Annotated in this window: 46 protein-coding genes and 1 tRNA gene (1 of these 47 running past the window's edge); 20 read left to right on the top strand and 27 right to left on the bottom strand. The window is 64.9% G+C overall.

The annotated features are described in order from the left end of the window. On the bottom strand, positions 1 to 252 hold the start of the coding sequence (gene mnmA / locus IFT87_RS08275; protein WP_192008105.1) for a tRNA 2-thiouridine(34) synthase MnmA. 873 nt of this gene lie to the left of the window's left edge; the window shows 252 of its 1,125 coding nt (coding positions 1–252); it begins with the start codon at positions 250 to 252; its stop codon lies off the left edge, out of view. Positions 253 to 388: 136 nt separating this feature from the next. Here mnmA and IFT87_RS08280 point away from each other — a divergent pair, with 136 nt between their 5' ends. From IFT87_RS08280 to IFT87_RS08290, 3 genes are all read left to right on the top strand, one after another. Then, positions 389 to 616: a hypothetical protein gene (locus IFT87_RS08280; RefSeq protein WP_031393005.1), complete on the top strand. Its 228-nt coding sequence runs from the start codon at positions 389 to 391 to the stop codon at positions 614 to 616. Positions 617 to 718: 102 nt separating this feature from the next. Further along, a complete protein-coding gene (gene sciP, locus IFT87_RS08285) occupies positions 719 to 1,018 on the top strand; it encodes a CtrA inhibitor SciP (protein ID WP_031393004.1) in 300 nt (99 codons plus the stop codon). A gap of 102 nt (positions 1,019 to 1,120) precedes the next feature. After that, positions 1,121 to 1,378, top strand: a complete 258-nt coding sequence (locus IFT87_RS08290; RefSeq protein ID WP_031393003.1) for a GlsB/YeaQ/YmgE family stress response membrane protein — start codon at positions 1,121 to 1,123, stop codon at positions 1,376 to 1,378. A 67-nt stretch (positions 1,379 to 1,445) separates the two neighbouring features. Here the strand turns inward: IFT87_RS08290 and IFT87_RS08295 are convergent, their stop codons facing one another. Further along, the gene (locus IFT87_RS08295) at positions 1,446 to 2,186 is read right to left on the bottom strand and encodes an SIMPL domain-containing protein (protein WP_192008106.1); all 741 of its coding nucleotides are present in this window, start codon (positions 2,184 to 2,186) and stop codon (positions 1,446 to 1,448) included. A gap of 217 nt (positions 2,187 to 2,403) precedes the next feature. On the opposite strand from IFT87_RS08295, the gene IFT87_RS08300 reads away from it, so the two are divergent. The 3 genes from IFT87_RS08300 to IFT87_RS08310 are packed head-to-tail and all read left to right on the top strand — an operon-like array spanning position 2,404 to position 8,106. Further along, on the top strand, positions 2,404 to 3,618 hold the full coding sequence (locus IFT87_RS08300) for an efflux RND transporter periplasmic adaptor subunit (protein ID WP_159512295.1): 1,215 nt from the start codon (positions 2,404 to 2,406) through the stop codon (positions 3,616 to 3,618). 6 nt (positions 3,619 to 3,624) lie between these two features. Next, the gene (locus IFT87_RS08305; RefSeq protein ID WP_031440559.1) at positions 3,625 to 6,780 is read left to right on the top strand and encodes an efflux RND transporter permease subunit; all 3,156 of its coding nucleotides are present in this window, start codon (positions 3,625 to 3,627) and stop codon (positions 6,778 to 6,780) included. A 57-nt stretch (positions 6,781 to 6,837) separates the two neighbouring features. Beyond that, positions 6,838 to 8,106: a DUF445 domain-containing protein gene (locus tag IFT87_RS08310; RefSeq protein ID WP_249403240.1), complete on the top strand. Its 1,269-nt coding sequence runs from the start codon at positions 6,838 to 6,840 to the stop codon at positions 8,104 to 8,106. A 9-nt stretch (positions 8,107 to 8,115) separates the two neighbouring features. On the opposite strand, the gene IFT87_RS08315 is transcribed toward IFT87_RS08310, so the two are convergent. After that, positions 8,116 to 8,796, bottom strand: a complete 681-nt coding sequence (locus IFT87_RS08315; protein ID WP_031440557.1) for an HAD family hydrolase — start codon at positions 8,794 to 8,796, stop codon at positions 8,116 to 8,118. 62 nt (positions 8,797 to 8,858) lie between these two features. On the opposite strand from IFT87_RS08315, the gene IFT87_RS08320 reads away from it, so the two are divergent. Genes IFT87_RS08320 through IFT87_RS08335 form a run of 4 tightly spaced genes read left to right on the top strand, consistent with a single transcriptional unit; the run spans position 8,859 to position 12,425 of the window. After that, positions 8,859 to 9,968 (top strand): ABC transporter permease, encoded by a 1,110-nt coding sequence (locus tag IFT87_RS08320; protein WP_031396263.1) that lies wholly within the window; start codon positions 8,859 to 8,861, stop codon positions 9,966 to 9,968. Further along, positions 9,968 to 10,864 carry an ABC transporter ATP-binding protein gene (locus IFT87_RS08325; RefSeq protein WP_031396264.1) on the top strand — a complete coding sequence of 299 codons (897 nt, stop codon included), beginning with the start codon at positions 9,968 to 9,970 and terminating at the stop codon, positions 10,862 to 10,864. Before IFT87_RS08320 ends, IFT87_RS08325 begins: the two co-directional genes overlap by 1 nt. Continuing rightward, positions 10,864 to 11,826: an MlaD family protein gene (locus tag IFT87_RS08330; RefSeq protein ID WP_192008107.1), complete on the top strand. Its 963-nt coding sequence runs from the start codon at positions 10,864 to 10,866 to the stop codon at positions 11,824 to 11,826. Before IFT87_RS08325 ends, IFT87_RS08330 begins: the two co-directional genes overlap by 1 nt. Positions 11,827 to 11,834: 8 nt before the next feature. Next, complete coding sequence (locus tag IFT87_RS08335; protein WP_192008208.1) at positions 11,835 to 12,425, top strand: ABC-type transport auxiliary lipoprotein family protein; 591 nt, start codon at positions 11,835 to 11,837, stop codon at positions 12,423 to 12,425. 7 nt (positions 12,426 to 12,432) lie between these two features. Here IFT87_RS08335 and IFT87_RS08340 read toward each other — a convergent pair whose 3' ends face one another. From IFT87_RS08340 to IFT87_RS08375, 8 genes are all read right to left on the bottom strand, one after another. Next, on the bottom strand, positions 12,433 to 13,287 hold the full coding sequence (locus IFT87_RS08340) for an HpcH/HpaI aldolase/citrate lyase family protein (protein ID WP_192008108.1): 855 nt from the start codon (positions 13,285 to 13,287) through the stop codon (positions 12,433 to 12,435). Positions 13,288 to 13,353: 66 nt separating this feature from the next. After that, complete coding sequence (locus tag IFT87_RS08345; RefSeq protein WP_037528709.1) at positions 13,354 to 14,973, bottom strand: alpha-D-glucose phosphate-specific phosphoglucomutase; 1,620 nt, start codon at positions 14,971 to 14,973, stop codon at positions 13,354 to 13,356. Then, positions 14,970 to 16,415: a glycogen synthase GlgA gene (glgA, locus tag IFT87_RS08350; protein ID WP_192008109.1), complete on the bottom strand. Its 1,446-nt coding sequence runs from the start codon at positions 16,413 to 16,415 to the stop codon at positions 14,970 to 14,972. The genes IFT87_RS08345 and glgA overlap by 4 nt, the downstream gene beginning before the upstream one ends. A 43-nt stretch (positions 16,416 to 16,458) precedes the next feature. Beyond that, positions 16,459 to 17,721 (bottom strand): glucose-1-phosphate adenylyltransferase, encoded by a 1,263-nt coding sequence (gene glgC / locus IFT87_RS08355; protein WP_031396272.1) that lies wholly within the window; start codon positions 17,719 to 17,721, stop codon positions 16,459 to 16,461. Positions 17,722 to 17,780: 59 nt separating this feature from the next. After that, the gene (glgB, locus tag IFT87_RS08360) at positions 17,781 to 19,943 is read right to left on the bottom strand and encodes a 1,4-alpha-glucan branching protein GlgB (protein WP_031440551.1); all 2,163 of its coding nucleotides are present in this window, start codon (positions 19,941 to 19,943) and stop codon (positions 17,781 to 17,783) included. Beyond that, on the bottom strand, positions 19,940 to 22,366 hold the full coding sequence (locus IFT87_RS08365) for a glycogen/starch/alpha-glucan phosphorylase (RefSeq protein WP_342211140.1): 2,427 nt from the start codon (positions 22,364 to 22,366) through the stop codon (positions 19,940 to 19,942). The genes glgB and IFT87_RS08365 overlap by 4 nt, the downstream gene beginning before the upstream one ends. Positions 22,367 to 22,496: 130 nt before the next feature. Further along, a complete protein-coding gene (locus IFT87_RS08370; RefSeq protein WP_031440549.1) occupies positions 22,497 to 23,804 on the bottom strand; it encodes an Nramp family divalent metal transporter in 1,308 nt (435 codons plus the stop codon). 169 nt (positions 23,805 to 23,973) lie between these two features. Then, complete coding sequence (locus IFT87_RS08375; RefSeq protein ID WP_031440548.1) at positions 23,974 to 24,597, bottom strand: DNA-3-methyladenine glycosylase family protein; 624 nt, start codon at positions 24,595 to 24,597, stop codon at positions 23,974 to 23,976. Between the two features lie 72 nt (positions 24,598 to 24,669). Between IFT87_RS08375 and IFT87_RS08380 the strand changes: the two genes are divergently transcribed. Then, positions 24,670 to 24,987 carry a 2Fe-2S iron-sulfur cluster-binding protein gene (locus tag IFT87_RS08380; protein WP_031396278.1) on the top strand — a complete coding sequence of 106 codons (318 nt, stop codon included), beginning with the start codon at positions 24,670 to 24,672 and terminating at the stop codon, positions 24,985 to 24,987. A gap of 115 nt (positions 24,988 to 25,102) precedes the next feature. Here the strand turns inward: IFT87_RS08380 and rlmB are convergent, their stop codons facing one another. Both rlmB and IFT87_RS08390 read right to left on the bottom strand, forming a co-directional pair. Then, positions 25,103 to 25,849, bottom strand: a complete 747-nt coding sequence (gene rlmB, locus IFT87_RS08385; protein WP_031440547.1) for a 23S rRNA (guanosine(2251)-2'-O)-methyltransferase RlmB — start codon at positions 25,847 to 25,849, stop codon at positions 25,103 to 25,105. 21 nt (positions 25,850 to 25,870) lie between these two features. Further along, complete coding sequence (locus IFT87_RS08390) at positions 25,871 to 27,520, bottom strand: M20/M25/M40 family metallo-hydrolase (RefSeq protein WP_192008110.1); 1,650 nt, start codon at positions 27,518 to 27,520, stop codon at positions 25,871 to 25,873. Positions 27,521 to 27,646: 126 nt separating this feature from the next. On the opposite strand from IFT87_RS08390, the gene IFT87_RS08395 reads away from it, so the two are divergent. The 4 genes from IFT87_RS08395 (at position 27,647) to IFT87_RS08410 (ending at position 30,889) form a co-directional block, all read left to right on the top strand. Next, positions 27,647 to 27,733: transfer RNA gene (locus IFT87_RS08395), tRNA-Tyr, on the top strand. Positions 27,734 to 27,892: 159 nt separating this feature from the next. Continuing rightward, positions 27,893 to 29,158 carry a tyrosine-type recombinase/integrase gene (locus IFT87_RS08400; RefSeq protein WP_192008111.1) on the top strand — a complete coding sequence of 422 codons (1,266 nt, stop codon included), beginning with the start codon at positions 27,893 to 27,895 and terminating at the stop codon, positions 29,156 to 29,158. Between the two features lie 19 nt (positions 29,159 to 29,177). Further along, positions 29,178 to 29,867 (top strand): replication protein A, encoded by a 690-nt coding sequence (locus IFT87_RS08405; protein ID WP_192008112.1) that lies wholly within the window; start codon positions 29,178 to 29,180, stop codon positions 29,865 to 29,867. Positions 29,868 to 30,430: 563 nt separating this feature from the next. Continuing rightward, positions 30,431 to 30,889 carry a hypothetical protein gene (locus IFT87_RS08410; RefSeq protein ID WP_249403242.1) on the top strand — a complete coding sequence of 153 codons (459 nt, stop codon included), beginning with the start codon at positions 30,431 to 30,433 and terminating at the stop codon, positions 30,887 to 30,889. A gap of 608 nt (positions 30,890 to 31,497) precedes the next feature. On the opposite strand, the gene IFT87_RS08415 is transcribed toward IFT87_RS08410, so the two are convergent. From IFT87_RS08415 to IFT87_RS08475, 13 genes are all read right to left on the bottom strand, one after another. Next, positions 31,498 to 32,847 (bottom strand): surface lipoprotein assembly modifier, encoded by a 1,350-nt coding sequence (locus tag IFT87_RS08415; RefSeq protein ID WP_192008114.1) that lies wholly within the window; start codon positions 32,845 to 32,847, stop codon positions 31,498 to 31,500. A gap of 25 nt (positions 32,848 to 32,872) precedes the next feature. Further along, positions 32,873 to 33,985: a transferrin-binding protein-like solute binding protein gene (locus IFT87_RS08420; protein WP_192008116.1), complete on the bottom strand. Its 1,113-nt coding sequence runs from the start codon at positions 33,983 to 33,985 to the stop codon at positions 32,873 to 32,875. 749 nt (positions 33,986 to 34,734) lie between these two features. Next, positions 34,735 to 35,736, bottom strand: a complete 1,002-nt coding sequence (locus tag IFT87_RS08425; RefSeq protein WP_192008118.1) for a M48 family metalloprotease — start codon at positions 35,734 to 35,736, stop codon at positions 34,735 to 34,737. 417 nt (positions 35,737 to 36,153) lie between these two features. Continuing rightward, a complete protein-coding gene (gene cobA / locus IFT87_RS08430) occupies positions 36,154 to 36,972 on the bottom strand; it encodes a uroporphyrinogen-III C-methyltransferase (RefSeq protein ID WP_192008120.1) in 819 nt (272 codons plus the stop codon). Beyond that, positions 36,962 to 39,559: a nitrate reductase gene (locus IFT87_RS08435; protein ID WP_192008122.1), complete on the bottom strand. Its 2,598-nt coding sequence runs from the start codon at positions 39,557 to 39,559 to the stop codon at positions 36,962 to 36,964. Before IFT87_RS08435 ends, cobA begins: the two co-directional genes overlap by 11 nt. Positions 39,560 to 39,674: 115 nt before the next feature. Then, complete coding sequence (gene nirD, locus IFT87_RS08440; RefSeq protein WP_192008124.1) at positions 39,675 to 40,013, bottom strand: nitrite reductase small subunit NirD; 339 nt, start codon at positions 40,011 to 40,013, stop codon at positions 39,675 to 39,677. Beyond that, positions 40,010 to 42,502, bottom strand: a complete 2,493-nt coding sequence (gene nirB, locus IFT87_RS08445) for a nitrite reductase large subunit NirB (RefSeq protein WP_192008126.1) — start codon at positions 42,500 to 42,502, stop codon at positions 40,010 to 40,012. Before nirB ends, nirD begins: the two co-directional genes overlap by 4 nt. Further along, positions 42,502 to 43,704, bottom strand: coding sequence for an alginate export family protein (locus tag IFT87_RS08450; protein ID WP_192008128.1), 1,203 nt, complete (start codon positions 43,702 to 43,704; stop codon positions 42,502 to 42,504). The genes nirB and IFT87_RS08450 overlap by 1 nt, the downstream gene beginning before the upstream one ends. Further along, positions 43,701 to 45,083, bottom strand: coding sequence for an MFS transporter (locus tag IFT87_RS08455; protein ID WP_192008130.1), 1,383 nt, complete (start codon positions 45,081 to 45,083; stop codon positions 43,701 to 43,703). Before IFT87_RS08455 ends, IFT87_RS08450 begins: the two co-directional genes overlap by 4 nt. Positions 45,084 to 45,316: 233 nt before the next feature. Continuing rightward, entirely contained in the window at positions 45,317 to 46,531 is a 1,215-nt protein-coding gene (locus tag IFT87_RS08460; RefSeq protein ID WP_192008131.1) for a CmpA/NrtA family ABC transporter substrate-binding protein, read from the bottom strand. Beyond that, the gene (locus tag IFT87_RS08465; protein WP_192008133.1) at positions 46,531 to 47,109 is read right to left on the bottom strand and encodes an ANTAR domain-containing response regulator; all 579 of its coding nucleotides are present in this window, start codon (positions 47,107 to 47,109) and stop codon (positions 46,531 to 46,533) included. Before IFT87_RS08465 ends, IFT87_RS08460 begins: the two co-directional genes overlap by 1 nt. 324 nt (positions 47,110 to 47,433) lie before the next feature. Continuing rightward, positions 47,434 to 47,832, bottom strand: coding sequence for a VOC family protein (locus tag IFT87_RS08470; protein ID WP_056679234.1), 399 nt, complete (start codon positions 47,830 to 47,832; stop codon positions 47,434 to 47,436). A gap of 51 nt (positions 47,833 to 47,883) precedes the next feature. Then, on the bottom strand, positions 47,884 to 48,582 hold the full coding sequence (locus IFT87_RS08475) for a glutathione S-transferase family protein (protein WP_192008135.1): 699 nt from the start codon (positions 48,580 to 48,582) through the stop codon (positions 47,884 to 47,886). Positions 48,583 to 48,711: 129 nt separating this feature from the next. Between IFT87_RS08475 and IFT87_RS08480 the strand changes: the two genes are divergently transcribed. Continuing rightward, positions 48,712 to 49,287, top strand: coding sequence for a TetR/AcrR family transcriptional regulator (locus IFT87_RS08480; RefSeq protein ID WP_056679240.1), 576 nt, complete (start codon positions 48,712 to 48,714; stop codon positions 49,285 to 49,287). Positions 49,288 to 49,433: 146 nt separating this feature from the next. On the opposite strand, the gene IFT87_RS08485 is transcribed toward IFT87_RS08480, so the two are convergent. Then, the gene (locus tag IFT87_RS08485) at positions 49,434 to 49,571 is read right to left on the bottom strand and encodes a hypothetical protein (protein ID WP_165895571.1); all 138 of its coding nucleotides are present in this window, start codon (positions 49,569 to 49,571) and stop codon (positions 49,434 to 49,436) included. Between the two features lie 531 nt (positions 49,572 to 50,102). Here IFT87_RS08485 and IFT87_RS08490 point away from each other — a divergent pair. The 4 genes from IFT87_RS08490 to IFT87_RS08505 all read left to right on the top strand — a co-directional run bounded on the left by IFT87_RS08490 (position 50,103) and on the right by IFT87_RS08505 (position 55,202). Next, positions 50,103 to 51,401: a M16 family metallopeptidase gene (locus IFT87_RS08490; protein WP_192008137.1), complete on the top strand. Its 1,299-nt coding sequence runs from the start codon at positions 50,103 to 50,105 to the stop codon at positions 51,399 to 51,401. Positions 51,402 to 51,425: 24 nt separating this feature from the next. After that, entirely contained in the window at positions 51,426 to 51,749 is a 324-nt protein-coding gene (locus tag IFT87_RS08495) for a hypothetical protein (RefSeq protein WP_192008139.1), read from the top strand. 518 nt (positions 51,750 to 52,267) lie between these two features. Continuing rightward, positions 52,268 to 54,649: a TonB-dependent receptor domain-containing protein gene (locus IFT87_RS08500; RefSeq protein ID WP_206757225.1), complete on the top strand. Its 2,382-nt coding sequence runs from the start codon at positions 52,268 to 52,270 to the stop codon at positions 54,647 to 54,649. Between the two features lie 88 nt (positions 54,650 to 54,737). Next, positions 54,738 to 55,202 (top strand): NUDIX hydrolase, encoded by a 465-nt coding sequence (locus IFT87_RS08505; RefSeq protein WP_192008141.1) that lies wholly within the window; start codon positions 54,738 to 54,740, stop codon positions 55,200 to 55,202. Positions 55,203 to 55,363 lie beyond the last annotated feature (161 nt).

A 55,363-nucleotide genomic window follows, 5' to 3' on the forward strand; every position in this document is an offset into this window, starting at 1 on the left:
GCCCAGCCGGTCGCAGACCGCGCGCGCGTCGCGAATGTCGCGGCCCGCGCAGCACGAGCCCGCGCGGCCGACCGCCTCGCCGTGGTCGTAGAGCTGCAACGTCACGCCGATCGTCTCCGCGCCGGTCGCATGCGCGAGCGCCGCGACGACCGAGCTGTCGACCCCGCCCGACATCGCGACGACGATCCGTCGACCGGCCAGCGACCCCGACCCTGGTGTCGCGCCGCCGAGCTGAAAATCCGCCTGTTCCATCGGTACACCATAGTCTCTGCGACGAGGCGTTGCAAAAAAAGCGACAGGCGCGACAACTCTTTGTCCCGAACTTTACCTCGTTTTCATTCCCCGGCGTTTAGACGGAACCTCTAGTTGGTGTTTTGCGAGTGTCGCGTTGGATCTGAGCTTCCCCCGTTTCGATCGAGAGGCCGAGCTGACCGTTCTGCCCGGTGACCTGGCGGTGTTGATCGTCGGGATCGCCGCGCGTCAGGCGGCGAGCCCGACCGCGGCGGTTCAGGCCGGGTTTTCGCGGGGTGCGATCGATCCCAAGCTGTTCGCCCCCGTCCACGGGGCGTTCAACGGGCCAATGGCGGATGCCTTGACGCGATGGAAACAGGAATGACCGCGGCGTTTACCGCGGCGTTTCAGCCATTCTTCAACTCCCTTGGCTACGGGTCGTAGCCACGTATCGAGAGGGGGCCCCCGCCCCGATCAGAGGTTGTAAATGATCGAGAACCAGAAGTTCCGCCCTGCCAAGGTCATCGGACCGCTTGGCGAGCAATTGACGCTGGATTCGCTGCCGCCGCCCAGCACGACGCGGTGGGTCGTACGCCGCAAGGCCGAGGTCGTCGCCGCGGTCAATGGCGGTCTGTTGTCGGTCGACGAGGTCTGCGACCGCTATGGACTGACGGTCGAGGAATTTGCCGGATGGCAGCGCGCGATCGACCGGTCGGGGATGCCGGGCCTGCGCGTGACGCGGATCCAGCACTATAAGTCGCTGTACGAAAGGCAGCAAAAATACTGACCCGAATCAGCCTACATAATCAAAACGCGGGCGGAACAAACGTCCGTGCTCGCACGTCTTTCCGCCATCGCCCGGCTACGGGAACAACGGAGGGAAAGTAAAATGGGTATCATTCTTTGGCTGATCATCGGCGGTGTCATTGGCTGGATTGCCAGCATGATCATGCGCACCGACGCGCAGCAGGGCATCTTCCTGAACATCATCGTCGGCATCGTCGGCGCCTTCATCGGCGGCCTGATCCTGTCGGGTGGCTCGATCAACAGCGCACCGCTGACGCTGACCTCCTTCATCGTGTCGCTGCTTGGCGCGATCGTGCTGCTGGCGATCGTCAACCTCGTGCGCCGCGGCAGCGTCCGCTAAGAGCGGTCGCTACACAGCGTTGAAAAAAGGGCCGTCCGGGCGACCGGGCGGCCCTTTTTCCGTGCGCTCAGTTCAGCAGGAAGCGGACCGAGACCGAAACGGTGACGTCCTTCTCGCCCGCGACGATCTGCGTACTGTCCTTGGCCATCGAGGCGCGCGCCATGAAGACCGGCGGGTTCGGGTTGCCGCCATTCTCGCCATTCTCGGTGATCGAGACGATTCGCGAGACGCGCATGCCGGCCGACCGCGCATAGATCTCGGCGCGGGCACGCGCGCGCTTGACCGCATCGGCCCGCGCCTCGTCCAGTGCCGCATCGGGCTGGTCGATCGACAGATTGGGCCCGTCGATCTGGTTCGCGCCTTCGGCGACCAGCGCATCGAGGATCGCGCCCGACTTCGCCACGTCGCGGAAGCGGATCGAAACGCTGTTGGTCGCCTGATAGCCGGTGACCGCCGGCGGCTGGTTGTCGGCATAGCGATATTGCGGCGCGAGCCCGACCGTCGCGGTGGCGATGTCGCGCGGCGCGACCCCGGCCTTCTTCAATGCCGCGAGGACGCGGTTCATCCGCTGCGCATTGTCCGCCAGCGCGGCCGCGGCGGTCGTCGCCTGCGAGACGACACCCGCACGGATCGTCGCGACATCGGGCACGCGCGTGGTGCGGCCCTCGGCGCTGACGTCGAGCACGGTCCCGGTCGCGGGGACCATCGGTTCGACCGTCGACGCCTGCGCCTGTGCCGAAGCGGCGGCGGGGATCGCGGCGGCAAGCGGAACCGCCGCCAGCGTCGCGATCATGGTGAACCTGGTCATATCGTGTCTCCCTGTAAGTCAGCCTGCTTTCGCGATTGATCGAAGCCGGGTCAACGCAGGCTGAACGTCGCGTGCAGCTTGCAGACAGGTGCGATCCTGGTCATGTCTGACATTTGGCTGCGCGGCGTGCCGGGGGGCTTGAGCACGGTGATCTATTTATATAATACAGCTGGCGAGTGGTCCGGCGGATTCGGGTCGGGACGGGGATAGCGCGCGCATGAACTACGAAGCCAGGACGATCGGCGGCGAGCCGCAGCAGGTGCTGACGGATCAGACGCCGCCGTCGCATACCCGTCGCAACATCATCATCGCGGTGGTCGTCATCCTCGCGGCGCTCGCCATCGCCTGGTTCGCGTTCGGATCGGGCAAGAAGGATGCGGCGGCGCCCGGCGCGCCGACCGAGCAGATTCCGAGCGTCACCGTCATCGTGCCCGGGCGCCAGACCGTCGACCGCGTGATCGCCGCGACCGGTACGCTGGCCGCGCGGCGCGAGATGCCCGTCGGCGTCGCGGGCGAGGGCGGCATGATCACGCGCGTGCTGGTCGAGCCGGGCCAGTGGGTCGCGGCGGGGCAGGTGCTCGCGACGGTCGACCGCTCGGTCCAGACCGAGACCGCGGCATCGCTGTCGGCATCCGTATCGGTGGCGCGGTCGGACGAGACGATCGCGCAGGCGGAGCTCGACCGTGCGCAGCAGCTGGTCGATCGCGGGTTCATCTCGAAGGCGGATCTCCAGCGCAAGGCGGCGACGCGCGATGCGGCGGCGGCGCGCGTGAAGGTGGCGCAGGCGTCGCTCGGCGAGGCCCGCGCGCGCAACGGGCGACTCGACATCCGTGCACCGGCCGCCGGCCTCGTGCTGACCCGCGGCGTCGAGCCCGGGCAGATCGTCAGCTCGGGAACCGGCGTGCTGTTCCGCATGGCGATGGGCGGACAGATGGAAATGCGCGCGGCGCTGGCCGAAAGCGATCTGCTCGGCCTTCCGGTCGGCGCGCGGGCGACGGTGACGCCGGTCGGTTCGGCCAAGGGGTATAAGGGCGAGGTCTGGCAGGTGTCGCCGGTGATCGACCCGCAGACGCGCCAGGGCGTCGCGCGAATCGCGCTCGCCTATGATCCCGCGCTGCGCCCGGGCGGGTTCGCCGCGGCGTCGATCGTCGGTGGCGCGACGGTCGCACCGCAGCTTCCCGACTCGGCGTTGCAGAGCGACGACAAGGGCAGTTTCGTGTATGTTGTCGGTCCCGACGACAAGGTGGTGCGCCGCGACGTGAAGATCGGTCAGGTTTCCGACAGTGCGGTGACGATCGCGGGCGGGCTGCAGGGCAACGAACGCGTCGTCCAGTCGGCCGGCGGGTTCCTCGCACCGGGGCAGAAGGTCAAGCCCGTGACCAAGGCGACGACCAGCGCGACGACGACACCCACCAGTATCAAACGGGGCTGACGCACCATGGGTTTCCGCAACATCTCGGCTTGGGCGATCCGCAACCCGGTACCGCCAATCGTGCTGTTCCTCGCACTGACGCTGGCGGGAATCGTCAGCTTCATGCGGATGGACGTGAACAACGATCCGGATATCGACTTCCCGATCGCGATCGTCGTCATCAGCCAGCCGGGCGCGGCGCCCACCGAACTGGAAACCCAGGTCACGCAGCGGGTCGAGGCGGCGGTGCGGACGCTGCAGGGCATCGACCAGATCAGCTCGACGGTCACCGAAGGCACGTCGCAGACGGTCATCCAGCTCAATATCGGCACGCCGATCGACCGCGCGGTCAACGACGTTCGCGACGCGATCGCGCAGATCCGCGGCGACCTGCCCGAGGGGATCCTCGAGCCGCAGGTGTTCCGCGCCAACACCACCGACGAGGATATCGCGAGCTATTCCGCGATCGCCAGCGACATGACGGTCGAACAGCTCAGCTGGTACATCGACAATACCGTGGCGAAGGAGCTGCTGTCGGTATCGGGGCTTGCCGCGGTCAACCGCAATGGCGGGGTGAGCCGCGAGATTCGCGTGATCCTCGATCCCGTCAAGCTGCAGAGCCAGGGGCTGACCGCGAGCCAGGTCAACGCGCAGTTGCGTCAGGTCAATCTGAACGCGGCGGGCGGCCGCGCGGAGATCGCCGGATCCGAACAGTCGGTCCGTGTGCTCGGAAATGCCAAGAACGCTTATGACCTTGGCCAGACGCAGATCTCGGTCGGCGGGCGGACCGTGCGGCTGGCGGACATCGCGCAGGTCCGCGATCTCTATGCCGAGCAGCGGACGGCGGCGGCGATCAACGGTCGCCAGGTCATCAGCTTCGACTTCCAGCGCGCCAAGGGCGCGTCCGACGTCACCGTGTTCAACGATGCGGTGAAGAAGCTCGAGGCGCTGGAGAAGCGCAACCCGGCGGTGCATTTCGTGCTGCGCTCGAACAGCGTGAAATATACCGAGGAGCAATATCACAGCGCGATCGACGCGATGATCGAGGGCGCGGTGCTCGCGGTGATCGTGGTGTTCCTGTTCCTGCGCGACTGGCGCGCGACGATCATTTCCGCACTCGCGATTCCGCTGTCGGCGATTCCCGCCTTCTGGTTCATGGACCTGCTCGGCTTCACGCTGAACCAGATGACGCTGCTCGCACTCAGCCTCGTCGCGGGCGTGCTGGTCGATGACGCGATCGTCGAGATCGAGAACATCGTCCGGCACATGCGGATGGGCAAATCCGCCTATCAGGCGTCGATCGACGCCGCCGACGAGATCGGGCTGGCAGTGCTGGCGACGACGATGTCGATCGTCGCGGTCTTCCTGCCGGTCGGGCTGATGCCGGGTATCTCGGGCCAGTTCTTCAAGAATTTCGGTCTGACCGTGGTCGCCTCGGTGCTGATGAGCCTCGCGGTCGCGCGTCTGATCACGCCGATGATCGCGGCCTATTTCCTGAAGGCCCACGGCACCGCCAGCCACGGCGAGGGCAAGCTGATGGACTGGTACATGGCGTCGCTGCGCTTCACGCTGCGGCACCGCTGGCTGCCGGTCGTCGCCGGTGCGGCCGCGACCGCGATCACGATCGCGATGTTCTTCGTCCTGCCCTCGACCTTCCAGCCGCCGCGCGACAGCGATACCAGCACCGCGACGATCGACATGGTCCCCGGCACGACGCTGGCGCAGACCCAGGCGGTCGTGACCCGGGTCGCGAGCATCCTCCAGGCGCAACCCGATGTCGCATCGGTCTATGCGCGCACCGCGGTCGGCAATGGCCGGGTCACGGCGACGCTCAAGGACGATCGCTCGATGAAGAGCACCGCATTCGAGCGGAGCCTCGCGCCGCAGCTCGCGGCGATCCCCGATGCGCGTGTGTCGTTCCGGTCGCAGTTCGGCTGGGGCGGCAGCAATCGCGACGTGACGATCACGCTGGGCGGCGACGACCCGGTCAAGCTCGACGCGACCGCGCAGAAGATCGTGACCGAGATGGCGAAACTGCCCTCGCTCGTCGCACCGCGCGTCGCTGGCAATCTGCAGCGGCCTGAAATCGTCATCCGCCCGCGGCTCGACCTCGCCGCCAATCTCGGCGTGACGACGCAGGGCCTGTCGAGTGCGATCCGCATCGCGACGCTGGGCGATATCGACCAGAACAGCGCACGCTTCTCGCTCAGCGATCGCCAGATCCCGATCCGCGTCGCGCTTGACCAGAATGCGCGGACGAGCCTCGCGACGATCCAGAACCTGCCGGTCGCCACCGCGACGGGCGGATCGGTGCCGCTCAGCCTCGTCGCCGATATCGGGCTGGGCTCGGGGCCGACCAAGATCGACCGCGTCAACCAGCAGCGCCAGCTGTCGATCGGAGCGGATCTCGCGCCCGGCGTGATCAGCGGCGATGCGCAGAAGCAGATCCATGCGCTGCCGACGATGAACGCGCTGCCGATCGGGGTGAGCGAACTCGTCCTTGGCCAGGCCAAGTGGCAGGCCGAGATGATCAGCAACTTCATCGTCGCGGTGGTGGCGGGCGTGCTGCTCGTCTTCGCGGTGCTCGTGCTGCTCTATCGCCGTCTGTTGCCGCCGTTCGTCAACATGGGCTCGCTGATCCTCGCGCCGCTCGGCGGGCTGCTCGCCTTGTGGGTGACGGGTCATCCGATCTCGATGCCGGTCTATATCGGGCTGCTGATGCTGCTCGGGATCGTCGCGAAGAACTCGATCCTGCTGATCGACTTTGCGCTCGAGGAGATGGGCAAGGGCGTCGATATCTGGACTGCGATCGTCGATGCCGGGCACAAGCGCGCGCAGCCGATCGTCATGACCACGGTCGCGATGGTCGCGGGCATGGTGCCGACCGCGTTGTCGATCGGCGGCGACGGATCGTTCCGCGCGCCGATGGGCATCACCGTGATCGGCGGTCTGGTGATGTCGACCGTGCTGACGCTGCTGATCGTGCCGGCGACGTTCAGCATCGCGGTCGGGATCGAGCGCTGGGCAGGGCCACGATTGGGTCGTCGCCTGCTCACCTTCCGGCCCGGCGACGACGGCGCGGAAGTGGTCGGGATCGCCGGCCCCAACGCGCCGGCGCTCGGGCCGGCATCGCCCAAGATCGGCTTTCGCGATGGCGATGGCGGGACACAGCCGGCGGAATGATCGCCGGCGTGACACCTCACGGGTGAACTATCCCTGCGCTCGGGGATTGTTTTGGGCATGACATCGAATTCCCGCGTGCGCCTGGCCAAGGAAGCGACCAACCCGGCTCTCATTCGCATGCGGATCGTCGCGACCGGGTTGTTGGTGCTGATGGCGGTCGTGTTCCTGGTCAGCCGCGCGCTGGTCGACCGGCACCCCGCGATCGGCTTCGTCCGGGCCTTTGCCGAGGCGGCGATGGTCGGCGGACTGGCGGACTGGTTTGCGGTCACCGCGCTGTTCCGCCATCCGCTCGGGCTGCCGATCCCGCACACCGCGATCATCCCGCGGAACAAGGACCGGATCGGCGATACGCTGGCGATATTCCTGCGCGACAATTTCCTGCTGCCTTCGGTCATCTCGCGCCGGATGCGGCGGCTCGACGTCGCGGGCGCGATCGCACACTGGCTGACCGATCCGCCCGAAGGGGCAGGGGGACGGTTCCGGTCGGGCGCGTCGAAGCTGGTCGCGCAGATTCTCGAAGGCCTCGACCCCGCGCGGCTCGGCGGCATGGTGAAGGCCGGCATCCGCGCAAGGCTGCGCCAGACCGAGATATCGCCGATCCTCGGCCAGCTGCTCAAGGCCGCGATCGCCGAACGTCGTCATGCCCCGCTGCTCGAGGCGGCAATCCGCTGGGCATCGGTCACGCTCGCCGCGAACGACCATCTCGTCCGCGCAATGGTGCATGAGAAGTCGGGTTCGATCCTGCGCTGGACGGGGCTCGACACCACGGTCGCGGACAAGCTGATCAACGGGTTCGACCGCCTGCTCGCCGAGATGGCGGAGGATCCCCAGCACCCGTTGCGGCTAAAGGCAGAGGAGGCGCTCGACCGGCTGGCCTGGGACCTGCAATATGACCGCCGCATGCGCGAGCGGGTCGAGGCGATGAAGAACGACCTGCTCGACAACCCCGCGATGCAGCGCTGGCTCGACGGTCTGTGGGAGCAGGCGCGCGGCGCGCTGCTGGCGATCGCGCGCGATCCCGAGCGCGCGATGGCGGGCAAGCTGGGCGACGTGCTGCGCCAGCTCGGCGAGACGCTGCTCCACGATCCGCGGCTGTCGCATACGATCAACCGGTTCGTCCGCCGCGCGGTCGTCAGCATCGCGGCGGATTATGGCGACGGGATCGTCCGGCTCGTGTCGGAGACGGTGCGCGGCTGGGATGCCGATACGATCACCAGCCGGCTGGAGAATGCGGTCGGTCGCGACCTGCAATACATCCGCGTCAATGGCACGATCGTGGGCGGGCTCGTCGGCCTGGTGATCCACACGGTCGACCGGATCCTCTAGTCGCCCCGGTTATCGCTCCCAGTCGGGCATCGGCCAGCCCTTTGCCTTTGCCAGCAGGCGGAGCGGACCGTGCGCGTTGACCGCGAATGGCTCGTCGGCCCAGGCAAAGGTCGGCGCATCGGAGACATGGTCCGAATAGAAGCGGACATGCGCATCGTGCCGCGCGATCCCCTCGCGCGCCATCCAGCGCTCGATCATCGCGAGCTTGGCGGGGCCGTAGCAATTCTCGCCGTCGATACCGGCGAGCAGATGGCCGTTCGCGTCGCGCAGGCTCTCGGTACCGATCACCGCATCGAAGCCGAGCCGCTCGGCGATCGACTCGACGTAGAAGCGGTAGGAGGCGGTCGCCATCACCAGCCTGTATCCCGCCGCGCGATCCGCCTCGATCTGGCGGAGCGCGGCGGCGAAGACCCCGTCGCGCATCACGCGGTCGGCAAACGCCTCGGCGGCGCGACGCTCCTGCGCCGGGGTCAGCGTCTTGCCGAGCATCATCCGCTGCATGATGTGCTTCAGGCGGCCCCGGCTCATCAGCTTTGCGAGATATCCCGCCGCCGCGAGCGCCGCGACCGGCACCAGCGCGAGTCGCCACGGCGCGCCGCCGGTCCGCGTGGTGTGGATCAGGAACGGCGTCCAGGTCGGCGCGTGCGTGATCGTCTTGTCCATGTCGTAGATGGCGAGAAGCTGGGTCATTGGGCCGGCTTACACAGCATTCGTCTTGCCGATCCAGTCCGTTTGCCGCAAAGGTGCCGCCGATGAGCGCGATGGCCGATTTTCAGCAGGACGGTGCCGACACGGGTACGCTTCGCTTCACCGGCGATCTGTCGCTCGCCAACATCGGAAATCTTCCCGATCGGCTCGAGGCGGTCGATGCCGCGTCGATCAAACGGGTCGATCTGAGCCAGGTTGACCGGATCGACACGATCGGCGCCTGGATCGTCCACCGCTTTGCCGCACGCAACGATGCGACGATCGACGGGCTCGATGCCGACGGCCAGAATTTGTTCGATCAGGTCGTCGCCTCCGACCAGCCGCTGGCGGCACGCGGCAAGCCGGTCGGTTCGGTAAAGCGCGTGCTGGGCGAGATCGGCGACGCGGTCGTGCTGACCGGCCGGACGATGCTCGGCCTGCTCGCCTTTCTGGGCGCGACGACGATCGCCTTCGGCAGCGTCATTCGCCACCCCAAGCGCTTCCGCTTCAACGCGGTCGTCCAGCGGTTCGAGGTCGTCGGCATCGCCGCACTCGGCATCGTCGGACTGATGAGCTTCCTGATCGGCGTCGTCATCGCGCAGCAGGGCGCGGTCCAGCTCCGCCAGTTCGGCGCAGAGGTGTTCACGATCAATCTGGTCGGGCGGCTGACGCTGCGCGAACTCGGCGTGCTGATGACCGCGATCATGGTCGCGGGCCGGTCGGGCTCCGCCTTTGCCGCGCAGCTCGGCACGATGAAGCTGACCGAAGAGATCGACGCGATGCGGACGATCGGGGTGTCGCCGATGGAGGCGCTGGTCCTGCCGCGCGTGCTGGCGGCGATCGTGATGATGCCGCTGCTCGCCTTCTACGCGTCGCTGATCGCGATCATCGGCGGTGGGCTGCTGTGCTGGATCCAGCTCGGCATCCCGCCCGTCACCTTCATCGCCCGGATCCGCGAAGTCGTGCCGATCACCGATCTGTACATCGCGCTGATCAAGGCCCCGGTCTTCGGCGCGATCATCGCGGTCGCGGGTTGTTTCCAGGGCATGCAGGTCGAGGCCGACGCCGAACAGGTCGGGCTGCGCACGACCTCGGCGGTGGTGCAGGGCATCTTCCTCGTCATCGTGCTCGACGCGTTCTTCGCGGTATTCTTCACCTGGATCGGCTGGGACTGATGGCCCGCAAGACTGACGACAGCATCATCTCCGTAAAGGGGCTGAGGAACGAGTTCGGCGATTCGGTCGTGCATGACGGTCTCGATCTCGACGTCCGGCGTGGCGAGATCCTCGGCGTGGTCGGCGGTTCGGGGACCGGCAAGTCGGTGCTGATGCGCTCGATCATCGGCCTCCAGACGCCCGCCGAGGGCGCGATCACGGTGTTCGGAGAATCGAATATCGGCCGCGAGGAAACCGAGGCGACCGAGATCCGCAAGCGCTGGGGCGTGCTGTTCCAGGGCGGTGCGCTGTTCTCGACGCTGACCGTCGCCGAAAATGTCGAAGTGCCGCTGCGCGAATTCTATCCCGACCTGCCGCCCGCGCTACTCGCCGAGATCGCCGCGTACAAGGTCGTGATGACCGGGCTGCCGGCCGATGCCGCGAACAAGTTTCCCGCCGAATTGTCGGGCGGCATGAAGAAGCGCGCCGGGCTCGCGCGCGCGCTCGCGCTTGACCCCGAACTGCTGTTCCTTGACGAACCGACCGCCGGGCTCGACCCGATCGGCGCGGCGGCGTTCGATTCGCTGACGCAGTCGTTGCAGAAGACGCTGGGCCTGACCGTCTTCCTGATCACGCACGACCTCGATACGCTTTACGCGATCTGCGACCGTGTCGCGGTGCTCGCCGACAAGAAGGTGATCGCGGTCGGCACGATCGACGAACTGCTCGCGCTCGACCATCCGTGGATCGAGGAATATTTCAAGGGACCGCGCGGCCGCGCCGCGGTGGCGACCAAGGAGGCGCATCGCAGCGCCGACGCGGTTGCCGATGCCCACCCGACCGAAGTCCAGTCCAAGCAGTCCGCGCCGGACGACGCCGACGCGACATATGCCGAGAAAGAAGCAAGGACGCTCTGATGGAAACCCGTTCGAACCATGTCCTTGTCGGCGCCGTCGTGCTGATCCTGCTCGCGATGCTCGCGCTTTTCACCGTGTGGATCGCGCGTCTCGGTGGCACGGAAGAGAAGGAATATGACATCTTCTTCCGCCAGTCGGTCGATGGTCTGGCGCGCGGCTCCGCAGTGACCTTTTCAGGTGTGCCGTCGGGTCAGGTGAAGTCGATCTCGCTGTGGAAGAACGACCCGCAGTTCGTTCGCGTCCGCATCAGCGTGAACGAAGAGACGCCGGTGCTGCAGGGCACGACCGCGTCGATCTCGGGCGTCGGGTTCACCGGCGTCAGCCAGGTGTCGCTCGATGGCGCGCGCAAGGGTGCGCCCGCGGTCGGCTGCCCCGATTCGAATGGCCAGCCATGCCCGTACGGCGTGCCGGTCATCCCGACCAAGCAGGGTGGCCTTGGCGCGATCCTCAATTCGGCGCCGCAGCTGCTCGAGCGTCTGTCGACGCTGACCGAGCGGCTGACCGGGCTGCTGACCGATCGCAACCAGGCGTCGATCGCCGGGATTCTCGAGAACACCAATCGCCTGACCGATGCGCTGGCCGATCGCGGGCCGGAAATCGCCGCGACGCTGGCGCAGACGCGGGTCGCGATCCAGCAGGCGGGCGATGCCGCACAGCAGTTCGGCGTGCTCGCGCAGACCACCAACGGGGTGCTCTCCGAAGACGTGAAACCGGCGATGGCCAATCTGAACAAGGCGATCCAGTCGGCCCAGGCCAGCGCCGAAACGCTGAACGCGGCGATCGGCGACGCGCGGCCCGGGCTGCAGGCCTTCTCGAAGACCACCATTCCCGAAGCCAACCGCCTCGTCCACGATCTGCGTACCACCGCCGCAGCGCTGTCGTCGGTTGCCGAACGTGTCGACCAGCAGGGGGCAGGCTCGCTCGTCGGGCAGCAGAAGCTTCCGGACTATAAGGGTAAGTGATGACCGCCATGAAGACACCGCTGTTCATCCTCCTCGCGGCGCTGCCGCTCAGCGCCTGCATCAGCTTTGGCGCCGCACCGCCGCCGACCCTGCTGACGCTAACGACGCAGTCCGCGGTCGCGGTCGGGCAGAACCAGAACTCGGCGACGTCGAAGTCGATCACGTTGCAGGTGCCGACGGTGCCGCAGGCGCTGGCGACGGCGCGCGTGCCGGTGCAGGCGACCGCGACGTCGATCGCCTATGTGAAGGACGCGCAATGGGCCGAGCCGCCCGCACGGCTGTTCGCGCGACTGATGTCCGATACGGTCGCCGCGCGCACCGGGATGGTCGTGCTGTCGACGGTCCAGGCGGTCGGTGATCCGAGTGCAATGCTGGGCGGGGAACTGCGCAATTTCGGGCTCGACGCGACGACGCGCGAGGCGGTCGTGACGTTCGACGCCGCGCTGACGCGGGCGGGGATGCAGTCGGTCGAGAAGCGTCGCTTCGAGGCGCGCGTCCCGGTCGCGGCGATCGATGCGCCGTCCGCGGCGGCGGGGATCAACACCGCGGCTAACAGCGTCGCACAGCAGGTCGCGGACTGGGTCGGCCGCCCGCGCTGACCCAGGGTCAGCCCGCGGGCTGATCCGCCTGCGCGAGCATCGCCTGGGCTTCGGCGAGGTGGAGTCGTTCGACCATCTGACCGTCTAGCCGGATCGCGCCCTTGTCCGCAGTGGCGCCGTCCGCGAACGCTGCGACCACCGTCCGTGCCCATTCGAGCTGGTCGGGGGTAGGGCCGAACGCGGTATTCGCCGCCGCGATCTGCGCCGGATGGATCAGCGTCTTGCCGTCATAGCCGAGACTAGCGCCCTGTTCGGCTTCCGCAGCGAGGCGCGCCGGATCGTCGAGCGCGTTGCAGACGCCGTCCAGCGCCACCAGCCCGGCTGCGCGTGCGGCCGTCACGATAGCCATCAGCGCGGGAATGAGTGGCGTTCGATCGACGCCCGGGCGGCAGCGCAGCTCCTTGGCGAGGTCGTTGGTGCCGGCAATCAGCGCGGTGAGCCGCGATCCCGCGGCCGCACGAGCAATCCCTGGGAGTTCGAGCACGCCGCCACAGGTCTCGATCATCGCCCAGATTGGTGGCCCGTCGGTACCCAGTGCGGCGCGGACGGCGGCAAGATCGACGGCGCCGGAGATCTTGGGCACGAGCACCGCATCGACGCCGAGACCGCGCAAGGCGGCGATGTCGTCGGCGCCCCATGGGGTATCGAGCGCGTTGATCCGCACCACCAGCTCGCGCGTACCGACCCCCCCCGTGCCGACCTCGGCAACGACACGGTCGCGCGCCGCCGCCTTCTCGTCGGGCGCCACCGCATCTTCGAGGTCGAGGATCACGACGTCGCAGGCCAGACTGCGGGCCTTGGCGATGGCGCGGGGGTTGGAGGCGGGCATGTAGAGCGCGCTGCGGCGACGGCGAAGGATCATGACGGCCAGCCTAGAAGACTATGGCCGGGGTTTGAACCCCGGCCCGCCTGCCGCGGGGCGACGCGCTCAGGTGACGACGTCGGGCGCGCTGCGGCCGGTGTGCTGCGCGATCCCCGCGATCGATTCGGCCGCCGCGACGATGCTCGCCAGCATGTTGCCGGTTTCGCGGTCGAGATCACCGCCGACGGGCTCATAGCGTTCGAGATAGACGCGCAGCGTCGCGCCGGTGGTGCCGGTGCCGGACAGGCGGAACACGACGCGGCTGCCGCCGGTGAAGAGAATGCGGACGCCCTGGTTGCGGCTGATCGAGCCGTCGGTCGGGTCGGTATAGGCGAACTCGTCCGCGGTCTCGACGGTGAGGTCGCCGAACTGCTTGCCGGGCAGGGTGGCGAGGCTGGCGCGCAACGCGGCCATCAACGCGTCGGCGCGCGGGGTCTCGATGCCCTCGTAATCGTGGCGCGCGTAATAGTTGCGGCCGAACTTCGCCCAGTGATCGCGGGCGATCGCGTCGACGCTTTCGCCGCGGACCGCGAGGATGTTGAGCCACAGGAGCACTGCCCAGAGCCCGTCCTTCTCACGGACGTGATCGGAGCCGGTCCCGGCGCTTTCCTCACCGCAGATCGTCGCCATGCCCGCATCGAGCAGATTGCCGAAGAACTTCCAGCCGGTCGGCGTCTCGTACGCGGGGATGCCGAGCGCCTGTGCGACGCGGTCGGCGGCCGCGCTGGTCGGCATCGAGCGGGCGATCCCCTTGAGGCCACCGGCATAACCCGGGGCGAGGTGCGCGTTTGCCGCCAGCATCGCGAGGCTGTCCGACGGGGTCACGAAGCGGTGGCGGCCGATGATCAGATTGCGGTCGCCATCGCCATCCGATGCCGCACCGAAATCGGGGGCGTCGGGCGCCATCATCGTCTCGTACAGCTCATGCGCGTGGACGAGATTGGGGTCGGGATGATGCCCGCCGAAATCGGGCAGTGGGGTGCCGTTGCGCACCGTGCCCGCGGCAAAGCCCAAGCGGCGTTCGAGGATCTCTGTCGCATAGGGCCCGGTGACCGCGCTCATCGCGTCGAACGCCATCGTCAGCCTGGCGGCGCGGATCGCGTCGAAGTCGAACAGCGTCTCCATCAGCGCGGCATAGTCCTCGACCGGATCGACCACCTCGACCGGCATGTCGCCGACCATGACCTCACCGTCCTGGTCGAGATCGATGTCGGCCGCGTCGACGGTCAGCCAGCGGTCGATCTCGAGCGTGCGCGCGTTGATCGCGTCGGTGATCGATTCGGGCGCGGGACCGCCATTGGCGATGTTGTACTTGATCCCGAAATCCTCGTCGGGACCGCCAGGATTGTGGCTGGCGGACAGGACCAGCCCGCCGATCGCGCCACGCTTGCGAATCATGTGGCTGGCGGCAGGCGTCGACAGGATGCCGCCACGGCCGACGATCACGCGACCAAAGCCATTCGCCGCGGCCATGCGGATCGCGACCTGGATCACCTCTCGGTTGAGGAACCGGCCGTCGCCGCCGATCACCAGCGTCGCGCCGGCCTTGTCCTCGACCACGTCGAACACCGACTGGACGAAGTTCTCGGCATAATTGGCCTGCTGGAAGACCTTCACCTTCTTGCGCAGACCCGATGTGCCCGGCTTCTGATCGGTATAGGGCGTGCTTGTAACGGTACGGATCATGTAGGCTCCACGAGGCTCGAATACAGGGTCGCATAACGCCGGCCACTCTCGTCCCACGAGAAGTCCGCGCGCATCGCATTGCGCTGCAACATGGCCCAGCGATCGGGGCGTGCATAGAGCGCGATCGTTCGGCGCAGCGCATGGCTGAGCGCTTCGGGCGTGATGCCGTCATGCTGGATACCGGTGGCGACGCCCGCGGCGACCGCCGCCTCGTTCGCGTCGATCACCGTGTCGGCCAGCCCGCCGGTGCGCGCGACGACGGGGATGCAGCCATAGGCCAGCCCGTAGAGCTGAGTCAGGCCGCAGGGTTCGAAGCGCGACGGGATCAGGATCGCATCGGCACCCGCCTGAAGCAGATGAGAGACCGGCTCGTCATAGCCGATGCGAACGCCGACCCGGCCCGGATGCCGCTCGGCGGCGGCGAGAAAGGCGTGTTCGAGCGCGCTATCGCCCGACCCGAGCAGTGCGAGCCGGCCGCCGAGCGCCACCAGCTCGTCGATCGCCGCGACGAGGACGTCCATGCCCTTTTGCCAGGTGAGCCGGCTGATGACGGTGAAGATCGGGCCGTCGCCGGTGTCGAGGCCGTACAGCGTCTCGACCGCACGCTTGTTGACGCGGCGGCGGTTGAGCGTGCGCGCGGTGTAGCGCGACGGCAGCGCGGCATCGGTGGCGGGGTTCCAGACCGCGGGATCGATGCCGTTGACGATCCCCGTCAGCCGATCGGCACGAACGTTGATCAGCCCTTCGAGCCCCATGCCGAATTCGCCGCGACGGATCTCGGCGGCATAGGTCGGGCTGACCGTGGTGATCGCATCGGCAGCCTCGAGCCCGGCCTTCAGGAAACCGACGCCGCCATAATATTCGATCCCGTCGAGCGCGAATGCCGCATCGGGCAGCGCGAGGTCGGCGAAGATTTCTGCGCCATAGCGGCCCTGGAACGCGATATTGTGGATCGTGACGATCGTCTTCGCCGGCGCGCCCGGACCGGGGGCGTAGCGCAGATAGGCAGGCGCCATCGCCGCCTGCCAGTCATGCGCGTGGAGGATGTCGAACTGCTGGCCGTCGACAACGCCCGAGGCGAGATCGGCGGCGGCCCGGCTGAACGCTGCAAAGCGCAGCCAGTTGTCGACCCAGTCGGCGCCGGTCGTGTCGCCATACGGACCGCCGCCGCGCGCAAACAGGCCGGGGGCGTCGAGGATCAGCCGCGGATGGTCGCCGATGCTCGCCGCGAGGATCCGCGCCTCGACGCCGAGCAGGTCGGTGTAGCTGTGGATGACCTTTGCCGTCCGCATGACCGCAGCGAGCGCGGGATAGCCGGGAAGGAAGGTCGTCATCGCGACGCCGTGATGCGCGAGCGCCGCCGGCAGCGCGCCGACGACATCCGCAAGGCCACCGGTCTTGATCAACGGATAGGCTTCTGACGCTACCGAGAGAACACGCATCAGCCGGGCCCCTGTCCTGATCGAGAAAGCGTCGTATACACCCTCACGCGATCAGCCGGTCGATCATGGATTTGGTTACGAGCACCACGCCGCTGTCGGTGCGGCGGAAACGCTGCGCGTCGAGTTCGGCATCCTCGCCGACGACGAGGCCGTCGGGGATGACGACGCCGCGATCGACCACGACTTTCGACAGGCGCGCACCACGGCCGATCTCGCAATGTGGCAGGATCACCGCCTGGTCGAGCATCGAATAGCTGTGCGCGCGCGTGCCCGTGAAGATCAGGCTGCGGTGGATCGACGAGCCCGAGATGATGCAGTCGCCCGAAACCAGGCTCGACACCGCTTCGCCGCGGCGTCCGTCATCGGCATGGACGAACTTGGCGGGCGGGGTGACCTCCGAATAGGTCCAGAGCGGCCAGCTGCGGTCGTAGAGGTCGAGCTTGGGCACCACGTCGGTGAGGTCGATATTGGCCTCCCAATAGGCGTCGACCGTGCCGACGTCGCGCCAATAGGCCTCGACCTCGCTGCCCGAGCGGACGCAGCTGTCGGAGAAGCGATGTGCGACCGCCTTGCCGTGCTTGACGAGGTAGGGGATGATGTCCTTGCCGAAATCGCGTGCGGATCCCGGCGTCTCCGCATCGCGGCGCAGTTCGTCGAACAGCAGTTTGGTGTGGAAGACGTAGATCCCCATCGACGCCAGCGCGATGTCCGGGTTGCCCGGGATCGCGGGCGGATCGGCCGGCTTCTCGACGAACGCGGTGACATTGTCATGCTCGTCGACCGCCATCACGCCGAAGCCGACCGCCTCCATCCGCGGCACTTCGAGGCAGGCGATCGTGACGTCCGCACCGGTCTCGCAATGCTGTTGCAGGATCAGCTCGTAATCCATCTTGTAGATGTGATCGCCGGCCAGGATGACCATGTATTCGGGCGCGTGGCTCTCGATGATGTCGATATTCTGGTAGACCGCGTCGGCGGTGCCCTCATACCATTGGAACTCGCTGATCCGCTGCGACGCGGGCAGGATGTCGAAGCTCTCATTGCGTTCGGAGCGCAGGAAGTTCCAGCCGCTCTGAAGATGGCGGATCAGCGAATGCGCCTTGTACTGAGTCGCGACGCCGATCCGGCGAATGCCCGAGTTGATCGCATTCGACAGCGCGAAATCGATGATCCGCGCCTTGCCGCCGAAATACACCGCGGGTTTTGCGCGGGTATCGGTCAGTTCCATCAACCGACTGCCGCGACCACCGGCCAGCACATACGCCATTGCGTCGCGCGCCAGTGGCTGTCCCCGCCGTTCAACCATGTCCGTCTCTCCCTAATCGTCCGCCGTATAACGCCCCGTTACCCGCGGCTTGTTCCGTCTCAGCCCTCAAACTCGAGCATGATCGTCGCGAGCGGGGGCAAGGTGACCCACGCCGCGCCGTCCTCCGCGACCACGCCGCCGAGATTGCCGAGCCCGCTGCCCCAATATTCATGCGCGTCGCTGTTGATGATCTCGCACCAGCGACCGTCGAGTGGCAGGGGGATGCGGTAGGGCGCGCGTGCGATCGGCGTCATGTTGGCGATGACGGCGACGGGCTTCGCGCCAGGTGCCTTGCGCAGCCAGGCGAAGACCGAATTGGCGGCGTCGTCGGCGATCAGCCATTCGAAACCCTCGGCCTCGCAATCGCGCGCATGGAGCGCGGGCTTGTCGCGATAGACTATGTTGAGGTCGCGGACGAGGTTGCGGATGCCCTCATGGCTGCGGCTGTTGCGCAGGCACCAGTCGAGCGCGCGGCCTTCGGACCATTCGCGGCGCTGCGCAAACTCCTGCCCCATGAAGAGCAGCTTCTTGCCCGGATAGCCCCACATGAACGCGTAATAGGCGCGCAGATTGGCGAATTGCTGCCAGTCGTCGCCGGGCATCTTGGTCAGCAGCGAGCCCTTGCCGTGGACGACCTCGTCATGGCTGAGCGGCAGGACGAAATTCTCGCTGAACGCATAGACCAGGCCGAAATTGATCTCGCCGTGATGATGCTTCCGGTGCAGCGGATCACGCGCCATGTACTGGAGGGTGTCGTGCATGAAGCCCATGTTCCACTTGAACCCGAAGCCCAGGCCACCGCTCTTGCCGTCGTCGCCGACGGGAGCGGAGACGCCCGGCCAGGAGGTCGATTCTTCGGCGATCGTGAAGGTGCCGGGATGCTGCCCGTACACCGCGCGGTTCATGTCGCGCAGGAACGCGACCGCTTCCCAGTTCTCGCGCCCGCCGGTGTCGTTGGGGATCCATTCGCCCGCCTCGCGCGAATAATCGCGGTACAGCATCGACGCGACCGCATCCACGCGAAGCCCGTCGATATGATAGCGCTCGGCCCAGAACAGCGCGTTGTTGACGAGGAAGGACGACACCTCGCGCCGCCCGAAATTGTAGATCGCGGTGTTCCAGTCGGGGTGGAAGCCGAGCCGCGGGTCTTCATGTTCGTAGAGCGCGGTACCGTCGAAATGCGCGAGCCCGAACGCGTCGGTCGGGAAGTGCGCAGGCACCCAGTCGAGCAGCACGCCGATCCCCGCCAGATGCGCACCGTCGACGAACCGCGCGAACCCCTCGACATCGCCGAACCGCGCGGACGGCGCATAGAGCCCCGTGGTCTGATAGCCCCAGCTGGGATCATAGGGGTGTTCGCTGATCGGCATGAACTCGATGTGCGTGAAGCCCATCTCGACCACATACGGGATCAGCCGGTCGGCGAGCGCATCCCAGGTCAGGAACCAGCCCTCGGCATCGCGGTCCCACGATCCGGCATGCACCTCGTAGATGCTGATCGGCACGCGGCGCGGATCGACCGAGGCCCAGTGTTTGCGGTGGCTCGTATCCGCCCATTCGTGCGCGAGCGTGCGGGTGATCGACGCGGTCGCGGGACGCAGTTCGCTGGCAAAGGCGAAGGGATCGGCCTTCAGCGGCTGGAGCCGGCCATCGGGACCGACGATCTCGTATTTATAGGCGCGATATTCGGCGATGTCGGGGATGAAGATCTCCCAGACGCCGACGTCGCCGCGCCTGCGCATCGCGTGGCGGCGGCCATCCCAGTCGTTGAAGTCGCCGACCACCGAGACGCGCTGCGCATTGGGGGCCCAGAGCGCGAAATGCACGCCCGGCGCGCCTTCGTGCTCGATCAGGTGCGCGCCCAACTTGTCATGGAGGCGGTGGTGATTGCCCTCCGCCATCAGCAGGTCGTCGATCGGGCCGAGCACCGGGCCGAAGCTGTACGGGTCGGTCACCCACCAGTCCGTGCCGCCGCCCTCGGCGTGATATTTCACCGGCTGCGGATCGCCGTCGATCGGCCCTTCGAACAGGCCGCGATCGTCGATCCGGGGGAGCGTGCCGAGCGTCTTGCCGTCGAGCGCATGCGCCTCAGCGGTCGTCGCACCCGGCAGCCACGCGCGCGCGAACGTGCCGCCGGGGCCGGCATGCACGCCGAGCAGCGAGAAGGGATCGTGGTGACGCCCCTCCAGCAGGGCAACGATGGCGCCTTCGGGTGGCTTCACATTACCGTCCAGATATCGCGGGCATATTCACGGATCGTCCGGTCCGACGAGAACCAGCCCACGCGCGCGACGTTGCGCACGGTCGAGGCGACCCACGCGTCGCGATCGTTCCAGCGCGTGTCGACGCTGCGCTGCGCGGTGGCATAGCTGTCGAAATCAGCGGCGAGCATGAACCAGTCGCCCTCGTACAGCCCGCCCATCAGCCCAGCGTAGCGCTGACGATCATCGGGCGAGAACACGCCCGAGGCGATCGCCGAGACCGCCTGGCAGAGCTCGTTCGACCCGTCGATCACGCTGCGCGGATCATAGCCCGATGCGCGCTTCGCTTCGACCTCGTCCGCGGTCATCCCGAAGATGAAGATGTTGTCGTCGCCGACCCGGTCCTTGATCTCGATATTCGCGCCGTCGAGCGTGCCGATCGTCAGCGCGCCGTTCATTGCGAACTTCATGTTGCCGGTGCCCGACGCCTCGAGACCCGCGGTCGAGATCTGTTCGCTGAGATCGGCGGCGGGGATGATCTGCTCCGCGAGCGACACATTATAGTTGGGCAGGAACGCGACCTTGAGCAGTCCGCCCACCGACGGATCAGAATTGATCCGCCGCGCGACGTCGTTCGCCAGTTTGATGACGAGTTTCGCATTGTGATAGCTCGATGCCGCCTTACCCGCGAACAGCTTCACGCGGGGCGTCCAGTCGCGTTCGAGATGGCTGCGGATCTGGTCGTACAGCGCGACCGTCTCGATGATGTTGAGCAGCTGACGCTTGTATTCGTGAATGCGCTTGATCTGCACGTCGAACAGCGCGTCGGGGTCTATGCGCAGCCCCAAGCTGTCCTTGATATGATTTGCCAGTGCCACCTTGTTCGAACGCTTCACCGCCCAAAACCGCTCCCTGAACGCGGGATCGTCGGCAAAAACATCGAGATCGATCAGCCGTTCGGCATCATCGAGGAAGCCGTCGCCGATCGCGTCGCGGATCAGCGTGGTGAGGCCCGGGTTGCACTGTTGAAGCCAGCGGCGTGGGGTGATCCCGTTGGTCTTGTTGTTGATCCGTGTCGGATAGAGGCGGTGAAGATCCGCGAAGACCGTCTTCTTCATCAGCTGCGTATGCAGCGCCGCGACGCCGTTGACGCTGTGCGATCCGGCAAAGGCGAGATTGGCCATTCGCACGCGCCGCTCGCCACCCTCGTCGATCAGGCTGATCGCGGCGATCGCGCGGTCGTCTATCCCTGTGACCCCGCGTGCCTCGCGCAGCAGCCTTGCGTTGATCGCGTAGACGATCTGCATGTGGCGCGGCAGCAGGCGCTCGAACAGCGGCAGCGGCCAGCTCTCCAGCGCCTCGGGCAGCAGCGTGTGGTTGGTGTAGCCGAAGGTCGCGCGCGTGATCTTCCACGCCTCGTCGAACGCAAATTCGTGATGGTCGATCAGCAGCCGCATCAGCTCGGCGACCGACACCGCCGGGTGCGTGTCGTTCAGCTGAATCGCAGCCTTGTCGGGCAGCGTGCGGATGTCGCCGAAATACTGGATGTGGCGACGGACGATGTCCTGGATCGAAGCGGACGAGAAGAAATACTCCTGCCGCAGCCGCAGCTCCTGCCCCGCGGCGGTCGAGTCGTTGGGATAGAGCACGCGCGTGAGTGTCTCGGCGCGGAGCTGGTCCGCGAGCGCACCGGAAAAGTCGCCCGCGTTGAACCGGTCGAGCTTGATCGGATCGAACGCGCGCGCGGTCCACAGCCGCAGCGTGTTGACGTGTTCGCCGCGCCAGCCGACGACGGGGGTGTCGACCGCCATCGCCTCGACCGCCTCGGCGGGACTCCAGTGAACCTGGCCGCTGTCGGTCGCGATCACCTCGCCGCCGAAGCCGATGAAATAGGCGCTCTCGCGGCGTTCGAACTCCCAGGGATTGCCGTGCGCGAGCCAGCTTTCGGGCATCTCGACCTGCCAGCCATCGTCGATCCGCTGGCGGAACATGCCGTTCACATAGCGGATGCCATAGCCGTAAGCGGGCAGCGCGAGGCTCGCCATGCTTTCCATGAAGCACGCCGCCAGCCGCCCGAGCCCGCCATTGCCGAGTGCCGCGTCGGGCTCGATCTCCTCGAGCGCGGCAAGGTCGACGCCGTGCAGCGCGAGCGCCCGCGATACCTCGCCGCTGCGTTGCAGGTTCGTCACCGCATCGCGCAAGAGCCGGCCGATCAGGAATTCGAGGCTGAGATAATAGACCCGCTTGGCACCCGCCGCATGCGCCGCCTTGGTCGACGCCATCCAGCGTTCGACGATGTCGTTGCGCACGGTGAGGATCGTTGCCGCGAGCCAGTCGTGCGGAAGCGCGGCCTGCGCATCCTTGCCGATCCGGTGGACGAGCGTGTCGAGGATCGAATCGGCCAGCGTCTGGACGGAGCGCTGCAGGGCGGGGTTTGCGGTCACGCGAATTCCGGATCTCGTTGTCGTCACCGGTGATCCTAGCCGCGCGGACACCTTTGTCACGCGGACTTGCGAGGTCGCGGGACGCGATCGGCCAGTTAGCCGTACATCCCCTGATCCATGTCAGTTTATCTCAGAGCATGCCGATCAGCAGCGTCGCGTTGAGGCCGATAATGACCGCGGCGATGACCCAGGCGAGCGTTTTCAGCCAGACCGGGCTGACCAGGGATCCCATGATTCGCGCGTCCCCGGTGAACTTGACGAGCGGCACGACCGCAAAGGGGAGCTGCAGGCTCAGCACGACCTGGCTCAGCACCAGCAGCCGGGTCGCGCCCGCATCGCCCGCGGCGCCGACCACGAACACCGCGGGGATAATCGCGAGCAGCCGCGTCACCAGCCGGCGTAACCAAACGGGCATGCGCAGGTCGAGGAAGCCCTCCATCACGATCTGGCCGGCGAGCGTGCCCGTCACCGTCGAATTCTGGCCCGAGGCGAGCAGCGCGACTGCGAACACGACGCTCGCAGCCCCCATGCCGAGCATCGGCGCGAGCAGCGCATGCGCCTGGTCGATATCGGCGACGTCGGTGCGCCCGGCGACGTGGAAGGTCGCAGCCGCGAGGATCAGGATCGCGGCGTTGATGAAGAAGGCGAGGCCGAGCGCGATCGTGCCGTCGATCGTCGCCATCGTCACCGCGTCGCGCTTGCCCGCCTCGGTCGCCGCGAACGCGCGCGTCTGGACGATCGACGAGTGGAGATAGAGGTTGTGCGGCATCACCGTCGCGCCGAGGATGCCGATCGCGATGTAGAGCATCGCCGGATTGGTGACGATCTCGGTCGTCGGCACCAGCCCGCCGAGGACGCCTGCCATGTCGGGCCGTGCAAGGAACAGCTCGAAGATGAAGCAGCCGGCTATGATCACCAGCAGCGCGACGATGAACGCCTCGAGCTTGCGGAAGCCGAAGCGTTGCAGCGCGAGGATCAGGAACACGTCGAGCGCTGTCAGCACGACACCCCAGACCAGCGGCAGCCCGAACAGCAGTTTGAGCGCGATCGCGGTGCCGAGCACTTCGGCCAGATCGCAGGCGATGATCGCGATCTCGCACAGGAACCAGAGCACGACCGAAACGCGCTTCGAATAATGCGCGCGGCAGGCCTGGGCGAGGTCGAGCCCGGCGACGATGCCGAGCCGTGCGGACAAGGCCTGGAGGACCATCGCCATCAGGTTGGACAGCAATACGACCGACAGGAGGGTGTAGCCAAACGCCGAGCCGCCGGCGATGTCGGTCGCCCAGTTGCCTGGATCCATATAGCCGACCGCGACGAGATAGCCCGGCCCGACGAACGCGAACAGCCGCCGCCAGAACGGCGCGCCTTCGGGGATCGCGACGGTGCGATAGCTGTCGGACAGCGAATGGGCGAGGGCGGAGCTGGGCGGCGGCATCGCGGGTGCTTTGCCGGATGGGAGCGGAGGGGACAAGCAGTTCGGGTGGCAGGCGGATATCGGGCGGGCGGCGCATGGCTCTTTTTGCTCCCGTCATCCTGACTTTCGTCAGGATGACGGGAGGGGCGAGTGGGGTCTCGCGGGCATGGCCTCGCTTGAGCGGCCGCGCTCAGATCACCTTCATGTCAGCCTGGTAATGGTGCCAGAGGAAGATCGCCGCCGCGCCGCGGTGCGGGCGCCAGGCTTCGGCGAGTTCGCGAGTCATCTTCTCGCTCGGGCGGGCGTCGTGGCCGAGGATGCGGCCGATCTCGATCTGGACCGCGAGGTCGCCCGCGGGCCAGATGTCGGTGCGGCCCTCGGCGAACAGCAGGTAGATCTCCGCCGACCAGCGGCCGATTCCCTTGACCCGGACCAGCGCGGCGATCGCCTCCTCGTCGTCGGCGGGCAGGTTCGTCAGGTCGAGGCGGCCGCTCGTCACCTCGTCGGCGAGGCTGCGGGCATAGCCGAGTTTCTGCCGCGACAGCCCCGCGCTGCGCAGCGTCTCGTCGCTGGCGGCGGCGATGTTGGCGGGGTCCGCGGCACCGCCGACGAGCGCGTCGAGCTTGTTCCAGACCGATTGCGCGGAGGCGACGCTGACCTGCTGGCCGAGGATCGTGCGAAGCAAGGTCGCGAAGCCGCGCTCGCTGATCCGCGGGGCAGGGTGGCCCTTGTTCGCGACCGCCACCGCGAAGGCGGGTTCGATCGCACACAGCGCGGTCATGGCAGCCTGCAACTGGTCGGCGTTCAGGCCCATGACGCGAACCTTGCAGCTTGATCGGGGCGGCGGCGCGCGGCATGGACCGCGCACGGTTTTTCGGAGGACAGCATGCCCAAGCTTATCGTCGTGACGCGGGACGGGGAAGAACGCGAGCTCATGGGCGAAACGGGTCTTTCGGTCATGGAAGTGATCCGCGACGCCGGGATCGACGAGATCCTCGCTTTGTGCGGCGGCTGCTGCTCCTGCGCCACCTGCCACGTCCATGTCGACCCGGAATTTGCGGCCAAACTCAAGCCGATGAGCGAGGACGAGAACGACCTGCTCGATTCGACCAGCGACCGCGACGACTATTCGCGACTGTCGTGCCAGATCGACATGACCGACGCGCTCGACGGGCTGAAGGTCCGGATCGCCGCCGAGGATTGATCTGGTCCCTTGGGACGGGCGGTTGGGGCGGGGGTTTCGATCCCCACGCCCCTCACCCTTCCCACCGCTGCGCGGCGGGCCCTTTCCCTCTCCCCCGGGGGAGAGGGGGAGATAGTTAGCGCGTCGTCACCGCGTAGAGTGCGATCGCCGCGGCGTTCGAGACGTTGAGGCTCTCGACCTTTTCCGAGATGGGGAGCTTGGCGAGTTCGTCGCAGTGATCCTCGGTGTTCTTGCGCATGCCTTCGCCCTCGGCACCGAGCACGATCGCGACGCGCTGCGTGCCCATCGCCTCGGACAACGTCTGCGTCGCATGGCCCGTGAGGCCGATCCGCCAGAACCCGGCTTCGGCGATTTCCTCGAGCGCGCGGGCGAGATTGACCACGCGGATCCACGGCACCGTCTCGAGCGCACCCGACGCGGCACGGGCGATCGTGCCCGATTCGGGCGGCGCGTTGCGGTCGGGGGTGACGATGCCGAGCGCATCGAACGCCGCCGCCGAGCGCAGGATCGCGCCGACATTGTGCGGATCGGTCACGCCGTCGAGGATGACGAGCGGACGGTTGTCGTCCTTGCCATGCTCGAGCAGGTCGGCGAGCCACATGTCTTCGAGCGGCTCGACCTCGATCACCACGCCCTGATGCGGGGCGTCGCCCGGCACCAGCCGCGCGAGATCGGTGGCCTCGGCGAAGGTCACCGGCACGGCCGCGGGCAGATCGAACCCGGCCAGCGCCTCGCGCGTGCCCATGATCTTGCGCACCGTGCGTTCGGGATTGGCGAGCGCTGCGCCCACCGCATGCTTGCCCCAGAAGCGCGGACGCCCCGCGGGGGCCTTGCTCGGCCGATGGCCCTTGCGTGCTGCCATCAGAGCGCTCCCGTCATCATATCAGTCATCGTCATCGCTATATCCATAAGGGTCGGTCACCACCGGCTTGGTCGGCAGTGGCGTGCGTGGCAGCGCCTTGTCCGCATTCGCCGCGCTGAGCAACACCGATGCGAGCACGATCGACGCCTGGCGCATGTCCTCGGCCTTCAGGTGATCGAAGGTGTCGGCCGACGTATGATGGATCCGGCTGCCATAATCGAGCGGATCCTGGATGAACTGGAACCCCGGCACGCCGACCTGTTGCAGGAAGACGTGATCGGTGCCGCCGGTCGGCCGCAGGACGACGTTCGATGCGCCCATCGACGCGAACGGGCTGAGCCAGTCGCGAAAGATCGGCACGACCGCGGGGTTGGTCTCGGCATAGAGCCCGCGCAATTTGCCCGAGCCATTGTCGATGTTGAAATAGGCGGCGAGGTCGGCATGACCCGGCAGCGGGGTGATCGGCCATTTCTGCGAAAAGCCGTAATAGCTCTGCATCCCGGTCTGCGGCGGGTCGTTGGGGCTGCCGCGTGTCGCCAGATGGCGGGTGACATAGGCCATCGAACCGAGAATGCCCTGCTCCTCGCCCGACCAGAGCGCGAACCGGATCGTCCGCTTCGGGCGGACGCCGGTTGCGGCCAGGATCCGTGCGGCCTCCATGATCATCGCCGAGCCCGCCGCATTGTCGGCCGCGCCGTCCGCGGCGACCCAGCTGTCGAGATGCGCGCCCGCCATGACATAGCCGGCCTTCGGATCGGTCCCGGGAATGTCGGCGATGATGTTGTACGCCTGCGCATCGCTGTCGTCGAAGCGGACGTCGCTGACGATCTCGAGCGTCGGGGCGGGGCCCGCCTTGGCGAGCCGCGCGAGGCGTCGATAATCCTCCGCGGCGATCTGCACGCCCGGCAGCGCAGGCGTGTCGCCGACACCGAACAGATAGCCTTCGCCGCTGACCAGCTTGCCGTCGTGATAGGCCATCGTCGCGGTCGCGACCGCGCCTTCGCTTTTCAGGAACGCATCGAGTTTCTTCGAGAAATCGAGCCGCTTCATCCGGCGGTCGGCGGCATCGGGGTCGTAATTCGGCTGCTGAAACCGGTCGAGCCTCGCGATATCCTCGCCGCTCAGCCGCTTGAAGGCGGGCTCGGCAGGTTCGTCACCGGTGCCGGGCCGCGTGAGCATCACGATCTTGCCGCTGAGCTTGCCGCGCCATTTCGCGAAGTCGCGCTCGCGCGCCATCGGTGCGACGATCACGGCCGCGCTCAGCGCGGTGCCGTTCGTGCCGGGAGTCCAGGCAATGGGAATCGCGGTCAGCTGCACCACCCGCGGGGTCGTCATCCGCACGCTCGACCGTTCGATCGACCAGCCTCGACCGAATGCGAACCCTTCCTTGTGGACATTCGTGAGGCCCCAGTCGGCGAAGCGGCGCTGCGTCCATGCCTCGGCCGTGCGCATCGACGGCGAATTGGTGAGCCGCGGGCCGATCACGTCGGTCAGATGCTGGACGGTCACCATGACCTGGCTGTGGTTGGTCCCTTCGTCGATGATGCGGTTGACCATGGGTTGATCAGGCTTTGCGGTGCCGCCACGCTCCTTGGCGGCCGCGGGGCTGAGCGCGATGATCGTTACGGTTGCGGCGAAAATGGCAAGTCGGCACGGACGCGATTGGTGCATGAAGGTCCCCCTGGGCAATTTTTTATGCATGAAAGGCTATGCGGGGGCGGAAGTTGGCGCAACCCGCGTTGACAGCACCGACAAGCTTCGCCATTGAGCCGCCTCGCTCGAAAGAGTGGCCCCTTTGGACAGGTGGCCGAGTGGTTAAAGGCAGCAGACTGTAAATCTGCCCGGGTTTCCCGTACGCTGGTTCGAATCCAGCCCTGTCCACCAACACTACATATCAGGTTGTCTCAACCGGTCTCACAGGAGACCGGCAACCCCTGATTTGTGGGTTGTTCGTCGTCTCACAGCGTCGCAAAGCATCTCCATGCAGCGCGATCGATTCGGGGGCACATTTGGGGCACTGGCCGATGCCCCTGGGGGCACCGGATGCTGACCGATACGGCCTGCAAGAAAGCCAAACCTCAGGAAAAGCCGTACAAGCTGGCGGACGCGCAGGGCTTGTACCTGTACGTGACGCCCACCGGCTACAAGAGCTGGCGCTGGAAGTACCGATTCGCTGGCAAAGAGGGGCGCTTGGTGTTCGGTGCCTATCCAGAGATCACTCTGGTCGAGGCACGGAGCCTGCGGGAAGCAGCCGCGCGGCAGTTGCGAAGCGGAGTGGATCCCTCGGTAGACAAGAGGCAGCGGGTCGCGGCTCATCTGGCGCGGGCAGGGAGCACGTTCGAAACGGTAGCGAACGACTGGTATACCAGCCAGGAGCGGACATGGTCGCCGCGGTATGCGAAGATTGTCCGACGCAGTCTGGACCAGGACGTTTTTCCAAAGCTCGGCAGCTTGCCCATCGAATCAATCACGACGCCGCTCGTGTTGCAGGTCTTGCGGCCGATCGAGCAGCGGGGCGCGATCGAAACGGCTCACCGCGTGCGGCAGAGAATCTCCGAGATCTTTGCGCGAGCGATAGCCAGCGGCGTTGCGACCAACGACCCGGCAACGATCGCTGCACGGGCGCTGGCGAAGGTGAAGAAGGGCAAGTTTCCCGCTGTACGTACGATGGAAGCCGCGAGAGCGGTTCTGCGCAAGGTCGAGGAACAGCCGGGGCATCCGCTGACGAAACTGGCGTCGCGATTGCTGGCGCTCACCGCGGTTCGATCGGGCGTCCTCAGGCTGGCCGAGTCGAAGGAATTCGAGGATCTCGACGGTGCCAACCCGATCTGGCGAATCCCGGCCTCCAAGATGAAGCTTGTGCTCGAACGCAAGGAAGACGCTGCGTTCGAATTCATCGTGCCACTGGCGCCGCAGTCGGTGGAGCTGGTCAGGCTGGCGATCGAGTTCACTGGTGCGCATCAGCCATTGATCTTCCGGAGCGTTCGGCATCCGCGGAAGCCGATCAGCGACAGTACGATAAGCAAAGCATATCGCGAGGCCGGCTTTTCCGGCGTGCATGTGCCGCACGGTTGGCGATCAACCTATTCGACCATTATGAACGAGTTGGCCGCGGTGGAGAATCGCGTCGGCGATCGACCAATTATCGATCTGATGCTCGCTCATGTTCCGGAGGGGGTGGAGGCCGCGTACAATCGCGCCGCTTATATGCCCCGTCGGCGCGAACTGGCGTGCGAGTGGGCGGGTATGTTGGTGCAGGACCTGGCGCCGCCGGAATCGTTGCTGACGGGGCTCCGGCAACACGCCTGACTTGCAAAGGAGCCGTGGCATGACCGCGCGTTCCTTCAACGAGGTCACCACCGGCATCCGCGACCGCGCGCGATCCGGCTCGTCGGTTCGCCGCAATAGCCACAATGCCGGTGGGTCCGAAGTGTCCCTCTGGCGCACGCACAACACGTTTCCGAAGACCGAACATAACGCGCGGATGCGCGCAGCCGAGGCGTTCGAACATGAAACCAAACTACCGGGGAAGCGTAACGGCGCCCTGGGCACGATAGGCCTTGAAGTGCTGCGCTGCCTGCTTCGCCTGCGCGGCCGTAAGGACGGCCGACTCGATCCGACCTATCAGTGGATTGCGGACAAGATACATCGTTCGCGTAGCGCCGTCGGTGAGGCGCTCGATCGACTGAAGGCATGCGGTTTTCTCGAGTGGATCCGGCGCTGCGTACCGATCGAGGATGCCTTGCCCGACGAGCAACAGAGCGAACAGATCTCTAACGCCTTCATCCTGCTGCAGCCGCCAACGGTGCGCGAGTGCGTTCGCCGCATGCTCCGTAAGCCGAGCGAGTTCGTCCGCGCTGTTGCCGAGAAGCTCTCGCGCCAGAAGAAGCTGGACACCGCGACAGTCGACGACGTGATCGCCGAGGTCCAGAGCCCCGAGCTGCGCGCCATCCTCGCACGCGTCCGCGCTTTTGTTGATAGTGCAAATCCGCCGAGCGGTCACACAGAGACCCTGTAAGATCTAAATATAAAAGGAACGCCTATGGCGTGCGCAGCTTGAAGCTCCACCAAGCCCCCGAGGCCCCGAACCCAACAGGTTCAGCATCCGGCGACCGCGGGTGAGCGTGCCGGCTTGCGCCGTCCCGCGCATCCTGGGGAGAATGCGCAAATTCGGTGCCATTCCGAGAACCACGTCGTCCCCATTGCAGGGGCGCGATCTGCACCGAACTGCACCGGCGTATGAGCTTCAAATACCGCAACCCGGCCTAGGACCTGGGCCGGTTTCCGCAGGTTGTATGATCGCACCTTTTGCGACACGAAAAGACCGCGGGCGAGGCGGGGGGAATAGCGTGTTAAATGGGGTGGCAGGTGCATCAATCTGCATAACCGTAGGACGGATCATTGCAGGATGGACGCCACTTAATCACGCCACCGCGCATCGGATTTCCCGACTGCATCAAAAGGCACATAAGCCAGCGGGTGAGGAAGGGGGCTTACGCCGTATTTGTGTATGCAATTCGTAACCGACGAGATTGGTGGAATGCGGACGTTGCCATAAGCGGGGCACTGTCGTTATCGTCTATGATGGATTGGTCGCAGATCGCCACAGATTCAAAGTCCGACGGCTCGCTGCGCGACATCTACATCCTAGGCACGTCGATCGACGATTGGGCGCTCATCTGGAATGTGTTGACCGCCTCGGGCAGTTTGGCGTTCGACGTTGACGGCATAGCTCGAACGCCGCCTGCTGATGTGCGAGAAGCGTTCGCCCTTCATGCCTCACACTCAGTGACCGCCTGTTATCGGCTCGGGAAACAGCGGCTTAACTGCCATTTCTTCGTCGAAGAGGAGGTGGAATTCGACCTTGATCCCAAGGACGTTGACGGGCTGGTTGAGGCCGAACGTCTAGGTCAATTTCTTGTCGATTTAGGACGGATGACCTCCAAGGAGGTTCGGCTAACCGCGGAGAACGAGCGGGAGGCTGTGATCGCGCGCTACAGCCCAATATCTGACAGCGTCATCTGGTCTGCGGTCCCATAGTGCTACGTCTGCTTCTGAGCGATAGCGGACATTCGGGATCAGGGACGTTTCGTGTTAGGCGAACATAAAGGCGGTTGAAGCGCCCACCCTAGCACCCGCAAGTTTGCGCGCGGTGCGTGGTACATTAACCCGCCGATCGCGCGATATGGCGTCTCCGTGCTGAAACGCAGAATAGCGGTAGCACTTCCTTCGTCGTCATCAGGCGAAAGGGATAACTCGAATGGACCGCTGCGATCTTCTTCTTGGCTAAGGAATGTTCGGAGCGCATCACCGCGCCCAAACAGCACCACTGATTGAGATTTTACTTCCCCCATGCTCGCTACGCATTGCGGGATTGTAGGTGGCGTGGCTAACATTCGCTAGTTGTAACGGAGTGCCAAGCGTCTGGAAATGGGCGACAGCGGTCCGGCCGCTTTTTAGCTGGGTGTCGCGCCCTGTCGTCAAACATACGATTGGCGACACGCGCTAGCGCGGCCCGCCTCTGTCATGCTTGGACCGAGCAGTCTTAGTCCTGCCATATGATCATTGTGGTCTCCGCAACCGGATAAATCGCAACCTGCCAGCATCGCTCGATTCGGTTTCCGGTCGGGCCGTTCAGTTTTATGCTACTAGAAGTATCTAGCTGCCGTTAGTTCGAAACGACTGCGCTTTATCGCGTATAATCCGATAGACGAGCTAACGCGATTATACGTCCAGTTTAACTGTGGAGAAAATCCCATAACTCGTATCTTACGGTTGCCCAGTGTTGTCCGTATGACTAAACGGGTGTCACGCCGCGACTTGACATCGAATATCAGCAGCGGGGCATCAAAAACTGCTCGGGACATCCCTAAGCTGCCGCCTATATTGAAGCCGTGGCGCAGTTCGCCGCCAACACCCAAATTGCCGCCAACCTCGATGTTGGAAAAGGCGTCTTCTCGCAACCATTCACGTCGAAAAAACGGCCCAGCAGAAACAACCAGCGTTCGCGCTATAGCGTGCTCGATCGTTCCATATAAACCGCCTTGCCAGCCATCGTAGCCGCGGTCGAAATAAGCTCGAACATGGCGAACATCAACTTGGTAGCCAAAGCGATCGCGTTTGCCGAGGACCATTTGCCCCCCGGTCCGCGCGCCAATCTGAGCGGTCGCCGCCTTCCCGCCGAACCAACGGCGTGCATAGACACCTTCAAGTGAAACGCTGCTGGTTGGAGTGACGCGATATTCGCCCCCGGCCGATGTCTGCACGTTGTAATCATCAAACTGACTGCCACTGTAGTTCGACCCATTCGCGTCGAACTCCGCAAGCGCAGATACTGTTTTCGAGATGGGAAGACGCAACCCGGTGGAAAGCTGGGCAGTCAGCCCGACGCCCGAGTGAGCTTTCGCTTCGTCGTTCAGATCCGCTTGATAAGCGCTGTCACCGAGCAAGACCGTTACGGATTGAGCCGATGTTGCGTTGTTTATGTTAGTATCAGGTGCGATGCCGATATTCAGGTCAAGACGCCAAGTCCTTCCGCTCCGTATCGTGTCGCGTACCGTGCGTATCGTCCTGGCGATCTGCTGAGGCAGTTCCGTATCCTGCTGAGCAATTCGTAGCTGGCGATCGGCGCTTGCCGTCTTTTTTAAAGCTATCAACGCCTGCGCCAATTCAAGGCGGACTCTGGTCTGGGCGGGATCGTTGGCCAAAATTGCCATGAATTGATTCACTGCACCGGCGTAGTCGCCGGTCCGGGAGGCTATCAACCCTCCCAGAAATTCTGTTTGTAACTTGAACCCAGGCGCAAGACGCAATGCTTCTACAAGAGGTAAAGCTTCCGCATAATGCCTCTCAAAAATCAGACGTTCCGCCGCCGCCAGTAGCTGCGGCGGCGTTAGCTCAATACGACAAGTACCGGCGGAACAGTTGCCTTCCGGAGCGGCAGACGCCGGCGATGCACAGGCAAATATCGCCGTGCCGGCGATTAGCACGAAGCGCATGTCGAGGAATCCTCGTCAAAGCTCACTACTTTTTCACGCCTATAAAACCGCCGAGAATATCAATCCGCTGATTTGGTATCCCGCCTACAATCCGGAAGTTGCCGCCGACGTTCTTCGCATCCGGACCATAAAACGTACCGTCGATCGAGCTCGCACCTGCGGTGGCCGTACCCGCACTGACAGACGTGAAATCGATCGGAGTAGCCGTGCCGTTGCTAGAGAAGGCGGCTGAAGCAAACTTGCCGCTAAAAGCTGTCGAGGCTGATGTCCAACCGGCCGAGCCAGCCGCAGTGAAGCTTGAGCCGGAGGGCACACTTAGCGCAGAATCCGCCACAGGCTTATTCTGAACGAATGCAGGGCCGACTTTGCCAGAAAGACTCAGCGAAAGAGTGCGTTTCGCAAAGTCCACTTCTACCGCACTTATTCCTTCCAGCCACTGCTGCACCCGAGCTGAATTGCCTTGCTGAGCGATCATGGTCGCCAGGAACTGGCCGTCGAAATGTGCAGCCCCCTTCGTCGGCGTTTGCGTGGTCGTAGAACGCGTTCCAAAAACCAGCACCCCTTGTTCGGCCAGAGACGAGCCATCCTCACTTGCCTGGCTTCGCTCAAACCCCGCGAGCGAGACAAATGATCCGCTGCTATTTGGGCGTTTGTAGAAAAAGGTCAGCGGAACGGTGCCATCAAGAACATGAAGATAATTGAAGCCGGCCAATAGTGGTACTTGGCGTTCTACATTATTGGCATCCGCTGTCGTCCGGTGCCCCGGGTCTTGGAACGTGATGTTTCTAGAAACATTTGCTTTGCTATCTGCGATCGTCATTACGAAAACCCCGTCACGGGGGTCATAGCTGATCGTTCCCGAGGGGGCTTCAACGGTACTTGCGTTGCCTTGGTAAAGCGACGAGCCATCCGCGTTGACTGCAAGCGAATGCACGGCACCGACGGCGTCAAACTTTGTTGCCGTAGAAACGTCGAAAAGATTGGTCTGCGTGCTATTTGGCGTTTGCGTAGGTGTGGGGGTTGGCGTCAACGAGATCACAGCCCCACTTGGTGCGGAAGATCCTATGGAACTGACGTTTCCGCCGGCCCCGCCACAAGCGGCGAGCGGTAAGGAAAGAGCAATAATTACAGCGCGCATCGGAAACTCCACGGGCAAATCACAACGCCGGAGGTACCGCGTCATGATTAACAATCTGTCATTGTTGAACCCGGTCGCGGTACTTAGCCCGGCTTCGAGAGAGCCCACTAACCGAACGGGGCTGGATGCCTCGCTGAACGGACAACGGCGGCAGACAACGGATTTCTGGCGGTTTTGACTGGGACGGCTTCAGCGCGGTCGATGACATTCATGAGCAGGCCATGGACGGAATTGGAACGTCTAGTTCTGGTGGAAAGCTGTCAGTCCGCTTTCGGGAGGCGAACGGAGTAAGCGGACGTTCGTTCAGGAGGCGGGCAGGAGCCCGAAGGGCCGCTTTCTGGTGGGAAGCGGCCCGTTCGCTATCGGGAATTGATCACGGTAAGCTGCCGTTCGTTCAGACGACGTGGCAGTGAGCCTTCGCGATCCATGTTCCGTCGGATGTGCCCGGCCTAACGCCAGGAGATCTGGCGATCATAGGCCAGGCGTGCACGGCGTACTTGTATCACCAGCTTCGTCGCCCGCACCTGCTTGATGACCTACTAAGTGCACTCAAGGAGATTATCGACCGACATTGAGCCAAAGGCCGAGAAGCTGTCGGCGATGGCACCTGCCTGTCCACAAGCGCGTCCGCATACCGGTCGGCAAGCGCGGGACTGAGCACCAGATCAATGCGAAGACCAGCGTTCCTGATATGCTCATGGGTTGCACGTCATCCACGATCGTAGCTTGGCCGATTGTCGTATCCGCGGTTATGCGGCGACCACAAGCTTGACCAGCGTCCCGGGCTTCAGCGGCCCGTCAGCCGGAAGGCCGTTGATGACGATAAAGCGTTCACGCTTGCTGTCGGCTACTGCCATGCGCTGACTCAACGTATCGATCGTGTCCCTTGCGCCAACAGTGACGATCCGGATGACCTTGCGACCCTCCTTGCCGTCAGCATAAGGCAGGCCATCGAGCATGCGGAGGAACGCCGTATCCTGGGTGATTGCCAGCTCTGGCTTGCCAGTGGCCTTCGCCAGTGCCTCTGCGCGCTGCACTCGATCGGCTCCATTTGGATGCGTCGATGCCCATGTCGGCGCAGACCGTGCGGTGCCGCTGGCTTGCGCCGTCAGCCCGGTCGATTCATCGAGGGCCGCCAGGATGTCGGCCGAGGCATAGGGTGAGTAGCCTGCAGCGGTAATGTAGCGGACGCCAAGCGCGTCGGCCTGATATTCCTGATCGCGTCCGTACTTCAGAGTGTACAGCTGCGCGCCCGTGCCGGCGATCCGGGTCGCGAGGTCGCTTTTCGTAGCCAGGCTCACGCCACGAGCAAGCAGGCCACCGATCGTCGCACGCGTATTGCGCGAGGCGGCGTGGCGGGCGGCGACATGGCCTACCTCATGGCCCATCACGGAGGCGAGTTCTGCCTCCGAGGTCATCAGTGCGAGAAGCTGACGGGTGACGTAGATGTACCCGCCCGGGATGGCGAAGGCGTTCTCGACCGGGGAGTCTAGCAGGGTAACGGTAAAGTCGCTGCCCGCATTCGACAGGCCAGACTGGACCGCCACACGCTTGCCGACGCGTTCGACAAATGTCGCCTGCGGCCCCTTATATGCACCGCCGAACTCCGAGAGCAGTTGCGGATGAGCCTTATTGCCCTGCGCCTTGTCGGTCGCCGAAATCCATCTAACCGTGTTCTGGGCGGTAACAGGGGCAACGGGTGCGAGCAGGAATGCGCTGGCTAGCAGTACGGCGATGTGACGGCGGATCATGAAGCTCTCCCGGTAACGACGGTATAAAGCGACCCTTACACCGTTGTTCCGGATGAGCATCGATACCGTTCTGCACTGATTACCGATCGTCTTGCCCGTTGCTAGCACCAAAGCTCAAAAGAAAACTAGGGCTGCTGCCTGCAATTCCATCGGCGCCGGGATTCACCGCTCCAGCTGACTTCGTCGAACCAAATGCAGCCGCTGATAAACGGGGCATTATAGCGGCGGTTTCTGAACGCAGGTCCGAGATTGGGGGATGAAAGCCGGCGGTGAGTGGCCGGAACTGGGTATTTTGCTACCCAACCCGCCGGGAGCACATCCCTCAACCGCCCTCCGAACAAGACGCACGATACTGCGCCCGCTCGGCGTAGATTTCTGATTCCGGGAGTGCCAGTCGCTAAGCTAGATTGTCAGTTCTCAGTGCAAACTGCCCTCGGGCAGGATTTGATCCGCGCGAGCGACCAGCGTCGATATCAAGCCGGAATACCCCGTATGGTCGTCGCGTGCCGCGGCGACGGCTTCGCCGATCAGCAGCAGCGATGGATCGCTATCGCTGATCGTCTCGACCAGGAAGGCGAGCGCCGACAATCGCCCTCGGATGATGCGTTCGCTCGGGAGAGAGACGTTGACCGCGACCATCACCGCGGTGTCGGGCGCCCGACCGGCTGCGATCAAATTGCGCGCGATCTCGCCGGCGGCGGCGCGGCCCATATAGATGGCGAGTGTGGCATCGGGTGCGGCGAGGGCGGCCCAGTCGAGGTCGAGCGCTTCGCCGGCGCGGGCGTGCGCGGTCACGAAGGTGAGTTTGCGGGCGAGGCCGCGGAGCGTCAGCGAAGCGACGCCCGATGCTGCAGCGGCGCTGGCGGCGGTGATGCCGGGGCATATCCTCACTGCGATGCCGTTCGCGGCAAGATGCTCCATTTCCTCGGTCGAGCGGCCGAAGATCGAGGGATCGCCCCCCTTCAGGCGCACGACGCGCTTGCCCGCTTTCGCGGCGGTGGCGAGCAGGGCGTTGATCGATGCTTGGTCCTTCGAATGGCGGCCAGACCGCTTGCCGACGCCGACCCGCTCGGTGCCGGGGGGTATGAGCGCCAGGATTCCGGGGCCGACCAGCGCGTCGGAAAAGACGATGTCGGCGTCGGCGAGCAGTCGCTCGGCTTTCCGCGTCAGCAGATCGGGGTCGCCGGGGCCGGCACCGACGAGCCAGACCGAACCGGGTGGGAAATCATGCGGCATGCGTAGATCCTTCGATGGCGAGGAGTTTGGCAAGGGCAGGGCGGCACGACCCGCAATTCGTGCCCGCGCCGAGTGCCGCGCCGATCGCAGGCACGTCGGCGAGATGCTGGTTGGCGATCGCCGCCAGGATGGTCTTGAGGCCCACGTCGAAACAGGCACAGACGATCGGCCCACGGTCGACCTGCACGCCCGCGGTCCGCCCGGCGAGCAGCGTCGGGGCGGCGATCGCTTCGCCAAGTTGCGCGACGAGCCAGTCTCGCGGGGGGAGCCGGCCGTCGCGCGTGACGAACAGCACCGCCGCGAGCCGGCCGTCGTCGAGAGTTGCGATCCGGCGGCTGCCACGCGCCGCGTCGATCGCCTCGATTCGCTGGCCTTTGGGCAACAACGCGTCGAGCGCGTCGGCGTCGCCCGTGCCTGCCATATCCCATGCGCTTCCGCATGGAACCGCCACACGTGTTGCCCAGAGGCAGTCGGGTCGGGTCGCGAGCTCACCGCGGACGATGATGAAGCCACGCCACGCTGCTTCTACATGGTCGATCTTGGCCGGCGTGAACTTGAAGCCGGGCTGTCCGGAAACCGGATCGGCGAGTGGGCGGGGGAGGAGGCCGGCGCGCCCACCCGTCGCGGTGCTATCGGTCCAGTGGATCGGCACGAACAGTTCGCCCGCCCGCTGCGTTGTGACGATCGTCGCGCGGAACAGGCTGGTGCCTTGCGGCGTCGTCACGCGTGCCAGACCGCCGTCGACGATCCCGAGTCGGGCGGCGTCGTCGGGATGGATCTCGACCAGCGGCTCCTCGCGGTGGTGCGCGAGCTTGGGTGACAGGCCGGTGCGGGTCATCGTGTGCCAGTGGTCGCGGTAGCGCCCGGTGTTGAGCGTCATCGGCCATTTGGCGAGCGGGGCCGCGACCGGCTTCTGCGCGACGGGTATCAGCCGCGCACGGCCGTCCGGTGTCGAGAAGCGCCCATCGGAGAACGGCGTGCCTCCCCAGCGGGACGGCGCCATCGCTGCATAATCCGCATTGCCCTTGGCGGCATGGCCGGGGAGCGCGAACAGGCGCGTGCCGTCATTTTCATAGGCGGACAGGCGGCAATGCTCGCGCCAGATTTCGGCCGGGCGATCATAGGGGAAGGCGGTCTTCCACCCCATCCGGCGCGCGACTTGCGTGACGATCCACCAGTCGGGCTTTGCGTTGCCGGGTACGGCCATAAAGGCCCGCTGGCGGCTGATCGTGCGGTCGGAATTGGTCACGGTGCCGTCCTTCTCGCCCCAGGCCGCGGCGGGCAGACGGACATGCGCGTGAACCGACGTGTCGGTGGTTTCGATCACGTCGGAGACGACGACGAACGGGCAATCGGCCAGCGCCTCGCGCACGCGCCCGGCGTCGGGCATCGAAACGGCAGGGTTGGTCGCCATGATCCAGATCGCCTTGATCCGGCCGTTGCCGAGTTCGCGGAAGAGGTCGACCGCCTTAAGCCCGGGCTTGGCCGCCATGTTGGGTGCTGCCCAGAAGCGGCCAACGCGCGCGATATTCTCGGGCGTGAAATCCATGTGCGCGGCAAGGCTCGAGGCGAGCCCGCCGACCTCGCGGCCGCCCATCGCGTTGGGCTGGCCGGTGATCGAAAAGGGGGCCGCGCCGGGCTTGCCGATCCGCCCGGTGGCGAGGTGGAGGTTGGTGATCGCGTTGACCTGGTCGGTCCCGGACAGCGATTGATTCACGCCCTGGCTGAACATCGTCACGGTCTTCGGCGTGGCGGCGAACAGTTCAAAGAAGCGCCTGAGGTCTTGCGGCAGCACGTCGCACACGCGCGCCACCGACCACAGGTCGCTCCCCTCTCCGACCTGGTCCCAGAAATCGTCGGGTGTCGCGACGTGGCGCTCAAGATAGTCGTGGTCGATCACACCCGCGTCACGACACCACGCCAGCAGACCGTTCATCAGCGCGACGTCCGTGCCGGGCCGGATCGCGAGATGCAGGTCGGCTTCGTCCGCGGTCTCCGTGCGGCGCGGGTCGATCACGACCAGCTTCGCGCCGGCGTCGCAGCGCGCACGGATGCGCTGATAGACGACCGGGTGGCACCAGGCGGTGTTCGACCCGACCAGCACGATCAGGTCGGCGGCGTCGAGATCGTCGTAAGCGGCGGGTACGATGTCTTCGCCGAACGCGCGCGTGTGGCCGGCGACCGCGCTGGCCATGCAGAGCCGCGAATTGGTGTCGATGTTCGCCGCGCCAATAAACCCCTTCATCAGCTTGTTGGCGACGTAATAGTCCTCGGTCAGCAACTGGCCGGAGACGTAGAAGGCGACGCTGTTCGGGCCGTGCTGCGCGATCGTGTCGCGGAAGCGCTTGGCGACGAGGCCGAGCGCCTTGTCCCAAGAGACCGCGCGCTTGCCGATCATCGGGGTGAGCAGGCGACCTTCGAGGCCGATGGTTTCGCCGAGATGCGTGCCTTTCGAACAGAGCTTGCCGGCGTTGGCGGGGTGGTCGGGATCGCCCTTGATATCGACGCTTCGCTCGCCGGTCGGGGTCGCGAGGATGCCACAGCCGACTCCGCAATAGGCGCAGGTGGTGCGGACGGGCGCGCTCATTAGCCCTCTCCCCGTCGGGGAGAGGGTTGGGTGGGGGGCCGTTGGGAAGCGCAGCACGCACCCCAACCCCTCACCCCGACCCTCTCCCCGACGGGGAGAGGGAGCAGTGACGCGATCACGCCGCCGCCTTCATCGTTGCGGTGCGGCAGATCAGCACCCTGCCGCCCGACACCTTGACGGGGATCACCGGCGTACAGCCCTTGTCCTCGCCAAGCGCCTCGCCCGTATCCAGCGCGATCCGCCAATTGTGCAGCGGGCATGCCACCGCGCCGCCATGGACGATCCCCTGCGACAGCCGCCCGCCCTTGTGCGGACAGCGATCGGCGAGCGCGTAGACACGCCCGTCGCCGGTGCGGAACACCGCGATGTCGTCGCCACCGGCCACCTGCACCGTGCGGCTGCCGCGGACCGGGATCTCGTCGACCCAGCCGATATCGAGCCATTCGCCGATCATGCCATTTCCCTCGTTGCATCGATGGGGGTGAAGCGCGCCATCGGTGCATGCTGTTCGCGGTGCTCGCCCGCCGCGCGTGCCGCCCAGGGATCGTCCTGCGTGAATTGCTGCGAGAACAGGAACCGTGCCGCCAGCGCATCGCGGCCCTCGGCATCGTCGGCGATCCGCTCGCGAATATAGGCCACGCCGATCCGCTCGATCCACGGCGCGGTGCGCTCCAGATAGCGCGCCTCTTCGCGGTACAATTGGATGAACGCGGCGCAATAGTGCATCGCCTCTTCCTCGGTCGCGACCTTGCACAGGAAATCGGTCGCGCGGACCTTCATCCCGCCATTGCCGCCGACCGACAGCTCGTAGCCGCTGTCGACGCAGACCACGCCAAAATCCTTGATCGTCGCCTCGGCGCAATTCCGCGGACAGCCCGAGACCGCGATCTTGAACTTGTGCGGCATCCAAGATCCCCAGGTCATCCGCTCGACCTTGACGCCGAGCCCGGTCGAATCCTGCGTCCCGAACCGGCACCAGTCCGACCCGACGCACGTCTTCACGGTGCGCAGCGACTTGCCGTACGCATGCCCGCTGACCATCCCGGCGGCGTTGAGATCCGCCCAGACCGCGGGCAGATCCTCCTTCTTGATCCCGAAGATGTCGAGCCGCTGGCCGCCCGTCACCTTGACCATCGGCGCGTCGTATTTCTCGACGACGTCGGCGATCGCGCGCAACTCGCGCGGGTTGGTGAGCCCGCCCCACATCCGCGGCACGACCGAATAGGTGCCGTCCTTCTGGATGTTGGCGTGCACCCGTTCGTTGACGAACCGGCTCTGCTGGTCGTCCTTATAGTCGCCGGGCAGCGCGCAGAGCAGATAGTAATTGAGCGCCGGCCGGCACGACGAACACCCGTCGGGCGTCGACCAGCTCATCTTCTGCATCACTTCGGGGATCGATCGCATGCTCTGCGCGACGATCTCGCGGCGGACGTCGTCGTGGCCGAAGCTGGTGCATTTGCACATCGTCTTGACCGTGCGTTCGCCCGAATAGTCATCGCCTAATGTGACCGCGAGCAGCGTCTCGACCAGCCCGGTGCACGACCCGCACGATGCGGACGCTTTGCACGTCGCGCGAACCGCATCCAGCGTCGTATTGCCGGCGCCGATGCACGCCACGACCTTACCCTTGGTGACGCCGTTGCAGCCGCAGATCTCCGCATCGTCGGAGAGCGCCGCAACGGCCGCCTTAGGGTCCGCTTGCGCTCCTCCAGAGGCGAAGGACTGGCCGAAGATCAGCATGTCGCGGATGGGCGCGATATCCTCGCCGCGCTTCAGCAGGTCGAAATACCAGCCGCCATCGCTGGTGTCGCCGTACAGCACCGCGCCGACGATCCTGTCGTCCTTGACCACCACGCGCTTGTAGATGCCGCGCGACGCATCGCGCAAGACGATGTCCTCCGCGCCGGCACCGCCCGAGAAATCGCCCGCGGAGAACACGTCGAGCCCGGCGACCTTCAGCTTGGTCGAGGTCACCGATCCGCGATAGCCGCTGTGACTGTCGGTCAGCCCGTCGGCGAGCGCGCGGCACATGTCCCACAGCGGCGCGACGAGGCCGTAGATATTGCCATCATGCTCGACGCATTCGCCGACCGCGAGGATCGACGGGTCGCTAGTGATCATATGGTCGTCGACCTTGATCCCGCGGCCGATCTCCAGCCCGGCGTCACGCGCGAGCGCCACCGACGGACGGATGCCGACCGCCATCACGACCAGGCTCGCGGGGATCAGCGTGCCGTCCTTGAGCCGCACGCCTTCGACACGGGTGTCGCCGACGATCTCGGCGGTATTCGCCTCGGTCAGGATCACCTGGCCGCGCGCCTCCAGTGCCGATTTCAGCAACCAGCCCGCCGCCTCGTCGAGCTGGCGTTCCATCAGCGTCGGCATCAGGTGGATCACGGTCACCTTCATGCCGCGCAAGGTTAGGCCATGCGCGGCCTCCAGCCCGAGCAGCCCGCCGCCGATGACGACCGCCGCGCCCCCCTTGCCGGCGGCCTCCAGCATGTGATCGACATCGGCCATGTCGCGGAAGGATATGACGCCGGGCAGGTCCTTGCCGGGGACGGGGATGATGAACGGATCGGAGCCGGTCGCGATCAGCAACCTGTCGTATGATACCGTCAGCCCGGACCGCGCGGTGACGGTCTTGGCCACGCGGTCGATCGCCTGCACCGGATCGCTGGTCACCAGTGCGATCGTGTTGCTGGCGTACCAGGCATGATCGTTGATGACGATCTGCTCGAACGTCTTCTCGCCCGCCAGCACCGGCGACAGCATGATCCGGTTGTAGTTCACATGCGGCTCGGCGCCGAAAATGGTGACGCGGTAGCGGGTCGGGTCGCGCGCGATCAGCTCCTCGACCGCGCGACAGCCGGCCATGCCATTGCCAATCACGACGAGGTGTTCGCGCGTGTCGAGGTCCGCGGTGATGCCGTGATGATCCATCAGATCGCCCAATCTAGTTGAAGCCAAAATTTACGGGTATCGACCGCGAACAGGTCCGCGTCGTAATCGGCGTAGCGCAGCGTCGCAGTGGTCCGCCCAAGCTTCGCCGAGGCGAGCAGATCGACTTCGTTGCCGTAGTGGCGAACCAGTCGATCGCTCTCGAACCGATGGTAAACGCCCTGCAGCGATACCCCCTGGAGCACGCCGATCATCTTCCAGCCCCAGCCAGCGCTGGCATAGGCATCGCGGACGCCGTCGGCGGGCGTGGTCAGGAACTTGTCGGCCCAGCCCTGGAACTTGAACAGGCTGCTGAGCGGCGTCTGGAAGGAGGTGAGCGCGCCGCCGCCGCTTGCCCCCAGCACCTCGTATCCCGCGCCGAGCTTCGGGCCGTTCAGGTCGAGGGCGAGATCGGCGAGATAATAGTCGGCCGCATAGCGGTTGGGGTTGCGATGCCAGTCGGACTGGCGGGCATAGCTTGCCTGGTAGGCGAGCTTCGCGCCTCCGAGCGCCTGCGCGCCGGCGAAGCGCACCCCGTATGTCTGGCTCGACAGGCGGTAGCCCTGCACCGCCGCCTCGTCCTGGTCGATCAGGTACGCAAAGCCGGTCGCGGTGCCGATCGCTGTCTTGTATCCCAGGTTCGCAAAGACATTGTTGCCGGCAATCCCCTGCTGGCGCGCTCCCACGCCGTCGATGCCCCAGATCGTGCGGACATCCCAGGCGTAGGTGACGTCGGCCTTGAGGTTCTTCACCGCGGTCCATTCGATGCGGACCGCGTCATAGGTCTGCGCATTCTGGCGGAACGGCGCGCTGCCGACGAAACGTTCGTCATCGAGCGCGATCCGCTGTCGCCCGGCGGTAATCGCGACGGCCGGCGTGCGGTACTGGACCTGCGCGAGATACAGCCCGACGGACTGCGGATCGGCGACCAGCGGCCGGGTCGCGCTTCCGTGCAATCCGTCATAATAGTTACCGACGATCGCGAGATTGGCCTGCGCCTCCGCCAGAGCGGACCAGTGCCCGCGAGTCGCCTGCACGCCGGCGCGGACCCGCATCGTCACCGCATCGGCATCGTCGGCGATGCGGTCCTGGTCGACCGTCTCGTAGCGGAGGCGGGCATCGACGACGGGCGCCAGCGTCACCGTCTGCGCCACCGCCGGTGCGGCGCTGGCGAGCAGCACACCGGTGAGGACCAGTCGCTTCATGCCACCACCGCAGCGGTTGCGCGACCATCGCCAAGACGCCGGGCATCGAGCGCCGCGTCAAGCAGGAGGCGCTCATCCGACTTGTGCGCTGCAGAGAAGCGGACCGCGAGTGCGCAGAACGCGGTGCCCGCGACGATGTAGCCGAGCACGATCAGGCATTGCTGCGGCGTCGCCGATGCCTTGTTAAGGAACCCCGCCGCAACTGCGCCGATATTGCCGCCCGCACCGATCAGCCCGGCGACCCCGCCCAGCGCCTTGCGGTCGACGAACGGCACCAGCGCATAGGTCGCACCGCACGCCATGTGCGTGAACAGCCCGAACATCGTCATCGCGAGGATCGCCAGCGTGACGCTGCCGGCATTCCCGAACAGCACCAGCCCGACACCCTCGCCGAGCATCAGCCCGAACAGCAGCAACGCCCGACCGTCGAGCCCCTTGGCGAGCGCGATCCGGTCGCTGGCGATGCCGCCGAGCGCGCGGGCGAACAGCGCTAGGCCGCCAAAGATCCCGGCGGCGAGCCCGGCGCTGGTGAGCGACAGCCCGAACCGATCGACGTAATAGCTGGCGGCGATGTTGTGGATGAAGATTTCGACGCCGAAGCAGGCGCCGTAGGTCGCGGCGAGCATCCACGTCCGGTAGTTGGCTGCGGCGCGGCGGAAGATCGCCATGCCCGTTGCCTTGCCGCCGTCGAGTTCGATGCCGGCCGCGCGGAGGTCGACGATGTCGCCCTGCGGCGTGTCCTGCGTGTAGCGCGCATAGACGACCGCCATCGCGACCATCGCCACACCCGGCACGAACATCGCCGCGCGCCAGCCCCAGGCGTGCTCGACGCCAAGCCCGATCATTGCCGCAACGACTAGGGGCATCAGGCTCTGTGCCGCGCCACCCCCTGCGTTGCCCCAGCCGCCGACGGTTGCGTTGGCGGTGCCGACGATGTTGGGCGCGAACATCACGCTGGTGTGATATTGCGTGATGACGAACGAGGCCCCGATCGCACCGATCGCAAGACGGAAGAACAGGAACGCCTCGTAGGTCTGGGCGAAGGCGAGCCCGAACACCGGTATCGCGCCGAGCAGCAGCAGCCACGTATAGGTGCGACGCGGCCCGAATCGATCGCAGAGCGGCCCGACCACGAGCCGTACGAGGATCGTGACGGCCACCGCGGCGATGTTGATATTGGCGATCTGGTCCTTGCTCAGCCCGAGCTCGGCCTTGATGAGCGGCATCATCGGGGCGGCGGCGAACCAGGCGAAGAAGCACACGAAGAACGCGAGCCACGTGACGTGGAAGGCGCGCATCTGCGGCGTGGCGGCACGGAACAGATCGATCCTCGTGGCCTTCGATCCGGTGACGTCGATCCCCGGTGATGCGAACAGCATGATGTTTTCCCCCATCTGCGTTGGACAAAGAAAAAGCCGCCCCGACGGCGACCTTGCGGACGCATCGGAGCGGCTTCGTTGCCTATGGACGATCGGTGAACCGTCCTACGCGGGCTGGTCCCTTCGTTGGAACCCGTCGCGCGATGATTTCGTGTCCGACTCCCTTGCCGGACGATGTCAGGATGACCGAAGTGGCCCCATCACGCAAGCGCCGTTTCGCAGGTGCAGCAACTTTACGGTAAGCTGCTCAAATACCCCGTGATATCGTCCGGATCGAAGGCGCGACGATCGAAAAATGCGTCGTTGCCCAGGATCAACCGCCCCTGAGTCGATCCTGCGCCGATGCTGTCCGCGCCGATCGCGCCCTCCAGTTTCGAACTCGCATTGGGCAGCGGCGCACCCGATCCGGCCAGCGCCGCGCGGTAGATGTCGGGACGGAACACGCCTTGCGCGGCTTCTGCCTCCTCGGCCGAAAACGGCGTACCGTCCCAGCGTAGCATCTGCGAATAGAGCCACGCCGCCTGGCTGCGCCACGGGAAGTTCGCCGCCTCGCGGTACTGGAACATGAAGTCGGGGACGTGGATCGGCGCGGCATCCTTCACGATCCGCACCTGATCGCTGATCGCCCGCGTGACGGCATCGCGCGGCGCATCGAGATAGGCGGGCCGAGCGAGGATGGCCGCACTCGCATCGCGCGTTCCGGGATCGACGAAATGCGCAGCGGCCGCATGCAGCGCGCGGACCAGGCGGTGGACGACGTCGCCGCGCTCGTCAAGCGTCGCTGCGCGCATCGCCAGCACCTTCTCGACGCCGCGCCGCCAGACCTGCGCCGTGACCAGTGCGATCCGCCCGACGCCGCGATCGACCGCGACGCCGTTCCACGGCTCGCCGACGCAGATGCCGTCGACCTCGCCCGCCGCCAAGGCATCGGCGGCGAAAGTGGGGCTGGTCGTGACGATCTCGACATCGATATCCGGCCGGATGCCCACCGCCGCGAGCCAGTAGCGCAGCATGTAATTGTGGCTCGAATACCGGTGCACCACGCCGAACCGCAATCGCTGCCCCGCCGCCAGGCGCTCGACCGCGACCGCCTTCAGCCGCGCGCCGAGCATGACGGGATCGCCGAGCGCATCGCCGTCCATTACCTGCGCCGCGAGCGGTAGCGACAATGTGATCGCATTGCCGTTCAGCCCCAGCACGAACGGCACCGCCATCGGCACCGCGGGCCGCCCGCGCCCCAGCGCGGTTGCGATCGCCAGCGGTGCGACCATGTGCGCGGCATCGGTGTGACCGTAGAGCAACCGATCGCGCACCGTCGCCCAGGTCATGTCGCGCACCAGTTCGATCTCCAGCCCCTCGGCCTCGGCGAACCCCTGTTCGCGCGCCAGGATCGGCAGCGCGGCATCGACCAGCGGCAGGAACCCGATGCGGACCCGGTCGAGCGCCATCACAAATCTCCCATGAGTGCGTCGCTGGTGATGATCGCATCCGCGATTTCGGCAATTCGCCGGTTGGAGCGCATCGCCTGCGCGCGGAGCAGGCCGTAGGCGGTCGGCTCGTCGATGCCGCGGCGCTTCATCAGGATCGCCTTGGCGCGGTCGACCGTCGTGCGATCGGCCAGCGCACTGCGCGCCTCGTGCAACTCGGCCTGCAACCGCGCGAACGCCTGGAACCGGCGGATCGCGAGGTCGATGACGGGCTTGATCCGCTGCTTGGCGAGCCCGTCGACGATATAGGCCGAAACGCCGGCATCGACCGCGGCGGCGGTAGATTCCGCATCGCTCTGGTCGACGAACATCGCGATCGGCCGGGCGAGGGCGCGGGATACCGCGAAGAACTCCTCGAGCACGTCGCGACTAGGGTTTTCGAGGTTGATCAGCACCACTTCCGGCGCGGCTTTCTCCAGGGCGGCGACCATCCCGATCGTTCCATCGATCACCACGATATCGTCCAGCCCCGCCTCGCGCAGACCGTCCGAAATGATCGCGGCACGCGTGGTACTCGTGTCGATGATGGCGATGCGCATAGCCGAGGCTTATTACGCGCCGTCTCGATTGGCGAGGCCGCGTTAACGGGATCCCTGCAATTGTCGTATCAGCGGCTCGTTCAACCACACTGCCGCTCGCGACCGACGGTTCCTATCGGCGCGTCGGGTCGCCTCAAAATGATCAACCTAAGCGAGGACCCTCACGTGAACGAACGTCCAAAGCTGGGTCACGTAAAAGCTACTGGGAACGTCTGGTTGTGGGTCTTCAAAGCGGTACCGTCTACCGCACATCCTTCGTGTCGAGCCTGCCGCCCGTACATCCTAGAACGGGCGGCCCTTTAAGCCTGACGTGCGGCGGGAATATCACTTGGGGAAATGGATCCCACAAAGCTTATTGCCATCGGGGTCGCGAAAATAGGCGAGCTCGATCGTCCCCATCGACGCAGTCTCGCGTGGGCCAGGCGGGGCTTCGATCGAGGTGCCGCCATTGGCAACCGCGGCATCGTGAAGCTGCTTCACCTGCTCAGGTGAGTTGCATGAAAAGGCGACGGTACTGCCGTTCGCGACGGTCGCAGGTTCATCGTTTATCGGCTGGCTGACGATGAAGTTCGTTCCGTTGCCATTATTGTAGATGAGCCGGGTGTGGCCGCTGTCGGCGATATTTCGCATCGGTTCACCGACGCCGAGTGTCCCGAGCACCGTATCGTAAAAATTCTTCGATCGTTCGATGTCGTTCGATCCGACCATGGTATGAAACAGCATGCTTGTTCTCCTGCTTAAGGCGTTATTCTATAGATACGGGTGAAGTGGACGCTACGGGCGGTCATCCAGTTCCGAAACACCGCTTTGCCCGTCGGCGTAGGCAGCCATGAAGGCCGGCCTGGTCTGCCACCGCCGCCAGAACGCGTCGATATGCTCGAAACGCTCGTCCAGTGGGGTGGCGTTCACCGGGTACTTGGAAAACGCGATCGCGGTGGCCAGCGTGATGTCTGAGAAAGTTGGATGGTCTCCGCCAAGTAGCCACGCCCGCCCGTCAGCAAAATGCCGGTCGACCAGTGCAGCATGCGCTAGCGCCACCTTGCGCGAATGCTCACCCCATGCGGGGTTGTGCGTCAGCTCCAACTTGGGCCCGAGGCCCTGGTGCAGGACGTGGAAGGCGGTGACGATTGGATAGAGGATGTGGACCCAGACCCGGTTGTCCCACATCTGATCAAGGCCGCGCTCGATCGGCGTCTGGCCCATGATCTTGCGGCCTTCGAAGCTGTCGTCGAGGTAGCGCGCGATAGCCGACGTCTCGCTCAAAAAGGACCCGTCCGCCAGCACCAGCGTCGGCGTCTCGCCCCACGGGTTCATCTTCAGGTGTTGCCACCCGCGCTGCTCACCCCCAGGCGACATGTCGTACACCGTCTCGGCAAACCGGTCGGCGATGCCTTTCTCGTGCATGAAGATGCGCAGCCGCTGCGGATTGGGGAAAGCGGAGGGGGAGGTATAGAGCGCCAGCTTTTCGGCCATTGGAGGTCTCGCTTTCATCGATCATATTGTCGATCACATCACCTGCCTGTCAGATGACAGGTTTACATCTGTGACGCAAAACTTGCCCCGTCAACCCCTGTCTGCCATATGACAGGTGGAGGCGTGATTATGGCGGCAACGACGAAGGAGAATGCGCGGGAGGCCATCCTGCTGGCCGCACGCGAGGCGGCGATGACGCGCGGCTATGGCGGCATCAACTTCCGCGACCTCGCCGCGAAGGTCGGCATCAAGGCCGCCAGCATCAACTATTACTTCGCCAACAAGGCGTTGCTCGGTGAGGCGGTAGCGCGTCGCTATCAGGAGGATATTGCCCGCGACCTCGAGAAGATATCCACCGACGCGAAGGACGCCTGGGACGCGTTACGGCGATACCCGAGCATTTTTCGGGCGTCGCTGGAGCGTGACAATCGGATGTGCCTCAGCAGCTTCATGGCAACCGAGCGTGACGAACTGCCTGAGCCGGTTCTGAAACAGGTACAGGCTTTCGCTGACGTCAACGTGGCGTGGCTCAGTAAACAGCTTGCCGCCGCAGCGATTGGCTTGCCTGAAAGCGTCGAGGCAAGAGCGCGAGCAATCTACGCGGCGGTTGCCGGCGCGCAAATCATTGCCCGCAGCAGATCCGACATCGCCGTATTCGATGCTCTGATCGAAAGCTACCGCGCGGCGGGGCCGCTCCCGAGCTAGCTCCTTGTGCTGTCCTAAATCTCGTAGCTGCACGCTCGACAGACATGAACCAATGACCGGTATGGGGATTGGCGAGGTGAAGGCTAAATGACCGTTTCTGGGTCGACGTGGTGATGAGTAGGGCCGGTACCGACCGGCCCCACCGGTCACTTCTTTTTCTTGTCGGGGCGCTGAGATAAAGCAGATCCAGCAGCTGTTTTTGAGTCCTTCCCGGTTCGTCCGTCTTTGAGGACCTTCGAGGCGGCCTTGCCAGCCTTTTCGCTCGTATGCTCGTTCTTCGCCATCGTTTGGCTCCATCAGACACCATCTTGTGATGCATTTGGAAAACTGTATATTAGTAGATTGATTCCTGACTTGTTCTTACGGAATGAAAGCATCGGAGGACGAGATGGATGGTTGTCTGCTTATGGACAGCGGTGCTGTTGCGTTGAACATCTGAGAATGGGTATCCGCTGACGCAAGGTCCTGTCCGGAAGCCTCGCGCGATCTGCCACCTTGTCGCCTTAAAGACCTTGGATGATCCGCCAAGTTTCGTTCCGGGCCGGCGAAGGAAGGCAGGCCGGAGATCGGTAGGAGGCTGGAAGTTGCGCTTCAGAGTATTTGCGAGCAGACTTCTACGACTAGGCGTCGTTGCCCTATCCTCCAGCGGGTCCGCCATACATGCGGGCGACGGGCATCGTACCGCGACAACCGCTGTAAAATCGAACGCTGCACAGAAGGTTGATTGGGCGCCTGTAGTTGGTGGGCGTCTTCCGAACGGTGTACGCTATGCGATCCTCCCAAGGCAGGGAGACGAACCTGGGATAGGCCTCCTCATGCGAAACGAAGGTGGCTTCATCGAGGAGCAGCGGCCGGGCGAGCGCGGGCTGACACACCTTATCGAGCATCTCGTATTCGTCAGTCCAACGTTGAACGCGCCGAACGATCTGCATTATCTGCCGAAGATCGGTTTGCCGCTGACTTTCCCCGCACCTTCCGCCGGTACGACGAGCTGGCGCGAGACCAATTACTTCGTGTCGACCAAGACGACGCGGACGGCCGACCTAGACACATTGCTGCGTCTGTTCCGCGAGGTCGCGACCGATCTCACGTTCAGATCCGATGCAGTCGACGATCAGCGTGCGGACGTGATGCGCGAGATGGCCGGCAGGAAGCCCGGCAACGTGATCTACGCCGACTACATCGCGGACGTAGCACCTGGATCTCCGACCGACGTGATCGATGGGCAGAATTCTGACGACGTACCGACAGCGAGCGTGGAAACGATCCGCGCCCTATACCGCCGCCTGTACCGACCAGAAAACATGATGGTCGTGATCGTCGGAAACGTCGATCCGACCACCGCGAAGGCTCTTATCGCCCAGCGTTTCGGGAGTTGGAAAAGCATCGGGTCGCCGGTCGTCCACGTCCCTGTTCCGCGCTTGCGTTACGATCGCATCGCGCCGATCAGTTTCTCGGCTCTGCCGCAGGGGCGCAGGACGGCGCTGATTACTGTGGCAATGCCGACACTTTCGTCACGCGGCCCCAAAAGATCGCAGATGAACGCAGAGCTCATGGACAGGCTGGCGATCCGCGCGGTCAACAATCGACTGGGCAGAGCTCAGCCACGCAGTCCGTCCGGAAAGGTCGGAATGTTCATCGAGAATGGCGAGCAAGGCCACCGGCTTATCATGCTGTGGGACAACTTCACGGGCGACGCATGGCAGCCCGCACTGGTCGACCTAAAACGTACCACATGCGGACTGGGTACGGCGGGCTTCTCTGCGGACGAATGGGACAGGGCGAGGCGTGACCTGATCCAGGAGCTCGAGCAAATTACCGGAGACATGGGCCACGCCAAGAACGTTGAACTGGCAAAGGATCTATCTCACGCCATCGCCGCGGACAAGGAACTGATCGCACCGAGCTCTTTGCTGCGGCGTGCTCGGATCTGGTTGCCGACGATCAATGCGAGCACCGGGAGTGCCTGGTGGCGTCGGCAATGGCAAAGCGGCCACGAACATGTCCGGGTCGAAGCACCGGAGCTCGCCCGGGTGGTGGACCCCCGTCAGGCGATACGGACCGCGCTCGATGCAGCATCGTCGGGGGCCGCCTGCCGCCCACTGCGGCACTAACCGAGCAAGAACAAGGAGACACGGATGGCCATCGTCCTCATCATCGCAGCGCTCGCGTCGCAGACCGGGCCCACGACGGTCGTTCCAAACGTGGTCGGTTTTGACCTTGCCAAGGTGCGCCCCAGAGAACCGACGTGCCTGGACCGAGGGCAATCGGACGAGATCATCGTGTGCGCTCCAAAGGGGATGGACATCTGGCTGGGTGACGTAAGCGGATTTGCTGCCAAGCCCCTCATTGCCGAATTCAAAGGGCCGTTGAACGCCGACACGACCATCCACGTCATTCAGCAAAAGAGCCCCGTTGCCACGACCCCGGCAGCGGCTGTGACATTCAAATGGCGTTTCTAGTAGCTCCCTGTCGCGGAAAATCTCGTTTTCAACTGCTATCCAGACTGGACCGCGTCTGCGGTCGAAAACCGTATAACGATCTAGGCCATGGCCGTGGTGCGTCCGCCAAGACGTGTTTCCAGATTGTTATGATCAGACGACATTAAAAGCGAACAGGGAGACCATCTGGCCGGCTAACGCATCGAGAACGAACCAGACTCTGCTCATGCCCTTCCCATTTCCCGAAAGCGCCGCATTCCGAACACGATGGCTCGCTCCACTCTGACCAACCCATTCGCGAGACCGTCACGATGATCGAATACCACACACTTCGTGATCCCCGACCCACGAGGTGCCAGTTACAGGTTGTTGCTTATCGGACGGCGCTCGCCATTCTGGCAGGGTGTGCGGCATGTTCCGGGGAGGGAACGGCTCAGGAGATATCTCCGGAGGCACCATCGTCCGGCAAGGACGACATCGTCATCACGGCTCAACGGATCGCCGGTAGCGCGGTTGGAGCGGTAGATCCGACCGCGACCTTGGATCAGGCGGCGATCCAGGCGCTGGGAGCGACCGATCTTAAGACTTTGCTCGAACGCCTGAAAACGCTCACGACGTCGGCGAGCGGCGGTGATCCGGTCTATCTGCTTAACGGTCGGCGGATGTCGAGCATGAACGAGCTCTACAGCCTGCCGCAGGAAGCGATGGAGAAGATCGAGGTCTTGCCGGAATCCGAGGCTGCACGCTTCGGTTTCCCCGCCACTGTTCGCGTAATGAACTTCATCACCAAAAAGACGTTTCGCGCCGTCAAGTATCAGCAGGCCACCGGCACCACGACGGAGGGTGGGGGCGAGACGAACTATGTCGAGGTAACCGCTGCCCGTATCGACGGCCCGCGCCGCGCAACGCTGACGATGTCGCATCTGCGGCTCAACCCGATTCTACAAAGCGAACGGGCGATCGTGCCCGATCCGGACACGCTGTATGCGCTTGGCGGCAACATCACGGGGGTAGGCGGGGGGAGTATCGATCCAGCGCTCGATGCTCTGGTCGGTAATCCGGTTACGATCGCCGCGGTGCCGAACGACCCAGCAAGCCCGCGGACTCTGGCGGGATACGTCGCCGGCGCAGGGGTGCCCGCGGTCACCGATGTCGGCCGCTATCGCTCGCTCCAGCAGCGAAACGACAGGATCTCCGTCGACGGCACGGTCGCCGCGCCGATCGGCAAGTCGATGAGCGGGTCGCTCAACCTGTCGATGGAGGCGCAAAGGAACACTGGCTTGAACGGCTTGGCGCCCGCCCTGCTCACGATACCGGGAGGGAGCGGCGTGCTGCCCTTTGCTGATGATGTTCTGCTCTACCGCTATCTGCCCGACGCGGTGCTCCGGCAGCGGAACACTAGCCTGACTCTGCACGGTTCGGGTCTGGTACAGGGCAGTATCCGGCGCTGGGGGTGGAACGTCACCACCAGCTACGACCGGGTGCGGGGGCTGGCACGTTCGCAACAAGGCGTCCCGATCGACGACTTGCAGGCCTCGATCGATGCGGGCGGTGATCCGCTGGCAATCTTGACCCCCGAAGCGACCGCGCTGCGTCAGGACTATCGAAGCCGGACTGTGACCGGCACATTGCTGACGAAGGCGGTCGCGAACGGTCCGCTGGTCAAGCTGCCGGCCGGCGACGCGCAGATCACGCTGTCGGGCGATTACGCACGGTCAAGCAGTTCGGGCAACCTGCCGGGTTTGCAGCAATCGACGCTGGATCTCACGCGAACGACGAAGGGGGCAAGCGTCAACGCGGATCTTCCGATCGCCTCCGCCAATCAGGACGTGCTCGCGTTCCTCGGGCAACTGTCGGTCAACGGCATGATCGGTGTGTCGGACGTATCCGATTACGGTCGGCTGGTCAGTTCCAACTACGGTCTGACATGGTCGCCGGTGCGACCGATCCAGCTGATCGCGTCGGTCAACGAAGCGCAGACCCCGCCGGCGATCGCGCTGTTGACCAATCCGACGGTCACCACGCCAAACACGCCCTTTTTCGACTTCACCACCGGCACTAGCGTGCTCGTCACGACGATCGCCGGTGGCAACCCTGCCTTGGCTCCGGAGCGACGACGGATCGTCACGCTGGGCGTGGCCGTATCGCCGATTAAGGCAAAGGATCTGCGGCTTACCGCAAATTATCTCGAAACGCGCATCGGCAATCAGACGACGACGTTGGGCAGCGCCACAGCGGCATTCCAGAGCGCGTTTGCCGACGCGTTTCAGCGCAATGCCGCAGGGCAACTCGTCAGCGCCGACCTCAGGCCGGTTAACATCGCGCGCGAACGCGAAAAGAAGATGCAGGTCACGCTCAGCCTGTCGACGCCGATCGGTCGTACCCCCCGGCCGCCGACGCCGCCCGCCGGCACCGCCGCGAAGGACGGCCCGCCGCCAGCCGCGCCCAAGCCCAGACCGCAAATCTATGTGTCGATGACCACGACGTGGCGGCTCGACAATCGCCTGTCGTTGCGCAGCGATTTACCGGCGCTGGACCTGCTGGATGGCGACACGCTGACCGGCACCGGCGGGCGGCCCCGCTGGGAAACCGAACTGAACCTGAGCGGATCGCTCGGGGCTGCGAACATTGGGCTGTACGGCCGATTGCAGGGGCCGACCCAAATCCGCAGCGACCTGGCAGCGTCGGACCTCCGCTTTTCGGGCCGGACGTGGCTCGTGCCCTACGCATCTCTCAAGGTCGATCAGATCGTTAAACGTCCCTGGGCAAAAGCCATGATGCTGCAGTTCACGGTCGAGAACCTGTTGAACGATCGGATCAACGTGCGCGATCGGCTCGACCGCGTCCCAAACCGTTTCCAAGCCGCATACATCGATCCGTTAGGTCGCTCCGTCCGGCTCGGTCTGCGCAAGCTCTTCTGAGACGTGAGCCTCGTGGATTACTGCAAACGGTGGGTATTTGACGCGGCTCTAGCTTGCTGGATCGGTTCCTGCGGCTTTAGAGCACAATATGCTTCGACGACCGTCCTCCCGATTGTTGGTTCTTGATCCAGGCGATCGCGTTTTGCTGTTTCGCTTCGAGCATAAAAAGGGCGCCCTTATCGGGCAAACCTTCTGGGCTACGCCCGGAGGCGGCCTTGCCGAAGGGGAGGCATTTGAGCAGGCGGCTATCCGTGAGCTGTTTGAGGAAACAGGTGTCGTGGTCGAAACAGCGGGCCGCCAAGTCGCACAGCGGCTCGCATCCTTTGTACTACCTACTGGCGAGATAGTTGAGGCCGACGAGCGATATTTCGTTGTTCGGGTCCATCAAAGTACCGTGTCGACCGCCAATTGGACCAAGATGGAGCATACCGTGATATCCGTCCACCGTTGGTGGAGCCAAGCAGAACTTGAGGTAACCGCCGAACAGGTCTGGCCTGAACATCTGTGCCACGTGCTCATCGAAACCGGGGAGTGGACCTCGGCCCCGCAGTGATTGGTCAGTTACGCTATCGCCGTAAAGACTGGCTTCAGGTCGCAGCGGACATGAACGAATGGCGGAAGTTGGGAGGTCAATATTCGCTTGGGAATGACCGGTTGTGGGTCTTTTTAATTTTAAACCGAAAGATCGGTGCTATGTTGTAAAAGCTCCTGCTG

The sequence above is a fragment of the Sphingomonas sp. CFBP 8765 genome (assembly GCF_014841445.1).
Lineage (GTDB): Bacteria > Pseudomonadota > Alphaproteobacteria > Sphingomonadales > Sphingomonadaceae > Sphingomonas > Sphingomonas aerolata.

Bases quoted from the DNA above. Each gene is read 5' to 3' on its own strand.
- sciP (WP_031393004.1), top strand. From the start codon at position 719: ATGATCGAGAACCAGAAGTTCCGCCCTGCCAAGGTCATCGGACCGCTT.
- IFT87_RS08290 (WP_031393003.1), top strand. From the start codon at position 1,121: ATGGGTATCATTCTTTGGCTGATCATCGGCGGTGTCATTGGCTGGATT.
- IFT87_RS08295 (WP_192008106.1), bottom strand. From the start codon at position 2,186: ATGACCAGGTTCACCATGATCGCGACGCTGGCGGCGGTTCCGCTTGCC.
- IFT87_RS08300 (WP_159512295.1), top strand. From the start codon at position 2,404: ATGAACTACGAAGCCAGGACGATCGGCGGCGAGCCGCAGCAGGTGCTG.
- IFT87_RS08305 (WP_031440559.1), top strand. From the start codon at position 3,625: ATGGGTTTCCGCAACATCTCGGCTTGGGCGATCCGCAACCCGGTACCG.
- IFT87_RS08310 (WP_249403240.1), top strand. From the start codon at position 6,838: ATGACATCGAATTCCCGCGTGCGCCTGGCCAAGGAAGCGACCAACCCG.
- IFT87_RS08315 (WP_031440557.1), bottom strand. From the start codon at position 8,796: ATGACCCAGCTTCTCGCCATCTACGACATGGACAAGACGATCACGCAC.
- IFT87_RS08320 (WP_031396263.1), top strand. From the start codon at position 8,859: ATGAGCGCGATGGCCGATTTTCAGCAGGACGGTGCCGACACGGGTACG.
- IFT87_RS08325 (WP_031396264.1), top strand. From the start codon at position 9,968: ATGGCCCGCAAGACTGACGACAGCATCATCTCCGTAAAGGGGCTGAGG.
- IFT87_RS08330 (WP_192008107.1), top strand. From the start codon at position 10,864: ATGGAAACCCGTTCGAACCATGTCCTTGTCGGCGCCGTCGTGCTGATC.
- IFT87_RS08335 (WP_192008208.1), top strand. From the start codon at position 11,835: ATGAAGACACCGCTGTTCATCCTCCTCGCGGCGCTGCCGCTCAGCGCC.
- IFT87_RS08340 (WP_192008108.1), bottom strand. From the start codon at position 13,287: ATGATCCTTCGCCGTCGCCGCAGCGCGCTCTACATGCCCGCCTCCAAC.
- IFT87_RS08345 (WP_037528709.1), bottom strand. From the start codon at position 14,973: ATGATCCGTACCGTTACAAGCACGCCCTATACCGATCAGAAGCCGGGC.
- glgA (WP_192008109.1), bottom strand. From the start codon at position 16,415: ATGCGTGTTCTCTCGGTAGCGTCAGAAGCCTATCCGTTGATCAAGACC.
- glgC (WP_031396272.1), bottom strand. From the start codon at position 17,721: ATGGTTGAACGGCGGGGACAGCCACTGGCGCGCGACGCAATGGCGTAT.
- IFT87_RS08370 (WP_031440549.1), bottom strand. From the start codon at position 23,804: ATGCCGCCGCCCAGCTCCGCCCTCGCCCATTCGCTGTCCGACAGCTAT.
- IFT87_RS08375 (WP_031440548.1), bottom strand. From the start codon at position 24,597: ATGGGCCTGAACGCCGACCAGTTGCAGGCTGCCATGACCGCGCTGTGT.
- IFT87_RS08380 (WP_031396278.1), top strand. From the start codon at position 24,670: ATGCCCAAGCTTATCGTCGTGACGCGGGACGGGGAAGAACGCGAGCTC.
- rlmB (WP_031440547.1), bottom strand. From the start codon at position 25,849: ATGGCAGCACGCAAGGGCCATCGGCCGAGCAAGGCCCCCGCGGGGCGT.
- IFT87_RS08390 (WP_192008110.1), bottom strand. From the start codon at position 27,520: ATGCACCAATCGCGTCCGTGCCGACTTGCCATTTTCGCCGCAACCGTA.
- IFT87_RS08400 (WP_192008111.1), top strand. From the start codon at position 27,893: ATGCTGACCGATACGGCCTGCAAGAAAGCCAAACCTCAGGAAAAGCCG.
- IFT87_RS08405 (WP_192008112.1), top strand. From the start codon at position 29,178: ATGACCGCGCGTTCCTTCAACGAGGTCACCACCGGCATCCGCGACCGC.
- IFT87_RS08410 (WP_249403242.1), top strand. From the start codon at position 30,431: ATGATGGATTGGTCGCAGATCGCCACAGATTCAAAGTCCGACGGCTCG.
- IFT87_RS08415 (WP_192008114.1), bottom strand. From the start codon at position 32,847: ATGCGCTTCGTGCTAATCGCCGGCACGGCGATATTTGCCTGTGCATCG.
- IFT87_RS08420 (WP_192008116.1), bottom strand. From the start codon at position 33,985: ATGCGCGCTGTAATTATTGCTCTTTCCTTACCGCTCGCCGCTTGTGGC.
- IFT87_RS08425 (WP_192008118.1), bottom strand. From the start codon at position 35,736: ATGATCCGCCGTCACATCGCCGTACTGCTAGCCAGCGCATTCCTGCTC.
- cobA (WP_192008120.1), bottom strand. From the start codon at position 36,972: ATGCCGCATGATTTCCCACCCGGTTCGGTCTGGCTCGTCGGTGCCGGC.
- IFT87_RS08435 (WP_192008122.1), bottom strand. From the start codon at position 39,559: ATGAGCGCGCCCGTCCGCACCACCTGCGCCTATTGCGGAGTCGGCTGT.
- nirD (WP_192008124.1), bottom strand. From the start codon at position 40,013: ATGATCGGCGAATGGCTCGATATCGGCTGGGTCGACGAGATCCCGGTC.
- nirB (WP_192008126.1), bottom strand. From the start codon at position 42,502: ATGGATCATCACGGCATCACCGCGGACCTCGACACGCGCGAACACCTC.
- IFT87_RS08450 (WP_192008128.1), bottom strand. From the start codon at position 43,704: ATGAAGCGACTGGTCCTCACCGGTGTGCTGCTCGCCAGCGCCGCACCG.
- IFT87_RS08455 (WP_192008130.1), bottom strand. From the start codon at position 45,083: ATGCTGTTCGCATCACCGGGGATCGACGTCACCGGATCGAAGGCCACG.
- IFT87_RS08460 (WP_192008131.1), bottom strand. From the start codon at position 46,531: ATGGCGCTCGACCGGGTCCGCATCGGGTTCCTGCCGCTGGTCGATGCC.
- IFT87_RS08465 (WP_192008133.1), bottom strand. From the start codon at position 47,109: ATGCGCATCGCCATCATCGACACGAGTACCACGCGTGCCGCGATCATT.
- IFT87_RS08470 (WP_056679234.1), bottom strand. From the start codon at position 47,832: ATGCTGTTTCATACCATGGTCGGATCGAACGACATCGAACGATCGAAG.
- IFT87_RS08475 (WP_192008135.1), bottom strand. From the start codon at position 48,582: ATGGCCGAAAAGCTGGCGCTCTATACCTCCCCCTCCGCTTTCCCCAAT.
- IFT87_RS08480 (WP_056679240.1), top strand. From the start codon at position 48,712: ATGGCGGCAACGACGAAGGAGAATGCGCGGGAGGCCATCCTGCTGGCC.
- IFT87_RS08485 (WP_165895571.1), bottom strand. From the start codon at position 49,571: ATGGCGAAGAACGAGCATACGAGCGAAAAGGCTGGCAAGGCCGCCTCG.
- IFT87_RS08490 (WP_192008137.1), top strand. From the start codon at position 50,103: ATGCGAAACGAAGGTGGCTTCATCGAGGAGCAGCGGCCGGGCGAGCGC.
- IFT87_RS08495 (WP_192008139.1), top strand. From the start codon at position 51,426: ATGGCCATCGTCCTCATCATCGCAGCGCTCGCGTCGCAGACCGGGCCC.
- IFT87_RS08505 (WP_192008141.1), top strand. From the start codon at position 54,738: ATGCTTCGACGACCGTCCTCCCGATTGTTGGTTCTTGATCCAGGCGAT.